Consider the following 54,749-nt stretch of genomic DNA (forward strand, 5'->3'; position numbering starts at 1 on the left):
GTAGCCGAAGCCGGGAGCGAAGCCACAGAACGCGACCGTCCACTCCCGGCCGGTGTGGGCATCGATGACGCCGCGTTCACCCAGACCGGTGAGGCGACCGACCTCGGAGAGGTCCTCACCGTCGTAGTGCACCGGGATCTCCACCGGGCCCGCATCGGGTCGAGCCCCCGGCCGGGGCTCCGTGCGGCGTACGCAGCGGGCGACCCGGCCGACGTCGGTCACGCCCGCATCGATGCGCAGCAGCAGCGTCCGCGCTGCCGGCACCGAGTCGACCACGCCGTCGGGGGATCGTCGACCAGTGCCGTGTAGAGCGCCAGCACCTCGTCCGGGTCGGCCAGCTCCACCAGCAGTGCGGAGTCCGCGCAGGGCAACAGCCTCACGGCTGGGCCACGTCGACGAAGGGAGTGATCTGCACACCGACCTCCTCGAGACCGCGTCGGACGGCGGACGCCATCTGCACGGCACCCGGGCTGTCGCCGTGCACGCAGACGGAGCCAGCCTGCACCGCGATCACCGTGCCGTCCACCGCCTCGATCTCGCCCCTCGTCGCCAGCCGCACGCAGCGTGCGGCGACGACCTCGGGATCGTGCAGGACGGCATTGGGCTCGCGGCGCGAGACCGTGGTGCCCTCGGGTGTGTACGCGCGATCCGCGAATGCCTCGGCGACGACGGTCAGGCCGGCCTCCTCGGCGAGTCGCAGCCACACCGAGCCGGGCAGGCCGAGCACGGCAAGGCCGGGGTCATATCGCCGTACGGCGTCGACGACCGCGGCAGCCCGGGGCCTCGTGGTGCACGATCGTGTTGTAGAGCGCGCCGTGCGGCTTGACGTAGCTGACCCCGGTCCCGGTGACGCGGGCGAACGCCTCGAGCGCGCCGATCTGGTAGAGCACGTCGTTCGTCAGGTCATGCGGATCCATGTCGATGAACCTGCGTCCGAAGCCCGCCCGGTCGCGGTAGCCCACCTGCGCCCCGATCACGACGCCACGCTCGGCGGCCGCTTCGCACGTACGGCGAAGCACGGTCGGATCGCCGGCATGGAAGCCACACGCGATGTTGGCGCTGGTGACGAGGTCGAGCAGCGCGTCGTCGTCGCCGAGGGTCCACTGGCCGAAGCCCTCGCCCGGGTCGGAGTTGAGGTCGATGCCCATCGCAGTCAGCCCCACAGAGCGCTGATGCCGCCGAGCGACTTCCAGCCGAGGTAGACGGTGAGCATCCACACCGGGATGCCGATCACCAGCAGGTACTTCGGATAGGCATAGCCCTTGAGCAGGTCGCCGGAGCGACGGGCCGCTGCCCACAGGATGATGGCGAGGCCGACCGGGAGGATGAGCCCGTTGAGGGCACCGGCGAGCACCAGCAGGGTGACCGGTGCCTTGCCGAGCGCCGGGGAAGGCCACGGCGCAGACGGCGATGAAGCCGACCACCAGCAGGTTGCGCTGCTCGCGCAGCCGGCCCATGAAGCCGGCCATGAACGAGACCGAGGTGTAGGACGCGCCGATGACCGAGGTGATGCTGGCGGCCCACAGGATGACGCCGAAGATGCGGACGCCGACGTCGCCGAGCGCGTGCTGGAAGGCCGAGGCGGGCGGGTTGTCCGCAGCCAGTACAGGCGCCGCCGGCCACCACGCCGAGGACGGCGAGGAAGAGCAGGGCGCGCATGACGCCAGTGACGATGATCCCGGTGACGGAGCCGCGAGTGATCATCGAGATGTGCTCAGGTGCCGGTGATGCCGGAGTCGACCGGGCGGTGGGCGCCCGCGTAGGTGATGTAGCCGCCGACGGTGCCGCCGATCAGGGTGGTGATGATCAGGAAGCTCACCTCGTCCGGCAGGACGCTCTGGCGCAGGGCCTCGCCGACGGGCGGGTCGGACACGATCGCGACGTAGAGCACCATCGAGATCATCAGCACGCCGAGCACGACGACGATCCGGTCCATCGCGACCCCGGCTCGCTTGCTCAGGAAGATGGCCACGGCGATGGCCGCCGAGATCGCGGCGCCGAGCTTCACGTCCATGCCGAACATCGCGTTCATGCCCAGCGCGGTGCCGCCGATGTTGCCGATGTTGAAGACCGCGCCGCCCAGCACGACGAGGACCGCGAGGAGGTAGCCCGAGCCGGGGAGCACCTTGTTGGCCGGGTCCCGGGCGTGCATCCCCGAGACTCCGATGACGCGCCACACGTTCAGCTGCACCGCGATGTCGACCCGGGATCGACACCACGATCGCGAAGGCGAAGGCCGCCCCGAGCTGGGCGGTGAAGACGGTGGTCTGGGTGATGAAGCCCGGCCCGATCGCGCTGGTCGCCATCAGGAACATTGCGCCCGGGAGAGCGCCGCGCCCGGCAGCGCCGGCTGACCGCGTGGGTTGGGTGGCTGTTGCCTCGTTGTCCATGTCGTTGGCCTTTGCTGACGGGGGATCCGGCGATGAGACCGGCGTCACATCAGAATGAGGGATTGTTGAACAATCTGTCAATCCCCTCATCGGCATACACTGAGCAGGTGACCACCGGGAACGGATGGATCGAGGCGCTCGGCCGGGAGCGCCGGGCGCTCTGGCCGGGCCAGCACCGCCGAGCGCGTGGCGGACGTGCTGCGCACGCACATCACCGAGGGTCTGCTGCTTCCGGGGACGCGGCTCTCCGAGGAGGAGATCGGTGCCGCGCTGGGTGTCTCGCGCAACACCCTGCGCGAGGCCTTCCGGCTGCTCACCCACGAGCGTCTCCTCGTCCATGAGTTCAACCGGGGCGTGTTCGTGCGGCAGCTTGCCGTCGATGACGTCCGCGACCTCTACACCTTCCGGAGGATCGTGGAGTGCGGCGCGATCGCGCAGGCGCGCCAGCGCCGAGATCGTGGGGGAGCGGCCCCGGGGTCTGCCCGGATGGTCGCCGTCCGCCAAGCCGTGGAAGAGGGAGACGCGGCGGCGCGCGACGGACGCTGGGCCGAGGTCGGCACCGCCAACATGCGGTTCCACCAGGGCTGTTGCCGCTCTCGCGGAGAGCCCGCGGATCGACGAATCGATGCGCCTGGTGCTGGCCGAGCTGCGTCTGGTCTTCCACGTCATGGCCGCTCCACAGACGTTCCACGAGCCCTATCTCGCGGACAACCACAAGATCCTCGAGCTGCTCGAGGAGGGTGACCTCGACGGCGCCGAGGACGCGCTGGCCACCTATCTCGACATGGCGGAGGCCCAGCTGGCCGACGCCTACGCCGTCGGCGCGCGGCTAGTGTCGCGTCTCGATGAACATCGAGGAGTTGTACGGCGACGCCGACCGTGAGCGCTCGGTCGCCGAGCCCCCCGAAACGGGTGGACGCGCCGGTGCGCACCGCGTTCCGAGCGCGACCGCGCCCGGGTGGTGCACGCGGCAGCGTCGCGACGGCTCGCGGCCAAGACCCGGTGGTTGGTCCGCAGTCCGACGACTTCGTCCGCAACCGGCTCACCCACAGCCTCGAGGTGGCGCAGGTCGCCCGCGACCCGGCCCGTGCCCCGGGCTGCCACCCGGACGTCACCGAGACGGCCGCACTCGCCCACGACTCGGGCCATCCGCCGTTCGGCCACAACGGCGAGCGCGCTGGCCGGCCTGAGCCGGGGAGTGCGGTGGCTTCGAGGGCAACGCCCAGACGCTGCGGTTGCTGACCCGGCTGGAGGCCAAGACGTTCGGCCCCCATGGCTCCGTCGGGCTCAACCTCACGCGCGCCACCCTCGACGCCTGCACGAAGTACCCGTGGACCCGCGCCCTCGCCTCCGACCCCGGGGGAGTGCACGCCGACGGCACCCCGCGGTTCGTGGTCAAGTTCGGCGTCTACGACGACGACCTCGAGGTCTTCGACTGGCTGCGGCAGGGGATCAAGGGCACCCGCAAGTGCCTTGAGGCGCAGGTGATGGACCTCGCCGACGACGTCGCCTACTCCGTGCACGACGTCGAGGACGGCATCGTGGCCGACCGGCTCGACCTGACCCGGCTCGACCTCGACGCGCTCTGGGAGACGGTGCGCGCGTGGTACCTCCCCGACAGTGACGACGCCGAGCTTCTCGCTGCCCCGGAGGCGATGCGCGCCCGGGAGAGCTGGCCGCGTTCGCCGTACGACGGAAGCAGGCGCTCGCTCGCCGCGATCAAGAACCTCACCAGCGATCTGGTCGGCCGCTTCTGCGGCAGTGTCCAGTCGGCGACCTTCGCGGCGTCAGACGGACCGTTCGTCAGGCACCGGGCCGACCTCGTGGTGCCGCGCGACACGGAGATCGAGATCGGGATCCTCAAGGGCATCGCGGCGCACTACGTCATGCAGGCCCGGGACCGGGTGGACCTGATGGAGCGCCAGCGTCAGCTGATGTCCGAGCTCTTCGAGGCGCTCTGGAAGCTCGGCCCGGACGGACTCGACCCGTCCTTCGTCGACGACTGGCAGGTCGCCGGGGACGACGACGCCCGACGCCGCGTGATCGTCGACCGGGTCGCGTCCTACACGGACGCGCGGGCCATCAACCGGCACACGGAGCTCACGACCGGCTGACCACGCTCAGGGCAGGTTGCCCTGCGGGTAGGGGTTGTCCTGCAGGGCAACGTTGTCGGGGTTCAGCTGGTCCTCCAGGGTGCCCGGTGCCGTCGTGGTGACCGGACGGCCTGACCTTGTCGGCAACCGTGCCCGCCGCGGACGTGACCCTGTCCTTGACCGCCGGTGCCTGTGCCTTGGCGGTGTCCGCTGCCCGGTGGGCGGCGTCCCGGACGTGCGGGTCGGACTTCACCTTGCCCGCGAGGTTGGCGATCTGGTCATAGCGGCCGCGGCCGGCGCGGGCGCCGAGGACGTAGCCGATCCCGCCGGCGGTGAGCAGCAACAACTTCTTCATGGGTGGTCTCCCGTTCTGTGAGGTTCGATCGATGGGGTTCAGTGGGTACGGCGAGCGCGCCAGACCACGAGGACGGCCAGCACGGCGAGCAGCGACCCCGCGGCGGCGACCACCTCTGGCCGGGGCGTCCCGTCCGCGGTCGTGGACCGGTCCTTGAGGTCCGCGACCTTGTCGTGCGTGCGGGACTTCACGTCGAGCTTGGCCGTGAGCTGGTCGACGGTGTGGGCGAGCTGCTCACGCTGGCTCTCGATGTCGGCCTCGATCTGGGCCGGGGTCCCGGGGGTCAGTCATGGTGGTTCCCTCTCACGGTGGCGAGGTCCCCCGGAGGCCGCCGAGGGCGAGCTCGGGCTTCGGTGGTCCGGCGGACGTCACCTTCTTCCTGCCGACGAGGCCGGCGATGGCGGCGGCCACCAGCAGCTCGAGGGCCACGATGAGCGCCGCCAGCCACGCCTCGACGACGTTGCTCAGGCCCGGGATGGCCGTCGTGATCAGCGTCGCGAGCGCGAAGAAGGCCAACACTCCGGCCGCACTGAACATGCCGAGGCCCGGGCCCGCGGCCTTGACCTTCTCCGTCATCTCGGCCTGCGCGAGGCGCATCTCGGAGCGGATCAGGTCGGGCACCTGCGTGGTGAGCTGATGGACCAGCGCCCCGAGGGTCTGGTCGTCCCCCGGTGTCGTGGGTCATGCGATCCACAGTGCCAAAGTTCGCGCGGGGAATCGAACGTCCTCCGCCCCTACGGGTGGGGGTGGTCGCCCGTAGACTCCGCGACGTGGCAGGCAGGATCCGTGAGGACGACATCGCTGAGGTGCGGGAGAAGGCGCGCATCGACGACGTCGTGTCCGGCTACGTCACCCTCCGCAAGGCGGGCGGTGGCTCGCTGAAGGGGCTGTGCCCCTTCCACGACGAGAAGTCCCCGTCCTTCCACGTGACGCCCTCGCGCGGGTTCTTCCACTGTCTTGCGGGTGAGACCCGCGTCCTGACGAGCGAAGGTGTTCGCGAGATCCGCGACCCGGCCGGGGGAGTGCACCGCGTCGTTGGCGCCAGCTCGCAATGGGTCGATGCGCCGTTCAAGTCGTACGGCGAACAGCGACTCCACAAGATCACGCTGACGCGCAACCAGCAGGTCAAGGAGCTCTTCGCCACCGACGGCCACCGGTGGTTCATCCGCTCGGGCAAGGGGCTCAAGAACTCCAAGGAACTGCTGACCTCGGACCTGAAGGCCGGCGACACGCTGGTGTCGATGTATCCCGAGCCCGAGCAAACCGCCACTGTCGCTGACTGGGTCGTCCGGTCGGTCGAGCCGACGGACCGGGTCGAGGAAGTCTTCTGCGCCGAGGTGCCGGACGGCCACGCCTTCACGCTTGAGGACAACATCCTCACGGGCAACTGCTTCGGGTGCCGGGAGGGCGGCGACGTCATCGCCTTCCTGATGAAGATCGACGGCCTCACCTTCGGCGAGACGGTCGAACGCCTTGCGGACAAGTACGGCGTCCAGCTGCGCCGCGAGGACGGCGACGGTCCGTCCGAGCGGCCGAGAGGTCCTGCCCGCGGGCGGCTGATCGAGGCCAACAAGATCGCGCAGGAGTTCTACGCCGGCCAGCTCGAGACGGTCGACGCCGTAGCGGCGCGCGACTTCCTGACCCAGCGCGGGTTCGACCACGAGGCGGCCTCCACGTTCGGGCTCGGCTTCGCGCCGCGAGACGGCGAGGCGCTGACGAAGCACCTGCGGGCCCGCGGGCTCACCGACGAGGAATCCATCGCCGCCGGTCTGGTGGCGATGGGCCGATCGGCGTACGACCGCTTCAGGGGACGCCTGCTGTGGCCGATCCGCGACGCCAGCGGCGACACCATCGGCTTCGGCGCTCGGCGCATCTTCGACGATGACAAGATCGAGGCGAAGTACCTCAACACCTCCGAGACCACGATCTACAAGAAGAGCCGGGTGCTCTACGGCATCGACTCGGCCCGCCGCGACATGGCGCGCTCGTCGCAGGCCGTGGTGGTCGAGGGCTACACCGACGTGATGGCCTGTCATCTCGCCGGCGTCCCCACGGCGGTCGCGACCTGCGGCACCGCCTTCGGCGACGACCACGCGCGCGTGCTGCGTCGGTTCCTGCACGACCACGAGGAGTTCCGCGGCGAGGTCATCTTCACGTTCGACGGCGACGCCGCCGGGCAGGCGGCAGCGCTCAAGGCCTTCAACGGCGACCAGAACTTCGTCTCCCAGACCTACGTCGCCATCGAACCGGACGGTCTCGATCCATGCGACCTGCAGGATCCAGAAGGGCGACGCGGCGGTGCGCGAGCTGGTCGCCAAGCGGCAGCCGCTCTACCGCTTCGTGCTCACCAACGTCGCGTCCAAGTACGACCTCGACCGTGCCGACGGCCGGATCGACGCGCTCCGCGAGGCCGCCGGACTGGTGTCGAGCATCCGCGACAAGTCCAAGGTCGACGCCTTCGCCCGCGAGATCGCCGGGATGCTCGGCGTCGACGTCGACGACGCCGAGTCCGAGGTCCGCCGTGCCGCCGCGCGGGCGTCCCGACCGCCGACCGAGCGCACTGATCGTCGCGCCCCTCGAGGAGACACGCCCGCCGAGGCGCCCGCCGGCCCGCCCCGGCCGCAGGTCCCCAGCCTGCGCGACCCGCGCTTCGCCATCGAACGCGAGACGCTCAAGATCGTGATCCAGCACCCCGCCTCCGTCGGCCGCGTCATCAACGGTGTCGGGCCCGACGACTTCAGCCACCCGACCTACCGCGGCGTCTGGGAGGCCGTGGCCGCCGCGGGTGGCCCGGCGGCCGGGACCGAGGACCGGGGCTGGAGCACGAAGGTGCGCTCGTCAGTCGCCGATCCTGCGGTGTCCTCGGCCATCAGTGAGCTCGGTGTCGAGCCGGTCCTGACCCCGGAGGCCCCGACAGCGACGTACGTCGCCATGCACGTCTATCGCCTCCGGGAGCTCACCACCCTGCGCCGGATCGCGGAGCTGAAGTCGCGACTGCAGCGCACCAACCCGGTCGAGCACGCCGCGGCGTACAACAAGATGTTCGGTGAGCTGGTGGCGCTGGAGCAGTACCGTCGCAACCTGCGCGACCAGCAGGTGAAGACCTCGTGAGATCGCTTCGCAAGGCCCCGCCGACGATCGCGGTGGCCAAGGGGGAGCGCGTGCTGGCCTCGTGCGAGAGCGTCGACGGCATCGTCCTCGCCGGCACGCGCGACGCGTTCTACGTCGGCTCCGCACCGGCCCAGCGGGTCCCCCGGGAGCGGGTCGAGGCCGCCGACTGGGACCGCGACGAGGCAGTCTTCCGACTCTCGCTGGTCGGTGAGTGGGGCGCGGAGAAGGTCACCCACTCATTCGGCCTCACCGAGCCCGGGCGATTCCTCGAGCTCGTCCGCGAGCGCGTCATGGCCAGCATCGTGCTGCAGCGGCACATGCCGTTGGCGGGTCGTCGTGGAGTGCGAGTGATCGGGCGCAGGCCGCCGCGCGGCAGCGGTGGGATCACGTGGTTCTTCGAGTACGACGAGGGCGTGGACCCCCGAGATCCGGCCGTGCGCGAGGCCTCGACCCGGGCGCTGGCCGCTGCCCGGGCCGATGTCGGTCTCTAGATCGGCTACTGATTTCTCAACACCGGATAGGGCTTGCTAAGGTTTCACACCGTTGCACAAGCGATCCCCTGTAGCTCAACTGGCAGAGCATTCGGCTGTTAACCGGAGGGTTATTGGTTCGAGTCCAATCGGGGAGCACCAGAGAACGGCCCGTGACCTGCGGAAACGCAGATCGCGGGCCGTTTGCCTTCTCCGGTGCATCGGCTATGCATCGTTCAGCGCGCTCGACTCGCCAGGAACGAAGCTCGGAGGGCGGGACCAGATCGAGGTCCCGTCAGCAGGTGTAGGTGCGCGTTGCCCGGGCATCGGAACGTCCCCGCCCCTTCGGTTCTAAGGCGAACGCGGGCACGACGGCTCTCCCGGGCTCCACCTTCCTCCCTGCGGCAGGGATTGACCCCAAACGCTGGACGGGTGTCCGTGGCCGGTCGCGTCAGCGCCCACCCGGCCGCTCGTGGCTTGGAAGTCCTCGGCATCGACCTGTCCTCGGGCATGGTCGACGTCGCCCGACGTACCTACCCGCACCTTCGTTTCGAAGTCGGCACCCCTGGAGGAGCTGCCAGTGCCGCCGGCCAGCCCTGGGTGGCCTGTTGGCTTGGTACTCCCTCATCCATACTGCGCCGGCTGGATTGCCAGCTATTGGCGCGAACTTTGCCCAGGCGCTCAGACCCGGTGCTTGGCTCCCGGCAGCCTTCCAGTCCGGCGACGGCCAGCGGGTCCAACGCACCACCGCATACGGGCACGCGGTGACTATGGCGAACTTCCGACACGATCCTGACCACGTTGTCGACGTTCTTGAAGCTCTTGGCTTCGACATCCATGCTCGGCTGTACCGCGCAGCCGAAGGAGCCGAGAAGACGCCGCAATCCATATTGCTCGTCCGCAGGTGACAGAAGTGAATCGCCCCGGGTTTCGTGGAGCTCTGATGTGCCCCCGGGCGATTCAGCCCTTGGATTGTTCTGGGCGTGATCCTTGTCGTTCGTTGTATATGGGCAGCGTCTCGTCTCTCTTTGACACATTTGCGGCTCCTCCAGCGTCCAAACTGCGTAAAGGACGAAGTAGGAGTGAGATGACCAACGATCCAGCACGGCTGGGGCCAGACACGTTTGCGGACTTCGCCCGCGCTCGAACCCCCACCTGTTCCGCCTCGCGTGGCTGCTCTGTGGGCACCACGCCGAAGCGGAGGACTTGGTGCAAGAGACCCTGACCAAGGTCTATGTGCGGGTGAGCAAGCGTTTCAGCGCGCCGCTGGACCACCCGGCGGCGTACGCACAGACCGTGCTGACGCACACCTTCATCAGCGCCCGCCGTCGTCGAAGCAGCTCGGAGGTGCCGTACGAGGATCTGCCGGAGGACGGCGTCGACGACCACGCTGCGACCAGCGACATCAAGATCGCGCTCCATGACGGGTTGGCGGGGCTCAAGCCGCTGGATCGTGCGGTCGTGGTCCTGCGCTATCTGGACGATCTGTCGGTCGACCGGGTCGCCCAGATGCTCGATCTCACCCCCGGAGCAGTCCGCAGTCGGAGCACGCGCGCATTGTCGCGTCTGCGAGAAGGAGTCATTCGATGAACCAAATGGATCTGAAGGACGCCATCGACGGAGTCCAGCACCGGTTGCGACCGGAGGTCGGCCGCATCGTCGACACGTCGATCGCCAACGGGGCCAGACAGGTCCGTCGCCGGCGCCGCGCGACGGCGCTGGCAGCGCTGGCCGCGGTCACGGCTGTGGGTGTGGGCGGGGGCTGGTGGTTGCAACAGCCGGCTCCTGTGGAGCACCTGACGGCGAGCGACGCGGCGCCATTCGCGGCTGGGTCGAACGATCCGGCACCAGTGGGTGAGCGTCAACGGGCGGGAGTCGACGAGATTCGAGATGGTCTGCTGGCGATGCTGTCCGACGGTGAGGTCACCGAGGTCGTGGTTCGAGAGGACCCGGTCGACACCAATTGGGCCGGGAACCAGCGAGGTGTCGAGGTGACCCTCCGCCTCGACGGGACACCGGTGCGGCTGAGTCTCATTGACTTCGACCGCGACTCGGACAAGGTCAAGGCCAAGTGGTCGCAAGATCCGGGACCGAAGCCGGAGGACTGCCGGGTCACCGCGAACCCGGGGATGGCGACGGCCAGCACTGCGGCGGAGCGCGAGTGCGCGATGTGGAACGAGAACAACCGGCTGCGTGAATGTGCCTTGGCGTCATCGTGCGCCGACTTGGATCAATTCGTGGCCTACTCCCCGAAGAAGGAGGTCTGCAACTACGCCGCCCACTACCCGTGCCGAGAACTGCCCGACGGTTCGTGGCTGGCGGCAGGCACCGGTGGAGACGACCCGGACAGCGACTCGCCCTTCACCATGGCCACCCGTGCCACCGGCGACGGATGGTACGTCTACGCCTCATCTGAGAACCATCCAGCTGCGGTGCTCACCGTGGATGACGTCACCGCGATCGTGACCAGCGACGCCCGGTTCGAGTAGCCGTGCGGCACGTCCCTGCGACGGTGTCGCGAGGATCGCCTCGTATGGAAGTACTCATGTCCGCCGCCAGCGACTCCACGTGCGTGACAGGGCCGCTGAGGACTCTCCCGGCCCAGCATTCGCCTGCGAACTACCACCGCCAATGACCGTCGGGCGCGGCCGCCGGCGCTCGCCCGCTCGGGTGTGTTCGTCCCGAATGCCGATCGGTCTACGGGGTACCAGCGCGCTGACTCTCGCGGTTGCTCCTTCGGTCGTTTGGGGTTCGCCGAACGGGATCTCCACGCATGTCGGGTCGCCGGTCACTCGCGCGTGATGGAGACCCGGCAGTTGGTCAGGATCGAAGGCCCTTTCCAGAGGTCCCCGGTCTCGACGTTCCGGGCGACCGTTCGGGCGAGGGTCTCGGACTCGTCGACGTCGGGCATCGAGAACAGCAGCGTCGACCCGTCGAGCCAGCCGACAATGCGTCCGCCACCACCGTGGTTCTCGACGCCGTTCACCGGGAGCATCGCCAATGGCTCATCGCCGTCGAACGCCATGAATCCGCTGCCGCCGCCGATGGGGTCCGGATCGATCATCGCCTCGCGGCGGATAGCCCACCGTTGTCCTTCCCCGGTGAAGTCGCTGGGCGCCCCCAACATCCTGCGTACCTCATCGAGCCCATCATCGAGTGCAGTGCGACTTCCGTCAGGTGATATCGCAACCGGCCGGTGCCCAGAGTCCTCACGCCAGAGGTCGGCCACTACCGTTTCGTCAGAGAGTTGCGCTGCATGTCCCGGGTCGTAGTCGAGCTCGATGACGTCACCTGTTGCGAGATCCACGCGTAGTCTCGGCTGATACGCCCACCCGGAAGTAGACGGGAAGGCGGCATAGTTGCGGGCGATTAGGACGCCGGTGCCGTCAGTCGTCCATGAGGTCTCGCGGCCGTGCCACAACTCGCCGAGCCCGTCCACTGGGTAGGCGCTTCGTTCGGCGGTAGTGAGGTCGATGACGACGACGCCGTCAGGTTGCCCTGGGGCCACCATGGTGCCGTCGGGCGACAATGACTCGCGGTTGAGGCCGAGGCTCCTGTCCTCGGTCGTCTGCGAGAACGTGAGGCCATCGACGTCCACGGAGCGCCAGCGGTCGTCAGTGCCGAGCACGCTCAGGTTCGCGACGCCGCCGCCAAGGTCGAAGGAGACGGCCACCGTGGCCCGGTCGACAGGCGAGTCCGTTAGCGGGGTCATCCGGTCGGGCGAGGGCCAGTGGCCCAGTCGACCGGATATTCCGGCAGGTCCTGCCAATCGGCCGGGTCGAATGACGGATCGATCCTGAGCTGAGCGGCGGTGGGCGGATCGCTCGGCACAGGCAGGCTCGTCGTGGTGGGACTCGGGGCTGGATCCTGCGATCGGCGAGCGTCGTCCGACGTGAGCGCCTGCACACCGCCAAGGATGACTGCCGCCGCAGCAACCGAGCTGGCGACAGCGAGGGCAGTCGCGCGACGGTGGCGGCGTCGACCCCGGGCCCGGGCCCGGTGAGGGTCGAGGCTGGACGTGACATCGTCCACGGCGTGCCGCAGAAGGCCAGACAGGTGCGGCTCGGTCACCGTGATCGTTCCTCTCCGATGAGGTCGTGCAGGGAGGGCACGGAGCGAAGACTTCGCAGTGCGTCGTGGGCCCGGCTCTTGACGGTGCCGACGGCGATCCCGAGGACGTCTGCTGTCTGCCGCTCCGTGAGGTCCTCGAAGTAGCGGAGGACGACGACAGCTCGCTGACGCTGGGGAAGGTCAGCCGGGGCTGCAAGGACGACGGCACGGTGGTCGGGATCGTGCGCATACCCGGGAACGTCGTGGGCGACGTCGGTCGGGAACTCGCGCCTGCGCCGCCACCCACTGACGTGGTCGCGATAGATGATCTTGCGGGCGTAGGCCGTGGGGTGTTGATCATGCAGTCGGTGCCACCGCTGGGCCACCTTGAGTGTGGCCTCCTGGACCGAGTCCTCGGCGCGGGCACGATCCCCCGTCAGGAGAAGCGCTCCACGCAGCAGGGACGTCCGGTGCCCCACCAGCCACTCGGTGAACCCTGCCTCAGCTGTTGACATCGCACCTCCCCCTGATCGTCTACGCCTCGCTGCCCGAACCCGTCAGCCATCCTCCCTGTTAACGCCATGCCGGCCGCAAAGGGTTGGGTCGCCCGCCCGGAGTGTGCTCGGCCCGATCGCGCAGGAGCGCGCCGGTGCGGAATCGGGCCATTGACACAGCGGCACGAGACCGCACCGCGCGGATAGCGCCCACGACGTCTGCGCCGGCCCGCCAAGTCAGGCATGATGAACCGACCTGTCCACCAAGTCGGCGACCTCCACGGCACAGCCCGTTCGCCGGGAACGGAGATCGTGGTGAGCACGGAGTCGAGCGCCGACGAGATCGCTGTCAACCTCGGCGACGCCACCCCGAGGCGGCTACTGGTCGACTGGGCCAACAACCAAGACGCTTGGGTGCGGCAGCTGACGGCGGAGTCGATACTGTCGCGGCAAGAGCCCGGTGAGGACACCCTAGAGAAGGTCTACGCCACCTTCTTGGCCGAGAAGGGGCTGTCTGGACAGCCACTGCCCACCGTCCCAACGCTCGAGCTCGATGCCGTCGAACCGAGTCAGGACGACACCTTGGAGCTGTCCAGACTGTACGAAGTCGAGCACGTCAACGCCCTCGCACCTGAGCAGACCCCGGAGTTCGACGCCGACCTGACGGTCCTGTTCGGACAGAACGGATCCGGAAAGACCGGCTACGCGCGCATCCTCAAGCGGATCTCCGCAGTCCGCAGGCCTGAGGACATCTTGCCGAACGCCCACGCGCCAGCGGCATCGGCTGCCACACCGTCAGCCCGGATCGAATACCGGCTCTCCGGGCACGCGAAAGCCGTGCACTGGAAGAACGAGGCCGGCCTGTCGCCGTTCACCCGGATCAGCGTGTTCGACTCCGCGGCCGTGTCGCTCCACGTCGACAGCGACCTCGGCTACGTCTACACCCCCCGCCGAGCTCGCCCTGTTTTCCCACGTCGCGGCAGGCATCCGCGGCATCCAGCAGCTGATCGCGACAGAGGTCACCGAACTGAGGCCCGGTGCCAACCCTCTGCTGTCCCGGTTCGCTCGCGGAACCACGATCTATCCGATGATTGAGACCCTCGGGGCCACCTCAGACTCGGAGGAACTCGGGCGGCTGGCGGCCGTCGATGGCGACGCCGAGAACCAGCGCGACCGCCTCCGGGCAGAGGTCGAAGCTCTACGGGCCAACACCCTCGACGCACTGCTGACCAATGCGCGACAAAGCCAGCGTGACCTAACCCGCCTGACCAGCGTCCTACGCGTGCTCGCGTCGTACGACACCGCGGCGTACGACGCCGCGCGACACTCGTTGGCCGCCGCACAACAACGCCGCGCGCAAGCCCGCGAACTGCTCTTCACCCCCGCGGAGTTGCACGGGGAGCCGGACGAGGAATGGCAGCGGTTCATCGTCGCCGGCGACAGCTACCGGCAGCACCTAGCCGCGCAGCACTACCCCCAAGCCGGTGACAACTGCCTCTACTGCACCCAGTCCCTGAGCCCGGTAGCCCTCGACCCGGTCGGTCGATACCGCGCCTTCCTCGACGAGACGGTCACCCAACAATTGGCCACGGCTCAGGCGGCCCCGGCCGACGCCAGCCCGGCTCTGGACAGATCGGAACTGGCCGCGGCGCTGGAGTTCGCTTCGAGACAAGCCGCCCTCGATGAGGCGCCCTCATGGAGTGCGCAGGCCGCGGCCGTCCTACATGCTGCCGATACGGCGCTGAACGAGAGCAGCACCGGGCAGGCGCTGACGGGCGCTGGGGTGACCGTCGACGCAGCCGCCTTGGTGTCGTCCCTCGAACCCTTGGTATCGGACGCGGAGCTGGCCACGGCGAAGCTGGCCGAGGACAAGGCAAACGCCGCCACGCTGCTGGCGGCGAAACAGAGCGAGCTCGCCGAGCTCACCGCTCGCATCGAGCTTGCCCGGAACTTGTCGGCCGCCCGCGAGTATGTGCGCCGCGCGAAGCGCGCAGATCAGCTCGAGAAGCTGTCAAAAGTGATCTCGAGCGGCGCCGGCAAGCAGTTGACCATCCAGTCCAAGCTCGCCAGTGAGGATCTGGTCAACAAGAACTTTGAGGGCCTGTTCACCGAGGAGTGCAGTCGCCTGCGAGCGCCGGGGGTGGCGTTGACCTTCCGGGGGTCGAAGCGGCCGGGCGCAACGCAAGAAGGTCGTCGCCAGATACAAGCCGTCCTCGGTGCTGTCCGAGGGTGAGCAAAAGGTCCTCGCGATCGCCGACTTCCTCGCCGAGAGCCGGATGCGAGAGACCAAGGCACCTCTGGTCTTCGACGACCCGGTGACGAGCCCGGACTACCGCCGCCTCGACGAAGTGGCCGCCCGGATTCAACAGCTCGCCGAGAGCCACCGGGTGATCGTGCTGACCCACAACATCATGTTCGCCTCGGCCCTGATCTCGGTGCGGCAAAACAAGAAGCTGCGGGCCAAGATCTACGAAGTCCGCGACGGTGGTGCCACCAAGGGCATCCCGGCCCCCGACGTCGAACCGCGACTGGACACCGCGGCCGACCCGGCCAAGCGGATCAACGTCAAACTCGAGAGCATCCCCGGCGCGGAGCCCGTCCTGCAGGACGCCCTGATCAAGGAGACCTACGACCTGCTCCGCGCCCGGTGCGAGGCATTCGTAGAGCAAGAGCTCCTCCAGAACGTCACCCAGCGGTACAGGGCCAACATCATGATGACCCGTCTTTCTAAGATCGACACCGGCCGCTTCGACGCGGCCGTCGCTGTCATCGAGCCCTTGTTCGCCCGCGCTTGCGACCGGATGACCGGCCACTCCCACGCCGCCGAGTACATGAGCACCAAACCAACGGTCGATGAGCTTCAAGGGGACTGGGAACAGGCCAAGGCCGCCGGGGCCGCGTACACCGGCCTAGCCGAAGGCGGGCACCGTCAACGTGGGGCACTTGCCATTCGGCCCGGCATTCGCTGTGCCTGTGCCACGGCGCTGTCACCCAAGGTGTTCCCGGCCGTGACAAGCGTCCCGCATCTGGAACCTGCTCCGGCAACGTCGCAAGGTCGCGCGTCGCGAGCGACCGCCCGTGTCCCGCAAGACCCGTCCGAAGACCTTCCCTGGGAACGGCGCGCTTAACGGAAACTGGCGCCTCCGCCACTTTCCATCAGTCCCGCGGAACTCGGGGAGCCACGGCTCCATGTCGCGATCGCGACCCGGGAGCCCTCAGTACGGACTGTGCTGGCTATTGCTGAACGCCTCGGATTGTCTCTGAACGTCTTGTGCTGTCCGTTCGGCCCGCCGATTCGGCCTTGACGAGCACGATTGTCCCGTCCACGCTAGAAGGTCCCTGCTGATCGTCGGGGCAGGGATGTCCCTCGGGAGCACACCATGTCCGTTGCTGGTTGCCTTGGCCTCTCGGACGGCGACGGTGCACTCATGTGCGAGGCACGAAAGGCCCGGCGCCGGTGGGCTCGGGAGAGGCCGGAGGTTGCCGTCGTGGAGGACTTGGTCGATCTGCCCGAGTGGGCACTGGCGGCGCCGAACGATGCGAATGCCGTACTCGGCGTTCTGGCATCCATGACTGAGTTCGAGCCGGAGGCGATCACTGCGCTCGTGTGGGCGCTGCTCCCCGGAGCCGAGAAAGTAGCCGGGCAGGGGACCGACATCTCGGACGACATCGACGGCCCGGTGGCGAGCCAGCTCTGGGTCGAGGCGTCTGCGGCGTACCGACTGACAACGCCGAACATCGCGGGCGCCATCGTCGGGCAGACCAGGCGCGAGGTTCTGGCGGACCTTGGAGTCGGTGACTTTGCGAGACGTCGCGACCGGGCCATGACATGCGCCACCGGCGATCCGGACCTGCTCAACGAGGTCCCATGCGTCGAGCCTGAGGCCGACCCCGGCCCGGTCCTCACCGAGCTCTTCCAGACCGGCTTCGCGGAAGGGGCGATCAACGGTCTCGACTATTGGCTGTTGTGGGCGCTCGCGGCCGAAGCAGATCGACAGAATGTGCCGGCGCGCCGCGGGCGGCTGGGTTTGACCGCGCCGGCCGTCGTGGAGGCGGTCGCGGCTGAGGCGAATCTCGCGCCGAGGTCGCTGAGGAAGCGGGCGGCGAGGGCGCTGGATCGGCTCATCGAGTATGTCGAAGCTCGGGACGACTCCGAAGCGGTACGCGGAGTGGAAGGCCCAGCATCGTTGTCGCGAGTTGACTGTCTGGGATGAGATGGAGCTCTCGCTCGTCGAGGCCGAACTTGAGCGGTTCCGCTTGGACCATTCGGAGATGACACCGAAGCAACTGCGTGTCGCTTTCAACGTTGTCCCGGGGACCGGGTTGCGGAGTCGCTCGGCGCGGGAATGGCAGGCGCTCCTAGAGCCCGATGCCGGGTGACCGGCGACCCGATTGGTGGCGCTCAGGCCGGTGCGCGGCGTCGTTTGCCGCCATGCGCTCGATCCGGTAGGCGAGGGCTTCAACCTTGCGGTCCTCAGGAAGCGGGCGCCGAAGATGGGCCGCCCGGCGGAGGATCTGTGCCGGGTTGAGGCCGCTGACCTGCAACCGGTCGAGTTCGCGGGCCAAGTCGAGGATGTGGCCGTCGCGGTGCTCCGGATCGCCCATCGCCCCGGCGATCTCGGACTCCCAGCGGCGTACGGACGCCGGGTAATGGGCGTCGACCCGGCGTTGCGGATGACGGGCGTAGCGGGCGGCGGCGAGATCATCGGTTCCCGGGACGGAGCCCAGCAGGCTGCGATCGTCTTCGTGCACGCCGTTGGCTGCCCGCCAGGTCAGGATCTCGCTGCGAAGTTCGTCGGTCAGGACGTCATCGAAGCGGCGCAGTGCCGGCGGGAGCTCAGCGTCGTGTCGTACGACCTCGACAAGATGGGTGACCCGGTCTCTCCGCGCTGTCAGGTAGGCGGCCCACTCTCGGTGCTCGTGGAGATCACTGGGGATACCGGGCAACCACGGGAGCGGTCCCGGGTCCAGCGGTTTCGAGCGCATCATCGGCTTCGCCGCGCAGGAGTTGGTGAGTGGCGGTGCTGACGGACTCGGCATACCTGATCGCTGCTTCGTGGAGGCGCGTGGCGGGGCTCGTAGCGAGCGCGAACTCTGTGGTCGCTGAGACCGCGGCGCCATCGCGGCCGACGATGCGATCGAAGGTATCGACGGCCGTGAGCTGTTCTTCGATGCCGGGCAGGAAGTCCTCCTCGGTGTCTGGCTGTTCGGTGATGAGGTGGAGGTGGTTGGCGGCGCGGCCACGGGGTGAGCATCGTGTAGAGCAGTTGTCGGTCTTCGTTGCCGGCGACGATGCCGTGCATGACGTCGGCTGTGCTGCCCCCGGGCGGCATGGACTGTGGTGGCGTAGCCGAGCTCGATGTGCTCGCTGACGTAGGCCGGCGGAAGTGTCGCCTGCAGCCCGGATCGCAGGTGACGCGCACGGATGGTGCCACTCGTGTCGACTGCGGTGATGGTCCAGCGGTCGCCGTTCTTGACCCAGTCAGTGCTGCTGATCCCGAGGCGGCGGTCATTTCGGCGGGTGAGGATGACGTCGCCCGCCGACGCGTTGTTGCCGTCCGCCAGTGCCACCCGGTCCTTCGGTTCGGCTCCGTTGAGGCGGGTGTTGCGCGCCGCCTTGTTGAGGCGGGCCACCAGATCGCGAGTGGGGGCGAGCATCAGGCATTCGCGTCCAGCCTCCGTCTCGTCCTGCCGGGCAACCGGGACCTCGGTGAGACTGGTGAGTTCGTCGCCGGAATGGATTCGGTGGTGGTCGAGGTAGAACCCAATCGCCGACTTGTCCCCGTCCCGAAGCGCGAGGGACGCGGAGGCTTCGACGGCGTCGTCGAAGCGCACCACTTCGCTGAGCCGGACGGCGCCGTGGGTGCTGGCGATGTCCCTGAGGACGCCACCGGCGCCGACAGCAGCGAGTTGTTGGTCGTCCCCGATCAGCCGCACACGTGCGCCCATCCCGGTGCAGGCTGAGATGACCCGGTCAAGCGTCGGGGTGTCGGCCATCCCGGCCTCGTCGATGACGACGATCGTGTGCGGCCCGATTCCGGGATCAAGACCGGCGCCGAGGGTGTGGTCGAGCATCGCGAGTGTCTCGGCGGGGATACCGGTCGCCTCAGAGAGCACGGCTGCGGCGGCTGCGGACGGAGCGAGACCCACCACCTCGTAGCCGAGGTCGTGGGATGTGGCGGCGAGGACGCTCATCGCCGTTGTCTTCCCGGCACCTGCCGGAGCCAGCGCGAGGGCGACCTGTCGAGAGTCGGCGACGAGCGCCAAGACGAGTGCGCGTTGCCCCTCGTTCAGGGAGGGTTGCTCCGGGGTGGCGGCCATGAGCGCCAGTTCGACGTCCACTGGGTCCGGAGCCCGCGGGCCGACGGTGCCGGCGGAGTCCACAATGCGCTGTTCGGCGACGAGCATCGCGGGGCTGGTGAAGTGGTCGGCGCCGGTGTGTCGGTAGACGCTCACCCCGTCCGAGCGCCGCAGCTTTGTGGGCTCGGTGATCGGGTCGAGATCCGGTGTCAGGTTGATGAGCCGGGCAGTGGCGGCGTCGACGAGATGCTCCACCGCCTCAGCGACCTGCTCGGGAGGGACGTCGAGGTCGCGCACTGGCGTTGCGCTTCGGCGTACATGTGCCAGGACTGCCGGGTCGCACGGTGCGACTCGAGTTGGCCGATGACCTGATCGGCGGCCTGCGCGAGCCAGACGGAGGTGAACTCTGGTCGTGACCGCTGGTCGGGGGTCAGGGCGGAGTCGAGCATGATTCGGATGCCCCGTTCGCCGAGGAGGTCCGCGGCTTGGTTGTGCCAGCCCCGGCGTTGTTCTGACTCCGATCGCGGATCGTGCTTGGCCTCACGGGTTTCGAGGTTCGCCCGCTGCGCCAGTGCGATCGATTCCTTGTCGGTCGGCGGACGGCCGTGGTCCTCGGTGAACTCGCGCGTGAGCACGGCGACCCGGTCTTCGATGTCGGCACGACGGCTCGACCACCGCTTCATCAACTGCGGATCCACTCCGGAGATCTCCCGCACCGGGCGCTTCCCACGCGGACGAGGGACGTCGACGAAATGGACCCCGAGCTGCCTGTGGAGGTGGGCTTCGAGTGCGGTGTTGTACGCCTCGGACGCGGCGACGACGTGCTCGTGCAGGATCGTGCCGTAGATCGACAGCCACTCTGCCCTGCTTGGTCTGAACCTTGTTCGCGACCGCGACGTGGGTGTGGAGGTCGGGATCGCCGGCACGCGAGTCGCGATGCAGGAACGCGGCCGCGATTAGCCCACGTGTCTCGACCTGGCGTGCGCCGCCGGCTCCCTCGCGGGTGAAGGTCGCGTGCGTCTCCAAGAAGTCGAGGGCGTCGAGGACGGCCGCGTTGTGCGCCATCTTGATCTGCCTCGCGACGTCGGGCGTTGCGACGGCCCAGAGGGTTGAGACCGACTTCGCGGGACTGAAGGTGAGGTCGAACCCGGCCACCGATCCCTTGCCGAACGGTCGGCCCAATGCCGATCCGGTGACCGGATGGCAGCCCTCGCCAAACAAGTGCTGCATCTGCTTGGCCGTCACGATGTCGCCGTACTCGATGCTGTCGACCTCGGCTAGGCCAGAGCCGACCCAGCGACCGGGGGCCTCGCCCTTCGCCTCGTAGTAGTCGGCCAGTGGCATCCTGCCGAGCTCGGTCGAGTCCGCCGCTGCAACCTGCCGGGTCAGGTACTCATAACCCGAGCCAGCGGCGAGCTTCTTCAACGACATCGTCATATCCCTCAAGGCCGGGACCGGGCCCTGAGTGGCCACCCCGAATGCAGTGAAAGAGGTGTATTTCGAATTGGGCATGGGAGCGGGAGCAGGCGGGAGGCGGAGGACGGGCCCCGGGCGAGAGTGACGAGAAGGGGACATGTCGGGGCCGTGAGCAGGGACGTGATGACGGATGGGAAGACGGCGAGGACGAGGGGGCGAAATTGGGGTGGCCACTGGCGGACATCTGTCGGCCTTTGGAGGTGAGGGCGGCCATCCGGGTCGCCACCGACCCGGGAGATCCCATGGCCATCAAGCCCCGCCAACTCGTGACCCTCTGCGAGGCCGCCGAGATCCTCGCCGTCTCGACCAAGACCGTTCGCCGCTACATCGCGGCCGGCGAGCTCGACGCCGTACGCCTCGGCCGGCGGACCATCCGGATCCGGGTGGAGTCGCTCGATCGGCTGATCGACGCGCACCCGGTGAACACTCGGCACCACCGGAGCGCGTGATCGTGAGTGGCGTACCAGCCGGACCCGTCAAGCGACGGCGTGGAACTCCAACTTCAGCCCGAGGGCGCGGGTCACCCTGTAGATCGTGGCAAAGCTGGGGTTGCCCTCGTTGGACAATGCCTTGTACAGGCCTTCGCGGCTCATCCCCACCTTGCGGGCGAGCTCGCTGAAAATTCTGGGAGCGGGGCGATGACGCCGATCGCGCGGGTGATGAAGGCAGGATCGTCGCCGGCCTCCTCGAGGGCGGCCTCGAGGTAGTAGGCGATGTCCTCAAGCGAGTTGAGGTAGTCCGCCGAGTCGTACGGTGAGAACTTCTCAGCCATGGTCTTTCCAGTCCTTCGCCATCTCGTGGGCCTTCTCGATGTCCTTCGTCTGTGTTGACTTGTCGCCACCGCAGAGGAGGACGATGAGCACGTCATCGCGGTGTTGGTAGTACACCCGGTAGCCGGGACCGACATCAATCCGCAGCTCGGAGATTCCATGGCCAACCGGCTTGGCGTCCCCCCGGGTTGCCGTTGGCGAGGCGATCGAGCCGGACTTGGATTCGCGCGGCCCCACGCCTGTCCTTGAGGCTTCTCATCCATCTGTCGAAAGTCTCGCTTCGAACGATCCTTGTCGTTGTCAACTGTAGTTCACACTCCCGAGATTGCCAATGGCGTTCTGCCGGAAGGCACCGACAGCTCTGTTCACCGCGTCAGCCCGCCGAAGTCGAGACCGTCGAACGCGAGTGCGGTCAGGTCGTCCATGCGGGTCTGGGTGGCGCGCACGTACCGTTCAGCGGCATCTGAGGAGGAGTCGCCCAGAAACGTCTGGACCTCAGCGACGTGGGCACCACGTTGCGCCAGTCGGGTCGCGCCAGTCGCGCGAAGGTCGTGGAAGTTGATGTTGCGCCCGACCGCCTCGCGCACGTCGGCCCACCCGCCCGACAGATCCCGAAACCGAGTTGGCTGCAGCCAGTTGCCAGATGGTCCCGGGAACGCGAGCCCGTCGCGGCCTGTGACGTAGCTGTTGAGGTGTTCACTCAAGACGGTGACCACGGAGGCGGGGACACGTTGGTCCCTGATGCCAGCCTTTGACTTCGGTTCCTTCTCGTATCGTTTGCCACCCGGCCCGGTGCCGATGGCGCGACGGATGTGCAGCACCGGCACCTTTGCCATGAGGTCGATGTCAGATCGGCGCAGCGCAACGAGTTCACCGAACCGCAGACCGCAGCCCAGCGCCGGGGCGACCATTGCTCTCCACTCGGGGCGGATCGTCGCCATGATGATCGCCAGGTCCTCGTCTTCGATCACTTCGGTTCGCTTGTCGGATTTGCTGCCGATGGTGCCGGCCCCGTCGATGGTGAACGGGTTGACGGCACCCGGCAGGATGCCGTCCGCTGCGGTCGCTGATTTCATGATCCCTTTGGCGAGCGAGTAAGCCTCGCGGACTGTCTTGGGCTTGTCGTGGGGGAGTGAGTCGTACCAAGCCAGCACGTGGGTCGCGGTGATCGTGTTCAGCGGCATCTCACCGAACGTCGGCAACAGATACTTTCGCAACCAGATCAGATAGCCGCGCCGGGTCGACTCCTGCAGCGGTTTGCCGCCCTTGACCTTGCGCGCCTGCAGCCAGATCTTGGCGTACTCCTCGAAGGTCGCCACGCGCGCAGCCTCAAGTGCCGCCCGCTCGGCCTCGGCCTTCTCGGCAACGGTCTTCCATTCGGCGCCCTCGGCCTGCAGGCGCTTCTCCTCGTCCGCGCAGCCAGTGTCCAGCCGCCTCCTTGCCGTAGGCGCCCGGCTCAAACGTGTGGGGCGCCGTCACGATGTGTCCACCGCGGCCGGACTCGTGAGCCAGCGGCACTGCGTAGCGGGCCTGCCAGCGACCCGACCGCATCTTGGTGATCTGACCGAACCGGCGCCGATCTGCCGTGCGTGCCATGCCGTTCTTGCCCTTCGTCGCTACCGATGCGGACGGATTCTGCATCGGCTATGCATCGGAGCGTACGTCATAATTCGTCCAAATGTGGACTGTTGGACTTGCATCGAGAGGACATGTTTGCGCAGGTCAGAGGCCTGTTACGACTCGGTGTGTCCACACCTGTCCAACAGTCGTCTTTGTTGGTTCGAGTCCAATCGGGGGGAGCGGGAAGAGGGCCTCTGACCCGGGGAAACATCCGTGCAGAGGCCCTCTGAGTTTGTGACTCGGTGCCAGAACTGTCCGAAGACAGGCCGCAAAGCTGGGCCGACTGGCTTTCCCCGGGAACGTTGTTATGGTCTCGCTCATGGGGCAGGACACGGTGATCGCGGTGGGGACGACCGACCGTTCGCACCTGCCGTCCCACGTGTCGTCCGGTGCCGCCTTGCTCGCCCCGGAGCTGAGCGAAGAAGCCCGCGGCATGCGGGGCCCGGACGTGCTTCGTCGCAGCGTCGACCGCGCCCCGCCGACCCAGTCCTGAGCTGACCTTTCCTTGGCCCGCCGCGTCGCGGCGCAGCCACCTCCTTCGTGCGCCGCCGTAGGCCGGCGCACGGTGTGACCTCGAGGACTGCCATGACCCAGATCGATCTCCCCGTCGCCGTACCCACCGCCGAGCCGGCTCCACGTCTGACACCTGCCGCGGGACCGACCGCCCGGCTGGTGGCCCTGCCCCAGCCACGAGGTGCATTGCTCTCGACACCGTCGGGCCTCGGATGAGCACTGGCCCAGCTCGAGCTGGCTCGCCGTGCACAGCTCGACTCACTCCCGGGGACCACGCACGACCCGGTCGCTGCCGCGCACCGGGGCACCGTGGCGCGGATCCTCGAGCAGGTCCGGGTCGCCCGCCGGCGCGTGAGCGACGGCCAGTACGGCACCTGCGTGCGCTGCACGAGCTCGATTCACCCCGAACGGCTCGAGCTGCGGCCTTGGCTGATCACCTGCACGGACTGCGCGTCGCTCCACCGCGACTGACCTCCTGTCCCGTCGGATCGGATCGGGTCGAGGAACCGCACCATCTCCAGTGGTCAGGACTGGCGCCGCGTGTCACGACATGCGTCGAGTTGGCTCTCCAGCCGGAACTGTCGGAAGAAGTTCCACACCAGTGCGGCCCCGTCGGGCCCTGTCGGATCCGTCCACTGGGCGACACCGGGGTCTGCCGACCCGCCCGGCCAGTAGTGGCCCATCCCGTGGACCGTCACCCGCCGAGCCATCAGGCAGTCGGTGCTGGGCATGCGGAAGTCGGCGACCTCGTAGACGCGCCGATGAGGAGGCCTCACCACACGAGCGGGTGTTGAAAGGGGAACCGGGCGCGCGTCGTCGCCACTCAGCGCGAGGTTCGCTGCCTTCACCCACTGCCGCACGGTGCCTGCTCCTGCGGCGGGCGGGACGGTGGTGTCTGCGCTGCCGTGGACGCCGATCATCGGGAGGGCGCGCGTGCGTCGGCCCTGCTCGGCGTGAGCGGCGGCGGCCTCGGTGCTCGACGGGTCGAGTGCGTGGTAGGGCGGCAGTAGGCATGCGGCGTTCGCGCCGTAGCCACATCCGGCCACGACACCGATGGCGGCATACACGTCCGGGTAGGTCGCCCCGAGCGTGCTGGTCAGCATCCCGCCGGACGACATCCCGACGACGTACGTCCGCGTATGGTCGATGGACCATTCACGTTGCACGAGGCGGGTCTGGGCCACGACGTCGGCGGGATCGCCCAGTCCGCGATGGGTGTCCGCAGGTGACCAGAAGCGCCAGCACCGCACCGGATGCGTTCCGACCGCGAGGGTCTCGCGCTGGTCGTGGTCGGCGAACAGCACGACAAACCCGTGTCGATCGGCGACCCGCTCGAACGCGGATGCAGCCTGCTGCTCGGCGGCATTCGTGTTGCAACCATGGATCATCACGACCAGCGGATGGCGATGTCCCGGCTGGTAGCCCCGTGGCGTGTACACGCGGACCTGAGCCAACCCGACCTGCCGCACGGTGGTGGAGCCCGGTTGGGGAGCCGTTCCCTGTTGAACCGTGGCAGATGGTGAGCCGATGCCGAGAAGGCCGTCTCCAACGGCACTCACCGGAACCGTGAGCCCACCTGTGAGGCCCAGCGCAAGGGAGGCGATCGCACCGACGAATGCACCCGTGCACGGACCGCCCTGACGAGGCCGATCATCGGAGCCGCAGAGCGCTAGGAGCGCATGCAGTGCGCGAGCTCGCGAGCGTGGTGGCGGTGATGGATCGCGACGACGTCCCCAGTTGCAGGCGGTAGCAACCATCGCCCATCCGCCACTCGTCGCCTGCGGTGTCCCAGTAGGAGAGGTCGCGGCGGACCAGACGGAAGGTGACGGTGCGAGATGCCCCGGGGGCGAGACGCACCTTGGTGAAGCCCTTGAGCTGGCGGGGTGGTTGGACGACGCCCGGTGCGGGGAGGGCATGCCGACGTACAGCTGTGGCACTGTCGCGCCGGCGCGCCGCCCGGTGTTCGTGACGGTGAATCGAGCGGTGACGAGTCCGTTCTTGGCCGTGCGGTGCACGATCGGCTTGGAGTAGCGCCGTGGGTGTATCCCAATCCGTGGCCGAACTCGAAGGCCGGCTCGATCCCGCGGGCGTCGAAGTGGCGGTAGCCGACGAGGACTCCTTCCTTGTACTGCACGGTCCCGGCGACGCCGGGGTAGGCCTCGCGGTCGCCGGCAGTGGGCAGGTCAGCGGCGCTGCGGGGGAACGTCATCGGCAGTCGCCCGCCCGGCTCGACGTCGCCGAAGAGGACCCGTGCCAAGGCGGTGCCCGCGTTCTGGCCCGGGTACCACGCCTCTAGGACAGCTGGCACCTCGTCACGCCAAGGCGTAAGAACAGGTCCACCGGTCTGCAGCACCACGACGGTGCGGCGCTGCGCCGCAGCGACCGTGCTGATCAGCGCGTCGCGGTCGATGCCGTCCGTCTGTGCGGCGTTGAGAGTCGGCTCGGTCTTGTCGACGCCTTCGGTCATCTTGTCGCCGACGACAATGACCGCGACGTCCGCGGCCCGGGCGACCTCGGCTGCGCGCGATGCGTCGCTGCCGTCGTCGTAGACGACCCGATCAGCGCCAAGGCGTTCCCGGAGGCCTTCCAGCGGGGTGACCTCTCGGAGAGGGGTGACGTCGGAGGATCCGCCGCCGGTCTTGTTGAGGTCGGCCTCGGGACCGATGACGGCCACGGTCCGGATCGACTCGGCCCGCAGGGGGAGCATCGGGGGTGGAGCCGACCCGCTGGTTGCGCAGCAGCACCATGCCGTCGGCCTCGATGTCGGCCGCGGCCTCGTGGTGCCGGTCGACGGGGATGCGCGAGGCGTCGTCGAGGTAGGGGGCCCGGTCGAAGACGCCGAAGGCGAACATGGTGCGCAGGATGCGGCGCACGTGCTCTTCCATGGTGGTCTCGCTGACCCGGGAGGTGGCGAGGGCGGCCATCACCTCGACCGGTTTGTAGGTGATGCCGGGCCAGATGTCGAGGTCCGGGCCGTTGTTCAGGGAGCTGATCGGGTTCTTTCCTGCGCCGTAGTCGGTCAGGACGAACCCGTCGAACCCCCATTCGCCCTTGAGGACGTCGTTGAGCAGGTGCTGGTTCTCGCAGGCGTACTGACCGTTGATCCGGTTGTACGAGCACATCACCGTGCCGACGTGACCCTTGGTGACGGCGGTCTCGAAAGCCGGGAGGTACAGCTCGCGCAGGGCGCGCTCGCTGACTCGGGCGTCGACGAGAAGGCGTGAACCATCGATTCCGGCCCCGAGCGGTGACTCGGGCACCGACAGGCCTTGACCTTCCCGGTTGTTGACGGCGAAGTGCTTGACGTTGGCGATGACGCCCCGGTCCTGCATGCCGTCGATGTAGGCGGCCGCGAGCTCGCCGGCCGGGTGCGGGTCCTCCCCGAGGTACTCGAACGTCCGACCGTTGAGTGGCGTCCGGCCCCAGTTCACGCCGGGCGCGAAGACCACGTCGTTGCCCTTGAGCTTGGCTTCGGTGGCGATCACGGCGCCGTCGAGCCGAGCGGAGGAGCGTGAGAATGACGAGGCGACGCTCATCGGCGAGGGCATCTGCGTCGACTGGCCCTGACGCGGACCGACCGGGCCGTCGCTGAAGTACAGAGTGGGGATACCGAGCCGCTCTATGCCCCTGCTGGTGCCCGTGTGCGTGCCCTCCCGTCCCGCTACACCGATGAGGTCGTCGCCGGCGAGCAGTGAGATCTTCTCCTCCTGCGTCATGGCGGCGAGCAGGAGCCCGGCGCGCTCGTCAGGCGACAGGTCCGTGTTGCACCACGGTCGTTGCGTCACGTCGGCGCATGGCCCCGGCGCGGCCGCTGTCATCTGAGAAATGGTGCCCACAACGGCCGCCGATGAGCCGGTCGCGCTGGGAACCATCGATGTCACCAGTGCCGCGGCGGCTAGCGCCACGATGGTCGGTCGATACCTGTGTGCCTTTGACATGCAGTTCGATCTCCCTGGTCGCTTTTCGAGAAGCCGTGCGGTGAACGGCTTTCCAACGACGTGAGGTGACCCGGGTCACGCCACCCCGCGGGACCCGTCCAGATGCCGGACACTGCACGGTAAGGTCGAGTCATGAGCGCGGTGCCGGGACGCTATGCGAAAGGCGTCGTCAAGCGTGCCGAGATACTCGATGCGGCCCTCGACGTCCTGGAGAGCGAGGGCTCCGGAGGAGCCTCGCTGCGCGTCATCGCGAAGGCCGCCGACATCAGCCCGGCCGGTCTCATGCATTACTTCCCCACCCGGGACATGCTCTTCACCGAGCTCCAGCGCGACCTCGACCTGAAGGCCGAGCAGACCTACTTCCGGGGTTTGCCCCACGGGGATCCCGGCGAGGTGTTGGCTGCGGCGCTCGAGGGCAACGCCGCGCGGCCAGCCATCATGGAGCTGCACATGATGCTGACCATCGCGTCGATGAACCGTGAGCACCCCGCTGCGGACTATCTGCGCGAGCGATATGCGCGCTTCGCTGACGTGATCTCCGCGCACGTCGAGGCGCTTCAAGCGGCCGGTCGAGCACGATCCGACATTGATCCGCGCTACGTCGCCGCAGCCCTGATCGCGGCGGCTGATGGCATTCGGTCCCAGTGGCTGCACGACCGCAGCGTCGACATGGGCGACCACGTGCGCCGAACCCGGCGCGTTCTGCTGGATCCGTCGGTCTGCGGGCCACGGTGATCACGGTGGACGGCGCACCGGCGGTGGTCCCGACGAGTCACCGCTGATCACGACAACGGTCGTCACTCACCCCAGCCGAGGGAGTAGACCTCGAAGGACGCACCGAACGCGACGCCGAGTCGCTGGCCCGTCTAGCGGGCGAAGCCCTCGAGGAACTCGCGAGGGTCCCAGTTCTCCCAGCCGAGTCCGTCGATGTACGCGCGGTGCGCCTCGAGCGAGGCGACACCGGCATCGAACGTGTCGGTGGTGTCGACACCGTGGCGCGACTCCGGAGAACCCGCCGCCCAGACGGCCTTGACCCCGCCCCACGGCTCGAGCGTCGCGGAGAGCTGCTCGGGGAAGATCCACCGGTTGCCGGCGTCCCGAGCCGCGTCCAGTACGGCCCGGCCGACCGCGATGTGGTCGGCCCTGGTTGAGCGACGTCCCGCCCCACGAGTCGCGGAAGTTCCCGGTGATGACGATCTCGGGCCGGTGCCTGCGGATGACCTCGGCCGAGGGGGCGACGCAGCGCAACGCCGTACTCCACGATGCCGTCCGGCTGCCCCGGGAACTCGACCTCGCTGACGCCGACGACGCGCGCCGACTCGACCTGCTCCGCCTCGCGCACGGTGCGGCACTCGTCGGGGTGCAGGCCGTCGATGCCGGCCTCGCCGCTGGTGACCATGCAGTAGACGACCTCCTTGCCCCCGGCCGGTCCAGCGCGCAACCGCGGCCGCGGCGCCGAACTCCGGGTCGTCGGGGGTGCGCCACGATGCACAGTGCGCGCTCCCAGTCCTCGGGCAGTGGTTGGAAGGCCGGACGCTCGTCAGTCATGCCCCCGAGCATCGCGCAATTGGTTGGCGCCGACCAGTGCAGGTCTGTTCCGATGGCGGCATGGAGATTCGCGAGATCGATGTCCACGACACCACGCAGCTCAGGGCGTGGCACGACGTGCTCGAAGCGGCCGTCGCGCACGACCGCCAGCACGCCGTGAGTCGTTCCTTCAGAAGCTCTCACCCACCGAGTCACGCTCCCGAGCGACTACTACGAGGCGGCCCTGCTCTCTGCCTACGACGGCGCGGAGGTCCCGGGCGTCGCCGAGCTCGGCTTCTCCCTGCAGGACAACCTCCAGCTGGCGGAGCTCGAGGTCACCGTGCTCCCGGGACACCGACGACGCGGCATCGGTCGCGCGCTGTACGACGCTGCGTCGGCGCGGCGCCGGGCCGCGGGTCGCACCAGTGCGCGGGGCGAGCTCACCGTCGTCGACGACGACGGCCCGCTCGCTTTCGCGCGGGCCATGGGCGCCGTACCCGTCCACGAGCAGGTCCACCCGGTGCTCGACCTCCCGCTGGCAGACAGGTGCGTCCGTGAGCTGACCTCGAGGGCAGGTGACGGCTACGAGATCGTGACGTGGCAGCGGCGCTGTCCCGACGACCTGATCGAGGCCTATGCCGAGATGCGCACCCAGATGAACCAGGGACGCGCCCCGGGGCGAGCTCGAGCACGAGGCCGTGGTGATGACCCCGGAGCGCATCCGGGCCGGGGAGGAGCGTGTCGCGAAGTCCTACGACCTCCCGGTCGCGGCGGCTCGCCGCGAGGACGGCGGGATGGGCGGCTACTCCCCGGTCTTCCTTCCCCACGGGGGTGACCAGGTGCTCCAGGGACGACACCCCGGTGATGCCCGAGCACCGTGGACACCGCCTCGGCCTCGCACCTCAAGCTCGCGACGCACGCCGCGGTCACCGCGGAGCATCCCGAGCGCACGACCATGCACACGTGGATGGATCCGGAGAACCTCCCGATGGCCGCGACCAACCGGGCCTTCGGCTACCGCCCGGTCGAGCGTCTGCACGAGGTGCAGGTCAGGGACTGACCCTCACCAGCAGAGGTCCCACGATCCGCGCAGCATGTTGTGCGCGACCTTCTCGGTGCGCTGATATGCACGGGTACGGCGGAACGGGTCGTTCCGATACACGTAGGTGACCGCCGGGCCACGCCGGATCTGCTCGCGCCCGACGTCGAGCCCCTTGCGGGAGACGTAGCGAAGCCAGCGGCCGTAGCGGTCCCTGTCCGCCCGGCTCGGGTCCGACTCCAGTCGCACGCGGGAGCCGACCGGCGCCGGGCGCTCCATGTGCGCAGAGGCGGCGTCGCCGCCACACTCGCGTCCGCCGTACAGTTCAGGCGTGTCGATGCCGAGGATGCGCACGGAACGCACCCCGACGCCGTCGATCCGGACCTTCAGGGTGTCGCCGTCGGTGACCTTGACGACGTTGCCCGCGTGTCGCCGGACCGGGCCGCTGTTGCCGGAGCCGTTGGGGTCGGTGCCGGTCGGTGCGGGCGTGGTCGTGGGCGCGGGAGGTGACGTCTGCGTGACCAGCGGGACCGGCTGCGACCCTGCGCACGGGCAGGGGTTGGACTCGCACACGACACCGTCGCCGTCCGCGTCCAACCGGTGCGGATCACCGGGACCAGCGCTCAGGAAGAACGACTGGGCGGCCGCCCGGGTGGCGAAGTCGCCGCAGTCCATGTCGACCGCCGCCGAGGCGGGTGCGACCCAGGACAGGGTGGCGGCCGGGGGCGCGATCAGGGCGAGTGGTGACAGGAAGCGACGCATCGATCCATGCTCGCCCTCCGCGCCCGCGGTGTCCGGCGAATGCCGCGATTGCGTAGGCTGCGCCCTCATCGGGGCGGTAGCTCAGTCGGTCAGAGCAAGGGACTCATAATCCCCGGGTCGTGGGTTCGAGCCCCACCCGCCCTACCAGCGTCCGTCTGGACTATGGACGAGCGCCAGAGTTGTGCGCATGATGAGCCATGACTGACAAGGCTTATGAAGTGGCCGCACTGCTCAAGCGTGACGCCGAATTCGCAGCCGAGGCCTCGGTGGGGCGCGACGTGGAGAAGGTCGTGACGTACTGGAGCGAGGACGCCGTGGTGGCACCTCCCGGCCAGCCGCCGATCGTCGGCCGGGACGCCCTCCGCAAGTACGTCGCTGACAGCTACCAGATTCCGGGGTTCAACATCACCCGGGAGGCCACGGCGGACCCGGAGTTCTCGGCCGACTTCGACATGGCCTACATGTGGGCGCGGAACCGGGTCTCGTTCAATGATCCCGACGGGAATCTGGTCACCGTGCATGGCCGGGGCCTGACCGTCTGGCGCCGAGAAGCGGACGGGGAGTGGCGCTGTACGGCGGACAGCTGGAACGACGAAGCCCCGTCCTGAGGATTCTTCCTGACGCGGCTCAGCTCTCGCCGGCGATGAGGTAGCCGGTGTCGGTGCGCTCGAGCTGCAGCGACACCGTGTCCCAGTCGCCGTCTCCGGACACGGTCCGGTAGTCCACCTCGTAGGACACGGTGAGCTTCTCGGGGTCGACCTCGATCGCGCTCGGATCGGCCGACGCAATGGTCCGCCAGAAGCGCGAGTAGCCGCCGAAGCCGCCTGAATCAGCCCGGAACTGCGGCGTGAGCATCGCGAACGCTGCGCGCCGGTCGGAGGTCACGGTCGCCGGGTAGGTCGTGATGAAGTCGGTGACCTCCCGGGTCGTGTCCGCCGGTGGCGTCGTGGGCGATGGGTCCGTGGTCGTCGGTTGGCTCGGCTGTGCAGTCGGGCCGTCGATCGCCCGGTCCGGCGGGTCCTCACCGGTGAACGCCAGCGCCGGGACCACCGCGAGCACCGCGGCCGCGAGGGCGCCCAGCCACGGCCGGGGGAGCGTCGACGCTCGGCAGGGACCGGGGCGGGCGCGATGGGCGTCAGCACCTCGGTCGCGGGTGCGGGCAGGCCGTCGATCGCCAACGTCGACGCGACGCCGACGGCGCGGGGGTCCCGCTGGATCTCGGCGAGCCGTTCACGCACCCGGTCCATCGACCAGCGCTCGCGCGGGATCCTTGGCCATCGTGCCCCGGAGCACGTCGTCGAAGGAACCGGCATCGGAGAGCCGTGGCGGCTCCTCGTGCACGATCTTGTAGAGCCCGCCGATCATGTTCTCGCTCACGTCGTACGGCGGTTTGCCGGCCAGCACGTGGAAGAGCGTCGCTCCGAGCGACCAGACGTCGCTGGCCGGGCCCGTCCCGCTGCCCGACGCGACCTCCGGCGCGAGGTAGGCCGGCGACCCGGTCACCAGCCCCGTCTGCGTGAGGCTGACGTCCGCCTGCGAACGGGCGATCCCGAAATCGGTGAGCTTCGCCTGCCCGTCGGTGGTGACGAGGATGTTCGACGGCTTGACGTCTCGGTGCGTGATCCCGGCCCGGTGCGCGGAGGCGAGCCCGTCGGCGACCTGCCACACGATCCGTGCGGCCTCGGCGTGATCGAGCCCGCCCTCGCGACGGATCCGGTCGGCGAGCGACTCGCCCTCGACGTACTCCATCACCAGCCACTGGTGGTCGTCGTCCGCGACCGGGTCGAAGACCGAGACCACGTGCGGGTGGTTGATCATCGCGGCGACCACGGCCTCGCGCTCCGCGCGCAAGATCGGGGCTGTCGGCGCCGGGCACCATGCCGATGCGCTTGATCGCGACCTCGCGGCCCAGCACCTCGTCGCGGGCGAGATAGACGGCCCCCATGCCGCCGCGACCGAGCTCGCGCCCGAGCGCATACCTGCCTGCGATCAACGTCGTACCTTCCGGTGGGGGCGAACTCCCATGCTAGGGGCGGAGACCGTCTGGCAGTCTTGGGCCACCAGAAGCTCTCCGCCACCTCCGGAAGGACCAAGCGTGTCGACCCCGAACGTTCTCGACGAACTCGAATGGCGTGGCCTCGTCGCCCATTCGACCGACCCGGCCGAGCTCCGCGAAGCCCCGGGTGCCGGGAGTGTTCGCTTCTATGTCGGCTTCGACCCGACCGCGCCGAGCCTGCACATGGGCAACCTCGTCCAGCTGCTGACAGCTCGCCGCCTCCAGGGACGCCGGCCACACGCCGTACATCCTCGTCGGCGGCGCGACCGGCATGATCGGCGATCCGAAGGACTCGGGGGAGCGCAGCCTCAACTCCCTCGACACGGTGAAGGACTGGACCGAGCGCGTACGCCGCCGGGTGTCCGGCTTCGTCAGCTTCGACGGCGACAACGCGGCCACCGTGGTGAACAACTACGACTGGACCGCCTCGATGTCGGTCATCGACTTCCTGCGTGACGTCGGCAAGCACTTCCCGGTCAACCGGATGCTGGCGCGTGACACGGTCAAGCGCCGGCTCGAGTCCGGCATCAGCTACACCGAGTTCTCCTACGTCCTCTTGCAGTCGATGGACTTCCTCTCGCTGCACAAGGAGCACGGCGTGACGCTCCAGTTCGGCGGCTCCGACCAGTGGGGCAACATCACCGGGGGTGCAGAGCTCGTACGCCGCGCGGCGAATGGTCACGCACACGCGTTCGCCACGCCGCTGGTGACGAAGGCCGACGGCACCAAGTACGGCAAGACCGAGGGCGGCGCACTGTGGCTCGACCCCGAGATGATGACGCCCTACGCGTTCCACCAGTTCTGGCTCAACGTCGAGGACGAGAAGGTCGTGGAGATGCTGCGCATCTTCACGTTCCTCAGCCGTGACGAGATCGAGGACCACGAGGCTCAGACGGCGGAGAAGCCCTTCCTGCGCGCTGCCCAGAAGCGGCTCGCCGACGAGGTGACGACGCTGGTGCACGGAGCGGCCGAGACCGAGCAGGCGAAGGCGGCCGCGGCCGCGCTCTTCGGCGGTGGCGACCTGCACGCGCTGAGTGCTTCGACCCTCGCTGCTGCGCTGAGCGAAACGGGCACCGCCTCTGCCAAGCGTGACGACCTCCCGTCGGTCGTCGACCTCTTCGTCGAGGCCGGGCTGGCCAAGAGCAAGGGGGAGGCCCGCCGAACCGTCTCGGAGGGTGGCGCCTACCTCAACAACACCCGCATCGAGGATCCCGACCTCGTGCCCACCGAGGGCGATCTGCTCGGCGGCTCGTGGCTGGTGCTGCGGCGCGGCAAGAAGAACTTCGCGGGCGTGCAGGTCAGCTGACCCGATGACGCGGTGGCTGGACGGACTCGAGCAGCGCGCCCGGCACGCCGTGCCGTCGCACATCCTCGAGTACGTCCTGCAGGGAGCGGGAAGCTCGATCACCGCATCCGAAGCGGCCGCAGCCCTGGCGTGACGTGCGCCTTGCGCCACGCGTCCTGCGTGACGTCACCCGGATCGACCTGACGACGCGACTGCTCGGACCGGGACCACCGCGTGCCCCGGGGTGTCGCGCCGACCACGCTGCAGCGCTCGGTCCATCGCGACGGCGAGCTGGCGATGGCGCGTGCCTGCGCAGACGCCGGATCCCTGCTGGTCGTGTCCGAGCAATGCCGGCACCCGGTTCGAGGAGATCGGTGCCACCGGCGTGGAGTGGTGGGTGCAGGCCTATCTGCCCGGCAACCGCGAGCTGGCGCGGCCGTTGTTGGCGCGCGCCGTGGCTGCCGGCGCCCGGGCGATCGTGCTGACGGTGGACACCCCTGTGGTGGGCACCAAGATCACCGAGGGCGGCCGGTCGGTCTTCGACCTCGTGCCGACCGGGCAGCTCCGCGTGAACTTCGACGAGGGGTACGACGCACTGCCCGGTGCCGAGAAGGCCACGGACCTCGGTCCGACCGACATCGCACGACTGCACGAGCTGACCGGGCTCCCGGTCGTGGTCAAGGGCGTGCTGCGCGGTGACGACGCCCGGATGTGCGTGGAAGCAGGGGCGGCGGCCGTGTGGGTCTCCAACCACGGGGGCGCCAGCTCGACCGTGCGGTCGCAACCGCGATCGCGTTGCCGAGGGTGCGAGCAGCAGTGGGGGAGTCGGTCGAGGTGTACGTCGACGGCGGACTGACATCGGGGCTCGACGTGTTGACGGCGCTCTCGCTGGGCGCCGACGCCGCATTCGCGGGCCGCGCTCCGCTGCTCGCCCCCGGCCGAAGGCGAGCCCGGTGTACGCCGCTGGCACGAGGAGATCCGGGCCGAGCTGACCGAGTCGCTACGCCTCTCCGGCGCCGTGACACCCCGCGACGCGCGCGGACTCGGCACCTTCTGATTCCGGGCCGCAAGCCGCTGACCTGCACAAACAGCATTTTGCAAGCCTCTGTGGCCGCGGTCACACCATATGGATTTGCATGATCGCCAGCATCTGCCTAATGTTCTCTTTGTCGCCGGGAAGCGGCGGGAAGCAAGGCCAGAAGGCCGGGCTTCCGGCTCCCGAGTCGGCCACTCTCTCTCACCACGTCGGGCCTTGCAGGTTCGAGACGCTGAGAGGGGCGAGGTGCGAAAGGCCCGGGGATTTGCTCCTGCGGAAACACACCTCATACAGTACGGCCATCAGCTGCTGCAGCGAAGTCATGAAAGCGAATTAGCACAGTGTGCGCCTGATGTTTGAGAACTCAACAGTGTGTCATAGTCGACGAATTAGTTTGTTTTGCCCCGTCACCGTGACTTGTGTTTGGTCTGCCTTTTGGGTGGGTTGGGTGCATGGTTGTGGTGGTGGTTTCTTTGGTTGAAGACAATAATTTCTGACAATATTTTTTGTCAGTGTTGTGTCTTTTGTCAGGGGATGTGGCTCTCTTTTTCCTGTGCTGGCCTTTGGGTTGGTGTGGGTGTTTGTTTTCGATGGAGAGTTTGATCCTGGCTCAGGACGAACGCTGGCGGCGTGCTTAACACATGCAAGTCGAGCGGAAAGGCCACTTCGGTGGTACTCGAGCGGCGAACGGGTGAGTAACACGTGAGTAATCTGCCCTCCACTTTGGGATAGCCACCGGAAACGGTGATTAATACCGGATATGACCACGATTCGCATGGGTTGTGGTGGAAAGTTTTTCGGTGGGGGATGTGCTCGCGGCCTATCAGCTTGATGGTGGGGTAATGGCCTACCATGGCTTCGACGGGTAGCCGGCCTGAGAGGGTGACCGGCCACACTGGGACTGAGACACGGCCCAGACTCCTACGGGAGGCAGCAGTGGGGAATATTGGACAATGGGCGGAAGCCTGATCCAGCAACGCCGCGTGAGGGATGACGGCCTTCGGGTTGTAAACCTCTTTCAGCACAGACGAAGCGAAAGTGACGGTATGTGCAGAAGAAGCACCGGCCAACTACGTGCCAGCAGCCGCGGTAATACGTAGGGTGCGAGCGTTGTCCGGAATTATTGGGCGTAAAGGGCTCGTAGGCGGTTTGTCGCGTCGGGAGTGAAAACACACAGCTTAACTGTGTGCTGGCTTCCGATACGGGCAGACTAGAGGTATGCAGGGGAGAACGGAATTCCCGGTGTAGCGGTGAAATGCGCAGATATCAGGAGGAACACCGGTGGCGAAGGCGGTTCTCTGGGCATTACCTGACGCTGAGGAGCGAAAGTGTGGGGAGCGAACAGGATTAGATACCCTGGTAGTCCACACCGTAAACGTTGGGCGCTAGGTGTGGGGCCTATTCCATGGGTTCCGTGCCGCAGCTAACGCATTAAGCGCCCCGCCCGGGGGGTACGGCCGCAAGGCTAAAACTCAAAGGAATTGACGGGGGCCCGCACAAGCGGCGGAGCATGCGGATTAATTCGATGCAACGCGAAGAACCTTACACTGGTTTGACATACACCGGAAAGCCTCAGAGATGAGGCCCCTTTTGTCGGTGTACAGGTGGTGCATGGCTGTCGTCAGCTCGTGTCGTGAGATGTTGGGTTAAGTCCCGCAACGAGCGCAACCCTCGTTCTATGTTGCCAGCACGTAATGGTGGGGACTCATAGGAGACTGCCGGGGTCAACTCGGAGGAAGGTGGGGATGACGTCAAGTCATCATGCCCCTTATGTCCGGGGCTTCACGCATGCTACAATGGCCGGTACAAAGGGCTGCGATCCCGTAAGGGGGAGCGAATCCCAAAAAGCCGGTCTCAGTTCGGATTGGGGTCTGCAACTCGACCCCATGAAGTCGGAGTCGCTAGTAATCGCAGATCAGCAACGCTGCGGTGAATACGTTCCCGGGCCTTGTACACACCGCCCGTCACGTCACGAAAGTCGGCAACACCCGAAGCCGGTGGCCCAACCCGTAAGGGAGGGAGCTGTCGAAGGTGGGGCTGGCGATTGGGACGAAGTCGTAACAAGGTAGCCGTACCGGAAGGTGCGGCTGGATCACCTCCTTTCTAAGGAGCACACACCCCGCACACCCGGCATCCGTCCGGGTGGCACTGGTGGTGTTCACTAGTGGAATCGTCGATGATGCTTGACCCCTGTGGGGGCTGGCGCTTAGTACTACTCGCAACTTGTTGTGGGTGTGGAACGGGGTTGGTTCTGGTGGGGGGAGGGTTGGCACACTGTTGGGTCCTGAAGCATCAGGGCCGAGTTGCACCATGTACTGGCTTTTGTTGGTGGGTGGGGTTGCTCGGGGTTGTTGTTTTTGGATTGCTCTCCTTTGTCTGCTGGTCTGCGTATGCGGGTTGGTGGGGGTTGGTGGGGTTGTTGTTTGAGATCTGCATAGTGGACGCGAGCATTAATTAATGCTTTGTAGTGTAAGTTTTGCAAAACATGCGCCCTCATTGATTGTGGTGGGTGTGTGGTGTTTTCTTTGTAGTGATTTGTTTTGACGTTGTTGAGACAAGCTATGAAGGGCACATGGTGGATGCCTTGGCATCAAGAGCCGATGAAGGACGTAGGAGCCTGCGATAAGCCCCGGGGGAGTTGGCAACCGAGCTGTGATCCGGGGGTGTCCGAATGGGGAAACCCAGCTGGAGTCATGTCCAGTTACCCACATCTGAACACATAGGGTGTGTGGAGGGAACGTGGGGAAGTGAAACATCTCAGTACCCACAGGAAGAGAAAACAAAAGTGATTCCGAGAGTAGTGGCGAGCGAAATCGGAAGAGGCCAAACCATGGTTGTGTGATACCCGGCAGGGGTTGCAGTCATGGGGTTGTGGGGTTGCTCGACACGGTCTGCCGGCTGTGTGCAGAGTAAGAAACTCAGATACGAAGTCGAAGTCCATTGGAAAGTGGTGCCGTAGCGGGTGATAGCCCCGTAGACGTATGTTCTGAGCTCTGGAGCAGTACCCCAAGTAACACGGAACCCCTGAAATTCCGTGTGAATCTGGCGGGACCACCCGTTAAGCCTAAATACTCCTTGATGACCGATAGCGGACAAGTACCGTGAGGGAAAGGTGAAAAGTACCCCCGGGGGGAGTGAAATAGTACCTGAAACCGTGTGCCTACAATCCGTCGGAGCGAGTCCTTGTGGCTTGTGACGGCGTGCCTTTGAAGAATGAGCCTGCGAGTTTGCGGTGTGTTGCGAGGTTAACCCGTGTGGGGTAGCCATGTAGCGAAAGCGAGTCCGAATAGGGCGTTTCAGTAGCGCGCTCAAGACCCGAAGCGAAGTGATCTATCCATGGGCAGGTTGAAGCGTCGGTAAGACGACGTGGAGGACCGAACCCACTTAGGTTGAAAACTGAGGGGATGACCTGTGGATAGGGGTGAAAGGCCAATCAAACTTCGTGATAGCTGGTTCTCCCCGAAATGCATTTAGGTGCAGCGTTGTGTGTTTCTTGCCGGAGGTAGAGCACTGGATAGCCGATGGGCCCGACCAGGTTACTGACGTTAGCCAAACTCCGAATGCCGGTAAGTGAGAGCGCAGCAGTGAGACAGTGGGGGATAAGCTCCATTGTCGAGAGGGAAACAGCCCAGACCATCAGCTAAGGCCCCTAAGCGGTGACTAAGTGGAAAAGGATGTGGAGTCGCAGTGACAACCGGGAGGTTGGCTTGGAAGCAGCCACCCTTGAAAGAGTGCGTAATAGCTCACTGGTCAAGTGATTCCGCGCCGACAATGTAGCGGGGCTCAAGTCATCCGCCGAAGCTATGGCATTCAGCGAATACATCAGCATCGACTTGATCGGTGTTCAGTGCGCTGGATGGGTAGGGGAGCGTCGTGTGGGCAGTGAAGCGCCGGAGTGATCCGTGTGGAGCCCACACGAGTGAGAATGCAGGCATGAGTAGCGAATGAAGAGCGAGAAACTCTTCCGCCGAATGATCAAGGGTTCCGGGGGTCAAGCTAATCTGCCCCGGGTAAGTCGGGACCTAAGGCGAGGCCGACAGGCGTAGTCGATGGACAACGGGTTGATATTCCCGTACCGGCAAAGTAGCGCCCATGACGAACCCGGTGATGCTAACCATCCGAAACCCAGATGATCGGACCCTTCGGGGCGAGACGTCTGGGCGGAGCGTGGGACCCGAACTGGTAGTAGTCAAGCGATGGGGTGACGCAGGAAGGTAGCCCAGCCGTGGCGATGGTAGTCCACGGGTAAGCATGTAGGACGGGGTCCGGGTAAATCCGGGCCGCTCACTTTGATGTGGAGTCTGAGATGTGACACGGAGCCGTATGGTGAAGTGGGTGATCCTATGCTGTCGAGAAAAACCTCTAGCGAGCTATGCGCCGCCCGTACCCCAAACCGACTCAGGTGATCAGGTAGAGAATACTAAGGCGATCGAGATAACCATGGTTAAGGAACTCGGCAAAATGCCCCCGTAACTTCGGGAGAAGGGGGGCCCGGATCGTGAACCCACTTGCTGGGGGAGCGTGAACGGCCGCAGAGACCGAGCCCAAGCGACTGTTTACTAAAAACACAGGTCCGTGCGAAGTTGTAAGACGATGTATACGGACTGACTCCTGCCCGGTGCTGGAAGGTTAAGAGGACCTGTTAGACGCAAGTCGAAGCGGAGAATTTAAGCCCCAGTAAACGGCGGTGGTAACTATAACCATCCTAAGGTAGCAGAAATTCCTTGTCGGGGTAAGTTCCGACCTGCACGAATGGAGTAACGACTTGGGCGCTGTCTCAACCATGGACTCAGCGAAATTGCACTACGAGTAAAGATGCTCGTTACGCGCGGCAGGACGGAAAGACCCCGGGACCTTTACTATAGTTTGGTATTGGTGTTTGGTACTGCTTGTGTAGGATAGGTGGGAGACTGTGAAGCGCAGACGCCAGTTTGTGTGGAGTCATCGTTGAAATACCACTCTAGTAGTATTAGATGTCTAACCTAGGTCCGTAATCCGGATCAGGGACAGTGCCTGATGGGTAGTTTAACTGGGGCGGTTGCCTCCTAAAAAGTAACGGAGGCGCTCAAAGGTTCCCTCAGCCCGGTTGGCAATCAGGTGTTGAGTGTAAGTGCACAAGGGAGCTTGACTGTGAGACAGACATGTCGAGCAGGGACGAAAGTCGGAACTAGTGATCCGGCGCCAGCAGGTGGAAGCGGCGTCGCTCAACGGATAAAAGGTACCCCGGGGATAACAGGCTGATCTTCCCCAAGAGTCCATATCGACGGGATGGTTTGGCACCTCGATGTCGGCTCGTCGCATCCCGGGGCTGGAGTAGGTCCCAAGGGTTGGGCTGTTCGCCCATTAAAGCGGCACGCGAGCTGGGTTTAGAACGTCGTGAGACAGTTCGGTCCCTATCCGCCGCGCGCAGGAAACTTGAGAAAGGCTGTCCCTAGTACGAGAGGACCGGGATGGACGAACCTCTGGTGTGCCAGTTGTTCCGCCTGGGAGCACGGCTGGTTGGCTACGTTCGGAAGTGATAACCGCTGAATGCATCTAAGCGGGAAGCACGTTTCAAGATGAGGTTTCCCACCAGGTTAACTGGGTAAGGCCCCCACAGAACATGGGGTTGATAGGCCGGAGGTGTACAGCAGTAATGCCCAGCCGACCGGTACTAATAGGCCGAGGGCTTGTCCCAACACCGTACAAAACCAATCACCACACCGGTTACGGTAGAGAACACGACAAGACCAGCGCTACAAACGCACGAATGAGTGCCCGCGTCCACATGCAGTTCCCAACCAACACACCCATCGGGTCGTGAGCGGTTGCAGGACACACAACTGAACAGATGCATCATCAAGCTTGGAACATGCCCCGACCAACATCCGTGTTGGGTTTGGGTGTGTGTGTTCCGCCAGAGTTACGGCGGCCATAGCGAAAGGGAACGTCTGTGCCAGTACCGTGGCAGCGCACGACCCCTTTACTTACATCAGCACAGAGCAAGCACCCGAAAGGTTTCCGTCGTGGCCGAGGAACGTCGTAGCCAGCGCCCGCCAGCTCGAGACGGCTCGAAGCCGCCCGCCCGTGGCGGTGCTCCGTCGGGGCGTGGTGGCAAGCCGGACTCCCGTGGCGGCAAGCCCGATGGGCGCGGGGGAAGGCGGACTCACGTGGAGGACGAGCGGACAGCCGTGGCGGCAAGCCCGACACGCGGGGAGGCAAGCCGGGCGCCCGCGGCGGCTCGGACCGTAGCAAGTCACGTGAGAGCGACTGGAAGCGCCCGCGCGATGAGCAGCGACCCCGCACGGTCGACCGGGCCGAGTACGACGGCCCACCGCTCCCCGAGGAGCTGACCGGCCGGGAGCTCGATCGTGCCGTGGTCAACCAGCTCAAGGGCCTGCCCGAGAAGCTGGCCGCTCGGGTCGCCCGTCACCCGGCCGCGGCCGGGATGCTGATCGACGATGACCCCGAGACGGCGTACCAGCACACGCTGGCTGCTCGCGCCCGCGCCTCACGCATCGCCATCGTCCGGGAAGCCGTCGGCGAGGCCGCCTACGCGGCCGGGCACTACTCGGTCGCGCTCGCCGAGCTGCGTGCGGCGAAGAGGATGAACGGCGCGACCGCGTACTTGCCGATGATGGCTGACTGCCACCGTGCGCTGGGCCACCCGGAGCAGTCGCTCAAGCTCGCCAAGAGCCCCTCGGTCGCCAACTTCGCACCGGGAGGCCAAGGCCGAGATGACGCTCGTGGAGGCCGGCGCCCGGCGAGACATGGGGCAGCTCGATGCGGCCCTGCGCACCCGGAGCTCGCTCCGCTCATGTCGAAGAGCCGGGCCCCGTGGGTCGTGCGCCTGCGCTACGCCTATGCGGACACGCTCGAGTTTGCCGGTCGCGAGGCCGATGCCCCGGCGTGGTTCCACCGGACCAACGCGATCGACAGCGAGCAGCTCACGGACGCGGCCGACCGCGCCGAGATCCCGGAGAAGCGGAGTCGTTGATCGCGTGATCTGTCAGCATGCCGCCATGCGTGTTGAAGCACCGACGCTCGAGGGAACCGCGGCCGTCAGGGACGGGCGACAGCTGAGCTTTGCCGAATACGGCCCGCCCGACGGTCAGCCGATCGTGTGGATGCACGGAACGCCGGGCGCCCGTCGCCAGATCCCGTTGGAGGCGCGGGCCTTCGCGGCCGCGCAGGGCGTGCGGATCATCGGCATCGACCGTCCCGGGATCGGGTCGTCGTCGCCGTACCTCTATGACAACGTCCCGGGGTGGACCGAGGACCTTCGGTTGCTGCTGGACGCCCTCGGTGTCGACACGTTCCGGCTCGTCGGCCTGTCCGGTGGCGGGCCATATGTCCTCGCCGCCGGCGCGGCCATGCCCGACCGGGTGCTGGCCGCCGCCGTGCTGGGCGGCGTCGCGCCGACCGGGGGCCCGACGCGGCTCCGGGCGGGATGATGCAGCTCGCCGTGGCGTGCGCCCCGGCCCTTCGACCGATGCGCCGGCCCGTCAGCTTCGCGATGACGCAGGCGATCCGGGCCGTGCGCCCGTTCGCCGGGCCGGTGCTCGACGTGTACGCCGCCGTGCAACCGAGTGGGGACAAGAACCTGCTGGCCCGCCCGGAGTTCAAGGCGATGTTCATCGACGACCTGCTCAACGGTTCGCGCACGCAGATGGGCGCAGCCCTGACCGACCCGGTGCTGTTCACGCGGGACTGGGGATTCGCGCTGTCCGACGTGCAGGTCCCGGTGCGCTGGTGGCACGGCGACGCCGACCACATCGTCCCGTTCGCCCACGGGCAACACTGCGTGGACCGGTTGCCGGATGCGACCCCGGCCGTCATCGACGGGGAGAGCCACCTCGGCGGGCTGGGCATCGTCCTCGACGTGCTCGCCTCGATCCCGGACATCGGCGTCGACGTGGATCCGCTCGGCGACACGTCAACAGGTTCCTAGCCTGTCCCATTGGCAAACTCATGCCCCATGGGTCACAATGGTGGTCTAATCACATACGTGTCACTCGCACCCACTTGAAGCCGTCGCACAGACCGCTGGGGAAGGCGCATCTCAGCGTCGGAACTTCAAGGAGGTCACGGTGACCACAAGCACTCACGCCCGCCCGGATGTTGCCGGGACCCGGGGCATTCTTTACGTGCACTCAGCACCCTCTGCTCTCTGCCCTCACGTCGAGTGGGCCGTCGGTGGAGTTCTCGGCGTCGCCGTGAGCCTTGACTGGATTCCCCAGCCCGCCCAGCCCGGCAGCTACCGGGCCGAGCTCTCCCGGGCCGGTTCGGTGGGCTCGGCGGCCTCGGTCGCGTCCGCTCTCCGTGGCTGGAACCACCTGCGGTTCGAGATCACCGAGGAGCCGAGCAGTGCCAGCGAGGGCACCCGGTTCTCCTACACGCCCGAGCTCGGCGTCTACCACGCCGTGACCGGCCTGCACGGCGACATCATGATCCCGGAGGACCGGCTGAAGGCAGCCGTCGTGAAGGCCGCCCCGGGCGACACGACCCTGCTGAACGAGATCGACAAGCTCCTCGGCAAGCCGTGGGACGACGAGCTCGAGACGTTCCGTCACGCCGGCGAGGGTGCGCCGGTCCGCTGGCTGCACCGGGTCGTCTGACGGCACACAGTGGGTCACGGCCACTCGCACTCCCATCGCGCGGTCGACGTCCGGACCTCGGGTCCGGTCACGCGCCTGCTCCCGGCCCTGCTGGCCCTGACCGCGATCGGCACCCCGGTTGGCGTGGGGATGCTCTGGCCGAGTGGCGAGCGGCCGTCGACGCCGTACTCCGCCGACGGCGTCACCTATCCCGACGGCGAAGTGCTCCGAGTGGGGGAGGCCTGCCCGGTCGTCACCCGGAGTCGAGCGAGTTCCCCGAGGTCTGTGACGACGTCGACGTACGCCTCGATGGCGACGCCGGAACGGTGAGCGAGCTGCGCGTGCGACCCGGCGTCGTGGACGCGGTCCGGGTGGGCGACCGGGTCACGCTGGTCGCCGTGCCGCAGGAGGGCGCCGACGTCCCCAACTACGGCTGGGTGGGCGTCGACCGGAAGCCGCCGCTCGGCTGGCTGGCGCTCGCCTTCCTGCTGGTGGTTGCCGTGATCGCCCGGGTCCGCGGCCTGCTGGCCATCCTCGGCCCTGGGTCTTCGCGGGTCTTGTGATCGGCTACTTCATGCTTCCGGCGCTGCTGGCGGGGAGTCAGGGCTGGCCGTGGCGCTGGTGGGGTCGACGGCCATCATGTTCGTCGTCCTCTACCTCGCGCACGGCCCTTCGGTGCGTACGTCGACCGCGCTGGCCGGGACCCTGATCGGGCTCGTCATCACCGCGGGCATCGGGCTGGTGGCCATCCACTCCGCGCGACTCAGCGGCCTCGGCGACGAGTCGAGCCTGCTGCTGCGCAACCAGGGCCGACCAGCTCGACTTCAGGGGGCTGCTCACCTGTGCAGTGATCGTCGCCGGACTCGGTGTCCTCAACGACGTGACCATCACCCAGAGCTCGTCGGTGTGGGAGCTGCGGGAGGCTGCGCCGCACCTGACCCGACGCCAGCTCTTCGCCTCGGGGATGCGGATCGGTCGCGACCACATCGCGTCCACGATCTACACGATCGTGTTCGCCTATGCCGGGACCGCGGTGGCGACGATGCTGTTGATCTCGCTCTACGACCGACCGCTGATCGACGTCCTCAGCGACGAGGCCATCGCCGAGGAGGTCGCACGGACCCCTGGCCTCGGCCATCGGCCCGGTGCTTGCGGTGCCAGCGACGACCGCGATCGCGGCCGCGACCGTGGCACCAGCCGTCAGGGACGAGCCAGCCGGAAGCGCGTGACCGGCACGTAGGCCGGGATGGGCACCGAGGGGTCGTCGTACCAGTTCAGGGTGCCCTTGATCCGGAACTTGCCCGGAACGGTCGCGGCCCGACACAACCGGTAGGACACGGTCGCCGTGTCGGGGTCGACGGTGCTGATGTGGGCGAACGAGGCCACGGCCAGCCCGCGCCGGTCGACGATCGAGACCTCGAGCGACCAGTCGTCGGTCGGGACCCGGACGACGTAGGCGTAGTGATAGCGGCGGCAGCCCTTGCGCAGGGTGCCGTCGTTGGCCGCGGTGTTGCCGCCGATCACCTCGGCCTCGCGGCTGGCCTCCACGGGCCCCGCCTGCGCGGGCACGGTGGATACGCTGGCGACCAACGCCGGGGGCGATGGCAGCGACGGCGACCGGGGCTGGGACGGGACGGTTCATCAGTCGATCCTTCGGCGAGTGACCACGGACACAGTCAACAACGTGTGGAAGGCATCGGCGTTATGGATCAGAGCGGGATGTTGCCGTGCTGCCCGCGGTGCACGCCAGAGGTGTCGATCTCGTGGCGGAAGGCGGCCGCGATGGCGCTGCGGGTGCGCGACGGCTCGACCACCTCGTCGACGACGCCGATCTCCACCGCCTTGTCCACGCCGCCAGCGATCCGCTCGTGCTCGGCGGCGAGCTCAGCCTCGACGCGCGGACGGATCTCGGGCGAGACCTCGGCCAGCTTGCGCCGGTGCAGGATCCGGATGGCGGCGACCGCCCCCATCACGGCCACCTCGGCGCCCGGCCGGGCCAGCACCCGGGTGGCGCCGAGCGAGCGGGCGTTCATGGCGATGTAGGCGCCGCCGTAGGTCTTGCGGGTCACCAGCGTCACGCGCGGCACGACGCACTCGCCGAACGCGTGGAGCAGCTTCGCGCCGCGGCGTACGACACCGTCCCACTCCTGCCCGACGCCCGGGAGGTAGCCGGGGACGTCGACGAGCACGATCAGCGGCACGCCGAACGCGTCGCACATGCGCACGAAGCGCGACGCCTTCTCGGCGGACAGCGAATCGAGGCAGCCGCCGAGTCGCAGCGGGTTGTTGGCCACGACGCCGACGGTCCGACCCCCGAAGCGACCGAGCGCGGTGACGATGTTGGGTGCCCAGCGGGCGTGCAGCTCCTGCATGGTGCCGTCGTCGAGCACGGCCTCGACGAGGGGGTGCACGTCGTAGGCGCGCTTCTTGGACTCGGGCAGGATCGCCTCGAGGTCGCGGTCCTCCACGGAGTCCCGGGTCGAGACTGCCCCGGGGCGCCCGGGAGGGACGCGACCGTGCGGGCCCGGTCGAGCGCCTCGCGCTCGGACTCGGTGAGGATGTGGACGACACCCGACCTGCGACCGTGGGGCTCGGGTCCGCCGAGACGCAGCATGTCGACGTCCTCGCCCGTCACGGAGCGGACGACGTCGGGGCCGGTGACGAAGATGCGGCCCTCGGGGCCGAGGATCACCACGTCGGTGAGGGCGGGGCCGTAGGCGGCGCCACCGGCGGCCGGGCCGAGCACGACGGAGATCTGCGGGATCTTGCCGGAAGCCCGGGTCATCACCCGGAAGATGCGACCGACAGCGTGCAGTGACAGCACGCCCTCGGCGAGCCGGGCGCCGCCCGAGTGCCACAGGCCGATGATCGGGACGCCGTCGGTGATGGCGCGGTGGTAGGCGTCGACCACGACGCGGCAGCCGACATCGCCCATCGCGCCGCCCATGACGGTGGCGTCACTGCAGAAGGCCACCGCCGTCGTGCCGTGGACGCGACCGATGGCGGCCAGCATGCCCGAGTCGTCGTCGGCGGTGAGCAGCTCGAGGCTGCCCTCGTCGAAGAGCGCCGTGAGGCGGTGGACGGGGTTGCGCGGGTCCTGCTCGCGCGGCAGCTTGGCGGGCTTGGTGGCCGTCGAGGTCATGATGCGCTGCCGAAGACGACGGCCACGTTGGCGCCACCGAAGCCGAAGGAGTTGTTGAGGGCCGTGATGTCGCCGTCGGGCAGGGTGCGCGCCGACGTCGGGATGTCGAGGTCGACCGCCGGATCCTTGTCGTCCGGGTTGATCGTCGGTGGGCTGGTGCGGTTCTTCAGCGCGAGCACCGTGGCAACGGCCTCGAGCGCTCCGGCGCCACCGAGCAGGTGACCGGTCATCGACTTGGTGCTCGTGACGACGCACTGCTCGACGTGCTTGCCCGGGACGGTGTGCAGCATCAGGCCCTCGGCGATGTCGCCCTTGGGCGTGGAGGTGGCGTGGGCGTTGACGTGCACGACCGTGGCCGGGTCGACGTCACCCTCGCGCAGGGCCATCCGGATGGCGCGGGTGCCGCCGCGGCCCTCCGGGTCGGGCTGTGCGATGTCGTGGGCGTCGTTGCTGATGCCGGCGCCGAGGGCGTAGGCGTAGATGTGGGCGCCGCGGGCGCGGGCGTGCTCCTCGGACTCGAGGACCAGCACCGCGCCACCCTCGCCGAGGACGAAGCCGTCGCGGGCCGTGTCCCGGGGGCGGGAGACGGTCGTCGGGTCGCCCTCGTTCTTGGAGAGCGCCATCATGTTGGCGAAGGCCGCCATGGGCAGCGGGTGGATCGCGGCCTCGGTGCCGCCGGCCAGCACGACGTCGGCGCGGCCCCGGGCGGATCAGGTCGATGGCCATCGCGATCGCCTCGTTGCCGGACGCGCAGGCCGAGGTCGGGGCGTGTACGGCGCCGCGTGCGCCGTACTTCAGGCTCACGTTGGCCGCGGGGGCGTTGGGCATGAGCATCGGGACGGCGAGGGGGAGACGCGGCGAGCGCCCTTCTCCGAGCAGCGTGTCGTAGTTGGCCAGCAGCGTGGTCACGCCACCGATGCCGGAGGCCGGGGACACGGCGAGGCGCTCGGGCTCGAGCCCGGAGCCCTCCGGGCCGGCGTCGGCCCGGGCCCAGTCGGCGGCGACCATGGCGAACTGGCTGGCTCGGTCGAGGCGGCGCGCCTTGACGCGCTCCGAGGACCTCGGACGGCTCCACGGCGATGCGGCCACCGATCTTGACCGGCAGCTGCTCTGGACCCAGTCGTCGTCGAGGTGCCGGATGCCGGAGCGACCTGCGAGCAGGGCGTCCCGTGTGGAGGTGACGTCACCACCGACCGGGGAGGTGGCTCCGAGTCCGGTGACGACTACGCGGGTCGAGGTCATGTGACGGTGTCCGTTCTGGTGTGGATGGCTCTGCGGAGTGGCGGGCAGGGACAGGCAGCCGGGTCCGGGTGTGGGCCCGGCCGCCGGTGGATCAGTCCTGCGAGCGCTCGATGAAGGCGACGGCGTCGCCGACGGTCTTGAGGTTCTTGACCTCGTCGTCGGGGATGGTCACGCCGAACTTCTCCTCGGCGGCCACGACGACCTCGACCATGGAGAGCGAGTCGACGTCGAGGTCGTCCACGAAGGACTTGTCGAGCTGTACGTCGTCGGCGTCGATGCCGGCGACCTCGTTGACGATCTCGGCGAGGTCGGCGCGGATCTCTTCGGTGGTGGCCATGGGCCTTCCTTCCATTGATGGGTGCTGCTGTTGGTTGGTGTGAAGCTGGGAACTACGGGACGGTGATGACCTGTGCGGCGTACGACAGCCCGGCGCCGAAGGCGATGAGCAGGGCCGTGTCGCCCGATCTGGCGTCGCCCTCGGCGATCATCCGGTCGAGCGCGAGCGGGACGGACGCGGCGGACGTGTTGCCCCGGTCGGCGATGTCGCGCGCGATCCGGACCCGGTCCGGCAGCTTCATCGAGCGCGCCATCGCGTCGATGATCCGCATGTTGGCCCGGTGCGGGACGAAGACGTCGAGCTCGTCGAGGGTGATGCCGGCCTTGTCGAGGGCCTGCTGGCCGATCTTGGCCATGGCGAAGGACGCCCAGCGGAAGACAGCGCTGCCCTGCATGGTCAGGTGCGGCATCGTGCCGCTGCCGGGCTCCTCGTCGGTGCCCACCACGTCGCGCCAGTCCTCGCGCTGCCGGATCAGGTCGAACTGCTCGCCGTCCGAGCCCCCACACGACGGGACCGATGCCCGGGGTGTCGCTCGGTCCGACGACCGCCGCGCCCGCGCCGTCGGCGAAGATGAACGCCGTGCCGCGATCGTTGAGGTCGAGGATGTCGGTGAGGCGCTCGACGCCGATGACCGGGACATAGCGGGCACTCCCGGCGCGGACGAAGTCGGAGGCCAGCGCGATGCCGTGGCAGAAGCCGGAGCACGCCGCGGAGATGTCGAAGGCGGCGGCCTGCTCCGTGCCGAGCTCATGTGCGATCGCGGTGGCGACCGCGGGCGTCTGGAGCAGGTGGCTGACGGTGGCGACGACGACGCAGTCGATCTGCTTGGGATCGAGGCCGGCGCGCTCGATCGCGATCCTCGAAGCGGCGACCGACATCATCTGGACCGACTCGTCGGGACCGGCCCAACGGCGGGCCTTGATGCCGGAGCGCTGCTGGATCCACTCGTCGCTCGACTCGATGGCGTCGACGACCTCGGAGTTGGGCACCGAGCGGACGGGGCGGTAGGCGCCGATCCCGAGGACAGCGGCGTGCGGCGCGCCCTGCAGGGACTTGATGGCGGCCATCAGTGGGTGCCGCCCTGCGGGTGCAGACGGACCAGCGGCTGGCCGGGCGACACGATGTCGCCGTCCTCGACGAGCCACTCGACGACGTCGCCGCCGTGCAGCGCGACGACCTCGGTCTTGTCGCGGGTGCTGGCGACGGCGCCGATCACGCAGCCGGGAGGCAGGGAATCGATGCTGGACGCTTCCTCCGAGCGGTGGAAGGTGCCCTTGCCGGGTGAGACGACCATCCGCCGGGTCGGCGTGGTCTCGATCACCGACTGCTCGCCGTGCTTGTCGACGAACGCCCGGGCGTCGTCAAGCTGGTCGGGGGTCTTGAGCGCGAACGTCTCAACGCCCTTCATCGCACGCTTCGCGATCCCGGTGAGGGTGCCGGCCGGTGGCATCTCCGGGATGCCGGTCACCCCGAGGTCGAGCATCGCGTCCATGCACAGGTCCCAGCGGACCGGCGCGGCGATCTGGCCGACCGGGCGGGCGAGCACCTCGCGTCCGTCGTGGACGACCCGGCCGTCCCGGTTGGAGATGAGGGCGGTGCGCGGGTCATGGGTCGACACGGAGCGCGCCAGCGCGGCCGGGTGACCGACGGCGGGCTCCATGTGGTGCGTGTGGAAGGCGCCGGCCACGCTCAGCGGCATCAGGCGTGCCTTGGCGGGGGAGCGTCGGCGAGGGCGGCCAGCTGCTCGAGCGTGCCGGCCGCAACGATCTGGCCGGCACCGTTGTCGTTGGCCGGGGTGAGGCCGTGTTGTGCCAGGGACTGCGAGCACCTCCTCGCGATCGCCACCGAGCAGTGCGGTCATGCCCGTCGCAGTCGTGCCGGCCGCGGCGGCCATCGCTTTGCCCCGCTCGCGCACCAGCACCATCGCCTGCTCAGCGGTGATGACGCGAGCTCCGGCCGCGGCAGCGATCTCACCGACGCTGTGGCCGGCAAGGGCGCTCACACGCTGGAAGGCGTCGGTGGGGTGCGGGAACAGCTCGAGGGCGGCGATCAGGCTGGTCGCGACCAGCAGCGGCTGGGCGATCTCGGTGCGCCGGATCGACTCGGCATCGGCTTCGGTGCCGTAATGGGCCAGTCGATGCCCGCCACGGTGGAGAGCCAGTCGAATCGGCTGGCGAAGGTGGCGTCCTCGAGCCAAGGCTGCAGGAAGCCGGGGGACTGGGCCCCCCGGCCGGGAGCGACGATGACGAGCACAGCACCAGCCTGACGGGTCACGGACCTTGCACGCGCCTCGGACCCGCACGAAAGTGGGAGGTCATTCTTTGTGGGGTTCCTACAAAGACGTGTCCGGTGCGTGTCGGCCCGACTGTCGGCCCAGCACCAGCGCGATCTTCAGGGTGAAGGCGTCCCGGGCCGACGTCGGCGCCGGGCCGGTCACGTCCGTGGCCTGCTTGAGGCGATAGCGAACCGTGTTGGGGTGCACGAAGAGGTGGCGCGCAGTCGCCTCGATCGCGCAGCCGTGCAGGAAGTAGGCCGCCGGGGTCTCGATCAGGGTGCCGCGAGCGCCGAGCAGGGGCAGGTAGACCTCATCGACCGGGTGACGGCGTGCGTGCCCGTCGCCGGCGAGCGCGCGCTCCGGCAGCAGCTCGTCGCTGCGCACGGGACGGGGTGCCTCAGGCCAGCCGGCGGCGGAACGGTAGGCCGACATGGCTGCGCGAGCCGACGCGTGTGCGTGACCGAGGTCGTTGGTGACCGGCCCGACCACGACGGGGCCGGGGCCGAAGTGGTCGACGATCCGCACCGCGGCCTTGTGCGGATCACTCACGCCGCCGAGCACCACGACGAGACGCTCTCCCTGCGTCGCGCACAATGCGTCCATGCCGGCCGCCTGCGAGACGCGTCGCACGTCCTCGAAGACATCGGTCTCCGTACGGCGTGCGGGAACCGCACCCGGGACGACGGCGACGTCTCCTCGTGCGCCCCAGCCGAGCGCACTCGCTCGGGGACAGCACCGCCTCGTCCGCCTCGGGCGCAGCACCGCGTCCACGACGAGCGCCTCGAGGCGAGCGTCCCGGGCGCCGCGGACCTCGGCGGCACGGGCGTAGACCTCGGCGGTGGCGAACGCGACCTCACGGCCGTAGCGGAGGATCGCCCGGTGCACCTCGAAGGCATCGGCCGGGTCGAGGAACGCGTCGATGTTGGCCTCGACGACCGAGATGCTCAACCGCACGAGGTCGACCGTCTGGCGGAGGTCGATGACGCCGGTCAGCTCGCGAGGTGCCGCGCCGAAGACGGCGGCTGCGAGCGGGGGACTGTCGCCGCCTTCGGGACCGTCGCCGTGCGTGTCGAGACCGAACCAGTCGATGAAGGCCCGGATGCCTCCCTGCACCACCAGCCCGACCCGGGACCGGTCCCGGGCGCTGAGCTCCTCGAACCACTCCGGGTCGCTGGACATCCGCGCCATGGCCGCCGTGCTGAGCGCGCCGGTGGAGCGCTGCAGGGCCGCGGCGGCGCGGCGTCGGGACGGCTCGACTGTGGACACCCGACGAATCTAGTCCCACCGGTCACTTCCGTCACCCGAGTCGGGTCGGTTGGTAACAAAGTCCGAACAACTGTCCAGGAATCGCTCGTGATGTGGCTCGATCAGGAACGTGTTCTGGTTGAATCGCGCAATTCATCAGATGCGGCATCCGACCCGGGAGTGCTTTGTGAGCGATCTGCCAGAGCTCGAGTTCGTCGAGATCCACGGACATCGGCGCGCTTCGTGAAGACCGGCTCGGGGCCCGCCCTGCTCCTCCTGCACGGACTCGGGTGCGACCACTCCACGTGGGCGCCGATCATCGAGTCGCTGGCCGGGCGGTACACCGTGATCGCCCCCGATCTGCTCGGTCACGGTGCCTCGGACAAGCCGCGCGCCGACTACAGCCTCGGCGGCTACGCGAACGGGATGCGTGACCTGCTCACGGTGCTGGGCATCGAGACGGCCACGGTGGTCGGTCACAGCTTCGGAGGCGGTGTGGCGATGCAGTTCGCCTACCAGTTCCCCGAGCGGTGCGAGCGCATCGTGCTCGTGGCCAGTGGGGGCCTCGGCCCCGAGGTGACGCCGGCCATCCGGGCGATCACCACCCCGGGCTTCCACCGGGCGATGGCGCTGCTGACACTGCCGGGCGTGCGGCACATCGGGGTGACGGCCATGCGCGCCTGGCCGCCACGGGCAAGCGATCGCTGCGCGACCTCAGTGACGCTGCTGACATCTACGACTCCTTCAAGGACCCGCACACGCGGACCGCGATCCGCCACGTCGTGCGCGCGGTCGTGGACTGGAAGGGCCAGATCGTCACCATGGCCGATCGGGCCTACCTGACCGAAGCCATGCCGATGTGCGTGATCTGGGGCCGCAACGACCAGATCATCCCGGTCCGCCACGCCGGCAACGCCGCCGCCCTCGCGCCGTCGGCCCGCGTGGAGGTGCTCCCCAACGCGGGGCACTTCCCGCACAAGGACCACCCGCAGCGATTCGTCCGGATCGTCAACGACTTCATCCGGACGACCGACGCTGCGGCGTACGACCGCGAGGACTGGCGTGCCCTGCTCGCGGCCGGGCCGCGCATCGTGCCGCTGCAGGCCGAGGCCGCCGAGGCGCCGATCGCCCCCGTGCACGTGATGAGCACGGGGGCCTGAGCGCCGGCAGCGACCAGCGGACTAGGCGTCGCCCCCTCTTGGGCCACGTCGCGGACGGCCGTCGGATCGTCAACGACTTCATCCGGACGACCGACGCTGCGGCGTACGACCGCGAGGACTGGCGTGCCCTGCTCGCGGCCGGGCCGCGCATCGTGCCGCTGCAGGCCGAGGCCGCCGAGGCGCCGATCGCCCCCGTGCACGTGATGAGCACGGGGGCCTGAGCGCCGGCAGCGACCAGCGGACTAGGCGTCGCCCCCTCTTGGGCCACGTCGCGGACGGCCGTCGGATCGTCGATGCGGTACTTCGCGGCGGCCTCGACGACCTTCTCGACCGGGAGCTCGCCGGCGTCGGCGAGCGCCTGCAGCGCCCTGGACCACGACGCACTGGGCGTCGATGTGGAAGAAGCGACGAGCCGCCGGACGGGTGTCGGCGAAACCGAAGCCGTCGGCGCCGAGGACGCGGTAGTCGCCGGGCACCCAGCGCGCGATCTGCAGCGGGACCGCGCGCATGAAGTCGGAGACGGCCACGACCGGGCCCGGCGCGCCGGTGAGCTTGTCGGTGACGTAGGAGGTGCGCTTGGCCTCGCCGGGGTTGAGGAGGTTGTGCTCCTCGGCGGCGATGGCGTCGCGGGCCAGCTCGTTCCACGAGGTGACCGACCGTGTGTCGGCCCGGACGCCCCACTCCTCGGAGAGGATCCGGGCCGCGTCGGCCACCCGGGGGTAGCCGACACCGGAGCCGAGCAGCTGGACCCGCGGGCCCTCGCCCTCTGCGGTGCTGACCCGGTGCATGCCCTTGAGGATGCCCTCGGCATCGACGTCGGCCGGCTCGGCCGGCATCGAGACCGGCTCGTTGTAGACCGTGATGTAGAAGATGACGTTCTCCGCGTCGGCGCCGTACATGCGCTCGAGCCCGGACTGCATGATGCGGCTGACCTCGTAGGCGAACGCCGGGTCGTAGTGGACCACCGCGGGGTTGGTCGCAGCGATGAGCGGTGAGTGGCCGTCGGCGTGCTGGAGCCCCTCGCCGGTCAGCGTGGTGCGACCCGCCGTGGCGCCGATCAGGAAGCCGCGCGCGAGCTGGTCGGCCATGGCCCAGATGGAGTCACCGGTGCGCTGGAACCCGAACATCGAGTAGAAGATGTAGAACGGGATCATGTGCTCGCCGTGCGTGGAGTAGGCCGAGCCCGCCGCCGTCGCCGACGCCATCGCGCCGGCCTCGGAGATGCCTTCGTGCAGCATCTGCCCCTGCGCGGACTCCTTGTAGGAGAGCAGCAGCTTGCGGTCGACGGGGTCGTACTGCTGGCCGCCCGGGTTGTAGACCTTGGCGCTCGGGAACATGGAGTCCATGCCGAACGTGCGGTATTCGTCCGGCGCGATGGGGACGATGCGCTCGCCGATGTCGGGGTTCTTCATCCAGTCGTGGAGCAACCGGACGACCGCCATGGTGGTGGCGATCTTGTTCTTGCCCGAACCCTGCTTGAGCTCGGA

The 54,749-nt window shown here is 67.9% G+C and carries 62 protein-coding genes, 1 tRNA gene, 2 rRNA genes and 13 pseudogenes (2 of these 78 cut by a window edge); 42 read left to right on the forward strand and 36 right to left on the reverse strand.

Going from position 1 to position 54,749, the window contains the following annotated elements; all coding sequences use genetic code 11:
- The 4 genes and pseudogenes from LP418_RS21825 to LP418_RS21840 all read right to left on the reverse strand — a co-directional run.
- Positions 1–276, reverse strand: the 5' portion of a protein-coding gene (locus LP418_RS21825) for a 5-oxoprolinase subunit B family protein (protein ID WP_257953656.1). It extends 231 nt beyond the left edge of the window; the window shows 276 of its 507 coding nt (coding positions 1–276); its start codon is at positions 274–276; its stop codon lies beyond the left edge, outside the window.
- Positions 219–380 (reverse strand): hypothetical protein, encoded by a 162-nt coding sequence (locus tag LP418_RS21830; RefSeq protein WP_257953657.1) that lies wholly within the window; start codon positions 378–380, stop codon positions 219–221. The genes LP418_RS21825 and LP418_RS21830 overlap by 58 nt, the downstream gene beginning before the upstream one ends.
- Positions 377–1,148, reverse strand: a pseudogene (locus LP418_RS21835) (LamB/YcsF family protein). The gene LP418_RS21830 and the pseudogene LP418_RS21835 overlap by 4 nt, the downstream one beginning before the upstream one ends.
- 5 nt (positions 1,149–1,153) lie before the next feature.
- Positions 1,154–1,354: a hypothetical protein gene (locus tag LP418_RS21840; RefSeq protein ID WP_257953658.1), complete on the reverse strand. Its 201-nt coding sequence runs from the start codon at positions 1,352–1,354 to the stop codon at positions 1,154–1,156.
- 143 nt (positions 1,355–1,497) lie between these two features.
- Between LP418_RS21840 and LP418_RS21845 the strand changes: the two genes are divergently transcribed.
- Positions 1,498–1,728: a hypothetical protein gene (locus LP418_RS21845; protein ID WP_257953659.1), complete on the forward strand. Its 231-nt coding sequence runs from the start codon at positions 1,498–1,500 to the stop codon at positions 1,726–1,728.
- On the opposite strand, the gene LP418_RS21850 is transcribed toward LP418_RS21845, so the two are convergent.
- Positions 1,715–2,179, reverse strand: a complete 465-nt coding sequence (locus tag LP418_RS21850) for a divalent metal cation transporter (protein ID WP_257953660.1) — start codon at positions 2,177–2,179, stop codon at positions 1,715–1,717. The genes LP418_RS21845 and LP418_RS21850 overlap by 14 nt on opposite strands.
- Between LP418_RS21850 and LP418_RS21855 the strand changes: the two genes are divergently transcribed.
- From LP418_RS21855 to LP418_RS21875, 5 genes are all read left to right on the forward strand, one after another.
- Positions 2,166–2,354, forward strand: coding sequence for a hypothetical protein (locus tag LP418_RS21855; protein ID WP_257953661.1), 189 nt, complete (start codon positions 2,166–2,168; stop codon positions 2,352–2,354). The genes LP418_RS21850 and LP418_RS21855 overlap by 14 nt on opposite strands.
- A gap of 231 nt (positions 2,355–2,585) precedes the next feature.
- Entirely contained in the window at positions 2,586–3,134 is a 549-nt protein-coding gene (locus LP418_RS21860; RefSeq protein ID WP_257953662.1) for a GntR family transcriptional regulator, read from the forward strand.
- Positions 3,016–3,273 (forward strand): hypothetical protein, encoded by a 258-nt coding sequence (locus LP418_RS21865; protein ID WP_336275787.1) that lies wholly within the window; start codon positions 3,016–3,018, stop codon positions 3,271–3,273. Before LP418_RS21860 ends, LP418_RS21865 begins: the two co-directional genes overlap by 119 nt.
- Before the next feature lie 41 nt (positions 3,274–3,314).
- The gene (locus LP418_RS21870; protein ID WP_257953664.1) at positions 3,315–3,632 is read left to right on the forward strand and encodes an HD domain-containing protein; all 318 of its coding nucleotides are present in this window, start codon (positions 3,315–3,317) and stop codon (positions 3,630–3,632) included.
- Complete coding sequence (locus tag LP418_RS21875) at positions 3,626–4,504, forward strand: hypothetical protein (RefSeq protein ID WP_257953665.1); 879 nt, start codon at positions 3,626–3,628, stop codon at positions 4,502–4,504. The genes LP418_RS21870 and LP418_RS21875 overlap by 7 nt, the downstream gene beginning before the upstream one ends.
- Here LP418_RS21875 and LP418_RS21880 read toward each other — a convergent pair.
- The 3 genes from LP418_RS21880 to LP418_RS21890 are packed head-to-tail and all read right to left on the reverse strand — an operon-like array spanning position 4,491 to position 5,459.
- The gene (locus LP418_RS21880) at positions 4,491–4,838 is read right to left on the reverse strand and encodes a hypothetical protein (RefSeq protein ID WP_257953666.1); all 348 of its coding nucleotides are present in this window, start codon (positions 4,836–4,838) and stop codon (positions 4,491–4,493) included. The genes LP418_RS21875 and LP418_RS21880 overlap by 14 nt on opposite strands.
- A 38-nt stretch (positions 4,839–4,876) precedes the next feature.
- A complete protein-coding gene (locus tag LP418_RS21885; RefSeq protein WP_257957140.1) occupies positions 4,877–5,125 on the reverse strand; it encodes a DUF3618 domain-containing protein in 249 nt (82 codons plus the stop codon).
- Positions 5,126–5,141: 16 nt separating this feature from the next.
- Positions 5,142–5,459, reverse strand: coding sequence for a phage holin family protein (locus tag LP418_RS21890; RefSeq protein WP_257953667.1), 318 nt, complete (start codon positions 5,457–5,459; stop codon positions 5,142–5,144).
- A gap of 149 nt (positions 5,460–5,608) precedes the next feature.
- Between LP418_RS21890 and LP418_RS21895 the strand changes: the two are divergent.
- The 5 genes and pseudogenes from LP418_RS21895 to LP418_RS21915 form a co-directional block, all read left to right on the forward strand.
- Positions 5,609–7,048 (forward strand): annotated as a pseudogene (locus LP418_RS21895) (CHC2 zinc finger domain-containing protein); the annotation flags it as partial.
- Positions 7,049–7,178: 130 nt separating this feature from the next.
- Positions 7,179–7,949: a hypothetical protein gene (locus tag LP418_RS21900; RefSeq protein WP_257953668.1), complete on the forward strand. Its 771-nt coding sequence runs from the start codon at positions 7,179–7,181 to the stop codon at positions 7,947–7,949.
- On the forward strand, positions 7,946–8,440 hold the full coding sequence (locus tag LP418_RS21905; RefSeq protein ID WP_257953669.1) for a hypothetical protein: 495 nt from the start codon (positions 7,946–7,948) through the stop codon (positions 8,438–8,440). The genes LP418_RS21900 and LP418_RS21905 overlap by 4 nt, the downstream gene beginning before the upstream one ends.
- A 1,188-nt stretch (positions 8,441–9,628) precedes the next feature.
- On the forward strand, positions 9,629–10,009 hold the full coding sequence (locus tag LP418_RS21910; RefSeq protein WP_257953670.1) for a sigma-70 family RNA polymerase sigma factor: 381 nt from the start codon (positions 9,629–9,631) through the stop codon (positions 10,007–10,009).
- Positions 10,006–10,908, forward strand: a complete 903-nt coding sequence (locus LP418_RS21915; RefSeq protein ID WP_257953671.1) for a hypothetical protein — start codon at positions 10,006–10,008, stop codon at positions 10,906–10,908. Before LP418_RS21910 ends, LP418_RS21915 begins: the two co-directional genes overlap by 4 nt.
- Positions 10,909–11,207: 299 nt before the next feature.
- Here LP418_RS21915 and LP418_RS21920 read toward each other — a convergent pair whose 3' ends face one another.
- Both LP418_RS21920 and LP418_RS21925 read right to left on the reverse strand, forming a co-directional pair.
- On the reverse strand, positions 11,208–12,092 hold the full coding sequence (locus LP418_RS21920) for a hypothetical protein (RefSeq protein WP_257953672.1): 885 nt from the start codon (positions 12,090–12,092) through the stop codon (positions 11,208–11,210).
- A 394-nt stretch (positions 12,093–12,486) separates the two neighbouring features.
- Complete coding sequence (locus tag LP418_RS21925) at positions 12,487–12,984, reverse strand: SigE family RNA polymerase sigma factor (protein WP_257953673.1); 498 nt, start codon at positions 12,982–12,984, stop codon at positions 12,487–12,489.
- Between the two features lie 294 nt (positions 12,985–13,278).
- On the opposite strand from LP418_RS21925, the gene LP418_RS21930 reads away from it, so the two are divergent.
- From LP418_RS21930 to LP418_RS21945, 4 genes are all read left to right on the forward strand, one after another.
- Complete coding sequence (locus LP418_RS21930) at positions 13,279–14,058, forward strand: ATP-binding protein (RefSeq protein WP_257953674.1); 780 nt, start codon at positions 13,279–13,281, stop codon at positions 14,056–14,058.
- On the forward strand, positions 14,051–15,196 hold the full coding sequence (locus tag LP418_RS21935) for a hypothetical protein (protein ID WP_257953675.1): 1,146 nt from the start codon (positions 14,051–14,053) through the stop codon (positions 15,194–15,196). Before LP418_RS21930 ends, LP418_RS21935 begins: the two co-directional genes overlap by 8 nt.
- Positions 15,197–15,278: 82 nt before the next feature.
- Positions 15,279–16,091 carry a hypothetical protein gene (locus tag LP418_RS21940; RefSeq protein ID WP_257953676.1) on the forward strand — a complete coding sequence of 271 codons (813 nt, stop codon included), beginning with the start codon at positions 15,279–15,281 and terminating at the stop codon, positions 16,089–16,091.
- Positions 16,092–16,451: 360 nt separating this feature from the next.
- Positions 16,452–17,177 (forward strand): hypothetical protein, encoded by a 726-nt coding sequence (locus LP418_RS21945; RefSeq protein WP_257953677.1) that lies wholly within the window; start codon positions 16,452–16,454, stop codon positions 17,175–17,177.
- 145 nt (positions 17,178–17,322) lie between these two features.
- Here the strand turns inward: LP418_RS21945 and LP418_RS21950 are convergent, their stop codons facing one another.
- The 3 genes and pseudogenes from LP418_RS21950 to mobF form a co-directional block, all read right to left on the reverse strand.
- On the reverse strand, positions 17,323–19,518 hold the full coding sequence (locus LP418_RS21950) for an AAA family ATPase (protein WP_257953678.1): 2,196 nt from the start codon (positions 19,516–19,518) through the stop codon (positions 17,323–17,325).
- Complete coding sequence (locus LP418_RS21955) at positions 19,473–20,189, reverse strand: relaxase domain-containing protein (protein WP_257953679.1); 717 nt, start codon at positions 20,187–20,189, stop codon at positions 19,473–19,475. The genes LP418_RS21950 and LP418_RS21955 overlap by 46 nt, the downstream gene beginning before the upstream one ends.
- Positions 20,179–20,838, reverse strand: a pseudogene (mobF, locus tag LP418_RS21960) (MobF family relaxase); the annotation flags it as partial. The pseudogene mobF and the gene LP418_RS21955, both read right to left, overlap by 11 nt.
- Before the next feature lie 143 nt (positions 20,839–20,981).
- Here mobF and LP418_RS21965 point away from each other — a divergent pair.
- Positions 20,982–21,188 (forward strand): helix-turn-helix domain-containing protein, encoded by a 207-nt coding sequence (locus LP418_RS21965; RefSeq protein ID WP_257953680.1) that lies wholly within the window; start codon positions 20,982–20,984, stop codon positions 21,186–21,188.
- A 27-nt stretch (positions 21,189–21,215) separates the two neighbouring features.
- On the opposite strand, the gene LP418_RS21970 is transcribed toward LP418_RS21965, so the two are convergent.
- The 5 genes from LP418_RS21970 to LP418_RS21990 all read right to left on the reverse strand — a co-directional run bounded on the left by LP418_RS21970 (position 21,216) and on the right by LP418_RS21990 (position 23,105).
- Positions 21,216–21,332, reverse strand: a complete 117-nt coding sequence (locus LP418_RS21970; RefSeq protein ID WP_257953681.1) for a helix-turn-helix domain-containing transcriptional regulator — start codon at positions 21,330–21,332, stop codon at positions 21,216–21,218.
- Complete coding sequence (locus LP418_RS21975) at positions 21,329–21,511, reverse strand: helix-turn-helix domain-containing transcriptional regulator (protein ID WP_257953682.1); 183 nt, start codon at positions 21,509–21,511, stop codon at positions 21,329–21,331. The genes LP418_RS21970 and LP418_RS21975 overlap by 4 nt, the downstream gene beginning before the upstream one ends.
- Entirely contained in the window at positions 21,504–21,746 is a 243-nt protein-coding gene (locus LP418_RS21980) for a type II toxin-antitoxin system RelE/ParE family toxin (RefSeq protein WP_257953683.1), read from the reverse strand. Before LP418_RS21980 ends, LP418_RS21975 begins: the two co-directional genes overlap by 8 nt.
- Before the next feature lie 128 nt (positions 21,747–21,874).
- Complete coding sequence (locus LP418_RS21985) at positions 21,875–22,828, reverse strand: tyrosine-type recombinase/integrase (RefSeq protein WP_257953684.1); 954 nt, start codon at positions 22,826–22,828, stop codon at positions 21,875–21,877.
- Between the two features lie 10 nt (positions 22,829–22,838).
- The gene (locus LP418_RS21990; protein ID WP_257953685.1) at positions 22,839–23,105 is read right to left on the reverse strand and encodes a hypothetical protein; all 267 of its coding nucleotides are present in this window, start codon (positions 23,103–23,105) and stop codon (positions 22,839–22,841) included.
- A 343-nt stretch (positions 23,106–23,448) separates the two neighbouring features.
- Here LP418_RS21990 and LP418_RS21995 point away from each other — a divergent pair, with 343 nt between their 5' ends.
- The 3 genes from LP418_RS21995 (at position 23,449) to LP418_RS34220 (ending at position 24,113) form a co-directional block, all read left to right on the forward strand.
- Positions 23,449–23,622, forward strand: a complete 174-nt coding sequence (locus tag LP418_RS21995; RefSeq protein WP_257953686.1) for a hypothetical protein — start codon at positions 23,449–23,451, stop codon at positions 23,620–23,622.
- Between the two features lie 92 nt (positions 23,623–23,714).
- Positions 23,715–23,858 carry a hypothetical protein gene (locus LP418_RS22000; protein WP_257953687.1) on the forward strand — a complete coding sequence of 48 codons (144 nt, stop codon included), beginning with the start codon at positions 23,715–23,717 and terminating at the stop codon, positions 23,856–23,858.
- A gap of 162 nt (positions 23,859–24,020) precedes the next feature.
- Complete coding sequence (locus LP418_RS34220; protein WP_442940302.1) at positions 24,021–24,113, forward strand: hypothetical protein; 93 nt, start codon at positions 24,021–24,023, stop codon at positions 24,111–24,113.
- Positions 24,114–24,166: 53 nt separating this feature from the next.
- Here LP418_RS34220 and LP418_RS22010 read toward each other — a convergent pair whose 3' ends face one another.
- The 4 genes and pseudogenes from LP418_RS22010 to LP418_RS22020 all read right to left on the reverse strand — a co-directional run bounded on the left by LP418_RS22010 (position 24,167) and on the right by LP418_RS22020 (position 27,460).
- A complete protein-coding gene (locus tag LP418_RS22010; RefSeq protein ID WP_442939976.1) occupies positions 24,167–25,201 on the reverse strand; it encodes an extracellular catalytic domain type 1 short-chain-length polyhydroxyalkanoate depolymerase in 1,035 nt (344 codons plus the stop codon).
- 91 nt (positions 25,202–25,292) lie between these two features.
- A complete protein-coding gene (locus LP418_RS34225; RefSeq protein ID WP_442939977.1) occupies positions 25,293–25,499 on the reverse strand; it encodes a fibronectin type III-like domain-contianing protein in 207 nt (68 codons plus the stop codon).
- A gap of 304 nt (positions 25,500–25,803) precedes the next feature.
- Positions 25,804–26,316: pseudogene (locus LP418_RS34230) on the reverse strand (glycoside hydrolase family 3 protein); the annotation flags it as partial.
- Entirely contained in the window at positions 26,201–27,460 is a 1,260-nt protein-coding gene (locus LP418_RS22020; RefSeq protein ID WP_257953691.1) for a glycoside hydrolase family 3 protein, read from the reverse strand. The pseudogene LP418_RS34230 and the gene LP418_RS22020, both read right to left, overlap by 116 nt.
- Positions 27,461–27,712: 252 nt before the next feature.
- Between LP418_RS22020 and LP418_RS22025 the strand changes: the two genes are divergently transcribed.
- A complete protein-coding gene (locus tag LP418_RS22025; protein ID WP_257953692.1) occupies positions 27,713–28,315 on the forward strand; it encodes a TetR/AcrR family transcriptional regulator in 603 nt (200 codons plus the stop codon).
- 131 nt (positions 28,316–28,446) lie between these two features.
- Here LP418_RS22025 and LP418_RS22030 read toward each other — a convergent pair whose 3' ends face one another.
- Together LP418_RS22030 and LP418_RS22035 are read right to left on the reverse strand one after the other, a co-directional pair.
- Complete coding sequence (locus LP418_RS22030; protein ID WP_257953693.1) at positions 28,447–28,932, reverse strand: hypothetical protein; 486 nt, start codon at positions 28,930–28,932, stop codon at positions 28,447–28,449.
- Positions 28,933–29,297: 365 nt separating this feature from the next.
- Positions 29,298–29,462, reverse strand: a complete 165-nt coding sequence (locus LP418_RS22035; protein ID WP_257953694.1) for a hypothetical protein — start codon at positions 29,460–29,462, stop codon at positions 29,298–29,300.
- Between LP418_RS22035 and LP418_RS22040 the strand changes: the two genes are divergently transcribed.
- Positions 29,409–29,942, forward strand: coding sequence for a hypothetical protein (locus tag LP418_RS22040; RefSeq protein ID WP_336276116.1), 534 nt, complete (start codon positions 29,409–29,411; stop codon positions 29,940–29,942). The two genes, LP418_RS22035 and LP418_RS22040, sit on opposite strands and share 54 nt — an antisense overlap.
- Before the next feature lie 42 nt (positions 29,943–29,984).
- Entirely contained in the window at positions 29,985–30,167 is a 183-nt protein-coding gene (locus LP418_RS22045; protein WP_257953696.1) for a hypothetical protein, read from the forward strand.
- Between the two features lie 3 nt (positions 30,168–30,170).
- Here the strand turns inward: LP418_RS22045 and LP418_RS22050 are convergent, their stop codons facing one another.
- Positions 30,171–30,908 (reverse strand): thermonuclease family protein, encoded by a 738-nt coding sequence (locus tag LP418_RS22050; RefSeq protein ID WP_257953697.1) that lies wholly within the window; start codon positions 30,906–30,908, stop codon positions 30,171–30,173.
- Positions 30,909–30,978: 70 nt separating this feature from the next.
- Between LP418_RS22050 and LP418_RS22055 the strand changes: the two genes are divergently transcribed.
- Both LP418_RS22055 and LP418_RS22060 read left to right on the forward strand, forming a co-directional pair.
- Positions 30,979–31,055 (forward strand) — tRNA-Ile (locus LP418_RS22055).
- A 50-nt stretch (positions 31,056–31,105) separates the two neighbouring features.
- Positions 31,106–31,516: a YybH family protein gene (locus LP418_RS22060; RefSeq protein WP_257953698.1), complete on the forward strand. Its 411-nt coding sequence runs from the start codon at positions 31,106–31,108 to the stop codon at positions 31,514–31,516.
- 19 nt (positions 31,517–31,535) lie between these two features.
- Here LP418_RS22060 and LP418_RS22065 read toward each other — a convergent pair whose 3' ends face one another.
- A complete protein-coding gene (locus tag LP418_RS22065) occupies positions 31,536–31,967 on the reverse strand; it encodes a hypothetical protein (RefSeq protein WP_257953699.1) in 432 nt (143 codons plus the stop codon).
- A gap of 171 nt (positions 31,968–32,138) precedes the next feature.
- Entirely contained in the window at positions 32,139–32,759 is a 621-nt protein-coding gene (locus LP418_RS22070) for a serine/threonine-protein kinase (protein ID WP_257953700.1), read from the reverse strand.
- Positions 32,760–32,931: 172 nt separating this feature from the next.
- Here LP418_RS22070 and tyrS point away from each other — a divergent pair.
- The 15 genes and pseudogenes from tyrS (at position 32,932) to LP418_RS22135 (ending at position 45,101) form a co-directional block, all read left to right on the forward strand.
- A pseudogene (gene tyrS, locus LP418_RS22075) lies at positions 32,932–34,270 on the forward strand (tyrosine--tRNA ligase).
- Positions 34,271–34,274: 4 nt separating this feature from the next.
- The gene (locus tag LP418_RS22080; protein WP_257953701.1) at positions 34,275–34,403 is read left to right on the forward strand and encodes a hypothetical protein; all 129 of its coding nucleotides are present in this window, start codon (positions 34,275–34,277) and stop codon (positions 34,401–34,403) included.
- A gap of 80 nt (positions 34,404–34,483) precedes the next feature.
- Positions 34,484–34,531: pseudogene (locus LP418_RS34235) on the forward strand (hypothetical protein); the annotation flags it as partial.
- Between the two features lie 115 nt (positions 34,532–34,646).
- Positions 34,647–35,122, forward strand: a pseudogene (locus LP418_RS22085) (alpha-hydroxy acid oxidase); the annotation flags it as partial.
- Positions 35,120–35,389: a hypothetical protein gene (locus tag LP418_RS34240; protein WP_442940303.1), complete on the forward strand. Its 270-nt coding sequence runs from the start codon at positions 35,120–35,122 to the stop codon at positions 35,387–35,389. The pseudogene LP418_RS22085 and the gene LP418_RS34240, both read left to right, overlap by 3 nt.
- Before the next feature lie 483 nt (positions 35,390–35,872).
- Positions 35,873–37,388 (forward strand): 16S ribosomal RNA (locus tag LP418_RS22090).
- A gap of 449 nt (positions 37,389–37,837) precedes the next feature.
- Positions 37,838–40,962 (forward strand): 23S ribosomal RNA (locus LP418_RS22095).
- The 16S and 23S rRNA genes sit together here, the layout of an rRNA operon.
- A gap of 678 nt (positions 40,963–41,640) precedes the next feature.
- On the forward strand, positions 41,641–42,261 hold the full coding sequence (locus LP418_RS22100) for a hypothetical protein (protein WP_257953703.1): 621 nt from the start codon (positions 41,641–41,643) through the stop codon (positions 42,259–42,261).
- A 4-nt stretch (positions 42,262–42,265) separates the two neighbouring features.
- Positions 42,266–42,718, forward strand: coding sequence for an alpha/beta fold hydrolase (locus LP418_RS22105; protein ID WP_257953704.1), 453 nt, complete (start codon positions 42,266–42,268; stop codon positions 42,716–42,718).
- A 38-nt stretch (positions 42,719–42,756) separates the two neighbouring features.
- Positions 42,757–43,215, forward strand: a complete 459-nt coding sequence (locus tag LP418_RS22110; RefSeq protein WP_257953705.1) for an alpha/beta fold hydrolase — start codon at positions 42,757–42,759, stop codon at positions 43,213–43,215.
- A gap of 196 nt (positions 43,216–43,411) precedes the next feature.
- Positions 43,412–43,882 carry a DUF3145 domain-containing protein gene (locus LP418_RS22115; RefSeq protein WP_257957141.1) on the forward strand — a complete coding sequence of 157 codons (471 nt, stop codon included), beginning with the start codon at positions 43,412–43,414 and terminating at the stop codon, positions 43,880–43,882.
- Between the two features lie 9 nt (positions 43,883–43,891).
- Positions 43,892–44,191: a hypothetical protein gene (locus LP418_RS22120; RefSeq protein WP_257953706.1), complete on the forward strand. Its 300-nt coding sequence runs from the start codon at positions 43,892–43,894 to the stop codon at positions 44,189–44,191.
- On the forward strand, positions 44,188–44,424 hold the full coding sequence (locus LP418_RS22125) for a hypothetical protein (protein ID WP_257953707.1): 237 nt from the start codon (positions 44,188–44,190) through the stop codon (positions 44,422–44,424). Before LP418_RS22120 ends, LP418_RS22125 begins: the two co-directional genes overlap by 4 nt.
- Positions 44,425–44,500: 76 nt before the next feature.
- Positions 44,501–44,605 (forward strand): annotated as a pseudogene (locus tag LP418_RS34245) (hypothetical protein); the annotation flags it as partial.
- A 103-nt stretch (positions 44,606–44,708) separates the two neighbouring features.
- Positions 44,709–45,101 (forward strand): YibE/F family protein, encoded by a 393-nt coding sequence (locus LP418_RS22135; protein WP_257953709.1) that lies wholly within the window; start codon positions 44,709–44,711, stop codon positions 45,099–45,101.
- On the opposite strand, the gene LP418_RS22140 is transcribed toward LP418_RS22135, so the two are convergent.
- The 8 genes and pseudogenes from LP418_RS22140 to LP418_RS22175 all read right to left on the reverse strand — a co-directional run bounded on the left by LP418_RS22140 (position 45,062) and on the right by LP418_RS22175 (position 52,123).
- The gene (locus LP418_RS22140) at positions 45,062–45,409 is read right to left on the reverse strand and encodes a hypothetical protein (RefSeq protein WP_257953710.1); all 348 of its coding nucleotides are present in this window, start codon (positions 45,407–45,409) and stop codon (positions 45,062–45,064) included. The genes LP418_RS22135 and LP418_RS22140 overlap by 40 nt on opposite strands.
- 161 nt (positions 45,410–45,570) lie before the next feature.
- Positions 45,571–47,003: pseudogene (locus LP418_RS22145) on the reverse strand (acyl-CoA carboxylase subunit beta).
- Positions 47,000–47,647 carry a beta-ketoacyl-[acyl-carrier-protein] synthase family protein gene (locus LP418_RS22150; RefSeq protein ID WP_257953711.1) on the reverse strand — a complete coding sequence of 216 codons (648 nt, stop codon included), beginning with the start codon at positions 47,645–47,647 and terminating at the stop codon, positions 47,000–47,002. The pseudogene LP418_RS22145 and the gene LP418_RS22150 overlap by 4 nt, the downstream one beginning before the upstream one ends.
- Before the next feature lie 115 nt (positions 47,648–47,762).
- A pseudogene (locus LP418_RS22155) lies at positions 47,763–48,245 on the reverse strand (beta-ketoacyl synthase N-terminal-like domain-containing protein); the annotation flags it as partial.
- Between the two features lie 91 nt (positions 48,246–48,336).
- A complete protein-coding gene (locus LP418_RS22160; protein WP_010832136.1) occupies positions 48,337–48,582 on the reverse strand; it encodes an acyl carrier protein in 246 nt (81 codons plus the stop codon).
- Positions 48,583–48,634: 52 nt separating this feature from the next.
- A pseudogene (locus tag LP418_RS22165) lies at positions 48,635–49,649 on the reverse strand (beta-ketoacyl-ACP synthase III).
- A 257-nt stretch (positions 49,650–49,906) separates the two neighbouring features.
- A pseudogene (locus tag LP418_RS22170) lies at positions 49,907–50,835 on the reverse strand (ACP S-malonyltransferase); the annotation flags it as partial.
- A gap of 79 nt (positions 50,836–50,914) precedes the next feature.
- A complete protein-coding gene (locus LP418_RS22175; RefSeq protein WP_257953713.1) occupies positions 50,915–52,123 on the reverse strand; it encodes a PucR family transcriptional regulator in 1,209 nt (402 codons plus the stop codon).
- 222 nt (positions 52,124–52,345) lie between these two features.
- Here LP418_RS22175 and LP418_RS22180 point away from each other — a divergent pair, with 222 nt between their 5' ends.
- Genes LP418_RS22180 through LP418_RS22190 form a run of 3 tightly spaced genes read left to right on the forward strand, consistent with a single transcriptional unit; the run spans position 52,346 to position 53,483 of the window.
- Positions 52,346–52,945: an alpha/beta hydrolase gene (locus LP418_RS22180; protein ID WP_257953714.1), complete on the forward strand. Its 600-nt coding sequence runs from the start codon at positions 52,346–52,348 to the stop codon at positions 52,943–52,945.
- Positions 52,924–53,262 (forward strand): alpha/beta fold hydrolase, encoded by a 339-nt coding sequence (locus LP418_RS22185; RefSeq protein WP_257953715.1) that lies wholly within the window; start codon positions 52,924–52,926, stop codon positions 53,260–53,262. The genes LP418_RS22180 and LP418_RS22185 overlap by 22 nt, the downstream gene beginning before the upstream one ends.
- 38 nt (positions 53,263–53,300) lie before the next feature.
- Positions 53,301–53,483: a hypothetical protein gene (locus LP418_RS22190; protein WP_257957280.1), complete on the forward strand. Its 183-nt coding sequence runs from the start codon at positions 53,301–53,303 to the stop codon at positions 53,481–53,483.
- A 21-nt stretch (positions 53,484–53,504) separates the two neighbouring features.
- Here the strand turns inward: LP418_RS22190 and aceE are convergent.
- A pseudogene (gene aceE / locus LP418_RS22195) lies at positions 53,505–54,749 on the reverse strand (pyruvate dehydrogenase (acetyl-transferring), homodimeric type); it runs 1,534 nt beyond the window's last position.

This window comes from Nocardioides sp. B-3 (genome assembly GCF_024703895.1).
Taxonomy (GTDB): domain Bacteria; phylum Actinomycetota; class Actinomycetes; order Propionibacteriales; family Nocardioidaceae; genus Nocardioides.

Excerpts from the sequence above, each read along its gene's own strand:
- LP418_RS22160 (WP_010832136.1), bottom strand. The coding sequence starts at position 48,582 with ATGGCCACCACCGAAGAGATCCGCGCCGACCTCGCCGAGATCGTCAAC.
- LP418_RS21970 (WP_257953681.1), bottom strand. The coding sequence starts at position 21,332 with ATGAGCCGCGAAGGCCTGTACAAGGCATTGTCCAACGAGGGCAACCCC.
- LP418_RS21975 (WP_257953682.1), bottom strand. The coding sequence starts at position 21,511 with ATGGCTGAGAAGTTCTCACCGTACGACTCGGCGGACTACCTCAACTCG.
- LP418_RS21995 (WP_257953686.1), top strand. The coding sequence starts at position 23,449 with ATGGGGCAGGACACGGTGATCGCGGTGGGGACGACCGACCGTTCGCAC.
- LP418_RS22050 (WP_257953697.1), bottom strand. The coding sequence starts at position 30,908 with ATGCGTCGCTTCCTGTCACCACTCGCCCTGATCGCGCCCCCGGCCGCC.
- LP418_RS22020 (WP_257953691.1), bottom strand. The coding sequence starts at position 27,460 with ATGACAGCGGCCGCGCCGGGGCCATGCGCCGACGTGACGCAACGACCG.
- LP418_RS21915 (WP_257953671.1), top strand. The coding sequence starts at position 10,006 with ATGAACCAAATGGATCTGAAGGACGCCATCGACGGAGTCCAGCACCGG.
- LP418_RS22150 (WP_257953711.1), bottom strand. The coding sequence starts at position 47,647 with ATGGCGGCCTTCGCCAACATGATGGCGCTCTCCAAGAACGAGGGCGAC.
- LP418_RS22080 (WP_257953701.1), top strand. The coding sequence starts at position 34,275 with ATGACGCGGTGGCTGGACGGACTCGAGCAGCGCGCCCGGCACGCCGTG.
- LP418_RS22025 (WP_257953692.1), top strand. The coding sequence starts at position 27,713 with ATGAGCGCGGTGCCGGGACGCTATGCGAAAGGCGTCGTCAAGCGTGCC.
- LP418_RS22060 (WP_257953698.1), top strand. The coding sequence starts at position 31,106 with ATGACTGACAAGGCTTATGAAGTGGCCGCACTGCTCAAGCGTGACGCC.
- LP418_RS21990 (WP_257953685.1), bottom strand. The coding sequence starts at position 23,105 with ATGGCACGCACGGCAGATCGGCGCCGGTTCGGTCAGATCACCAAGATG.
- LP418_RS21865 (WP_336275787.1), top strand. The coding sequence starts at position 3,016 with ATGCGCCTGGTGCTGGCCGAGCTGCGTCTGGTCTTCCACGTCATGGCC.
- LP418_RS21880 (WP_257953666.1), bottom strand. The coding sequence starts at position 4,838 with ATGAAGAAGTTGTTGCTGCTCACCGCCGGCGGGATCGGCTACGTCCTC.
- LP418_RS22185 (WP_257953715.1), top strand. The coding sequence starts at position 52,924 with ATGGCCGATCGGGCCTACCTGACCGAAGCCATGCCGATGTGCGTGATC.
- LP418_RS21965 (WP_257953680.1), top strand. The coding sequence starts at position 20,982 with ATGGCCATCAAGCCCCGCCAACTCGTGACCCTCTGCGAGGCCGCCGAG.
- LP418_RS22000 (WP_257953687.1), top strand. The coding sequence starts at position 23,715 with ATGACCCAGATCGATCTCCCCGTCGCCGTACCCACCGCCGAGCCGGCT.
- LP418_RS22110 (WP_257953705.1), top strand. The coding sequence starts at position 42,757 with ATGCGCCGGCCCGTCAGCTTCGCGATGACGCAGGCGATCCGGGCCGTG.
- LP418_RS21855 (WP_257953661.1), top strand. The coding sequence starts at position 2,166 with ATGACGCGCCACACGTTCAGCTGCACCGCGATGTCGACCCGGGATCGA.
- LP418_RS21935 (WP_257953675.1), top strand. The coding sequence starts at position 14,051 with ATGATTGAGACCCTCGGGGCCACCTCAGACTCGGAGGAACTCGGGCGG.
- LP418_RS21845 (WP_257953659.1), top strand. The coding sequence starts at position 1,498 with ATGACCGAGGTGATGCTGGCGGCCCACAGGATGACGCCGAAGATGCGG.
- LP418_RS21925 (WP_257953673.1), bottom strand. The coding sequence starts at position 12,984 with ATGTCAACAGCTGAGGCAGGGTTCACCGAGTGGCTGGTGGGGCACCGG.